At 63.1% G+C, this 56,621-nt stretch carries 51 protein-coding genes (2 of these 51 only partly in view); 29 read left to right on the top strand and 22 right to left on the bottom strand.

Features of this window, described 5'->3' with window-relative positions; translation table 11 throughout:
* The 4 genes from AC4BCN_RS07170 to AC4BCN_RS07185 all read left to right on the top strand — a co-directional run.
* Positions 1-1,897 carry the 3' portion of a TonB-dependent receptor gene (locus AC4BCN_RS07170; protein WP_490492885.1) on the top strand. 308 nt of this gene lie to the left of the window's left edge, so 1,897 of the gene's 2,205 nt are visible here — the last part of the coding sequence; its start codon lies off the left edge, out of view; it ends in the stop codon at positions 1,895-1,897.
* Positions 1,898-1,981: 84 nt separating this feature from the next.
* The gene (locus tag AC4BCN_RS07175; protein ID WP_490492886.1) at positions 1,982-2,977 is read left to right on the top strand and encodes an extracellular catalytic domain type 1 short-chain-length polyhydroxyalkanoate depolymerase; all 996 of its coding nucleotides are present in this window, start codon (positions 1,982-1,984) and stop codon (positions 2,975-2,977) included.
* Between the two features lie 213 nt (positions 2,978-3,190).
* Positions 3,191-3,853: a hypothetical protein gene (locus tag AC4BCN_RS07180; RefSeq protein ID WP_490492887.1), complete on the top strand. Its 663-nt coding sequence runs from the start codon at positions 3,191-3,193 to the stop codon at positions 3,851-3,853.
* A 38-nt stretch (positions 3,854-3,891) separates the two neighbouring features.
* Entirely contained in the window at positions 3,892-4,326 is a 435-nt protein-coding gene (locus AC4BCN_RS07185) for a DUF695 domain-containing protein (protein WP_072454332.1), read from the top strand.
* On the opposite strand, the gene bla is transcribed toward AC4BCN_RS07185, so the two are convergent.
* Complete coding sequence (gene bla, locus AC4BCN_RS07190) at positions 4,327-5,220, bottom strand: class A beta-lactamase (protein ID WP_490492888.1); 894 nt, start codon at positions 5,218-5,220, stop codon at positions 4,327-4,329.
* Entirely contained in the window at positions 5,213-7,897 is a 2,685-nt protein-coding gene (locus tag AC4BCN_RS07195) for a hybrid sensor histidine kinase/response regulator (protein ID WP_490492889.1), read from the bottom strand. Before AC4BCN_RS07195 ends, bla begins: the two co-directional genes overlap by 8 nt.
* Between AC4BCN_RS07195 and AC4BCN_RS07200 the strand changes: the two genes are divergently transcribed.
* Positions 7,896-8,108: a hypothetical protein gene (locus AC4BCN_RS07200; RefSeq protein WP_490492890.1), complete on the top strand. Its 213-nt coding sequence runs from the start codon at positions 7,896-7,898 to the stop codon at positions 8,106-8,108. The two genes, AC4BCN_RS07195 and AC4BCN_RS07200, sit on opposite strands and share 2 nt — an antisense overlap.
* A gap of 299 nt (positions 8,109-8,407) precedes the next feature.
* Positions 8,408-10,654 carry a TonB-dependent receptor gene (locus AC4BCN_RS07205; RefSeq protein ID WP_490492891.1) on the top strand — a complete coding sequence of 749 codons (2,247 nt, stop codon included), beginning with the start codon at positions 8,408-8,410 and terminating at the stop codon, positions 10,652-10,654.
* Positions 10,655-10,732: 78 nt separating this feature from the next.
* Here AC4BCN_RS07205 and gluQRS read toward each other — a convergent pair whose 3' ends face one another.
* Together gluQRS and AC4BCN_RS07215 are read right to left on the bottom strand one after the other, a co-directional pair.
* Entirely contained in the window at positions 10,733-11,710 is a 978-nt protein-coding gene (gene gluQRS, locus AC4BCN_RS07210) for a tRNA glutamyl-Q(34) synthetase GluQRS (RefSeq protein ID WP_490492892.1), read from the bottom strand.
* A 166-nt stretch (positions 11,711-11,876) separates the two neighbouring features.
* Complete coding sequence (locus AC4BCN_RS07215) at positions 11,877-12,689, bottom strand: outer envelope protein (RefSeq protein ID WP_490493581.1); 813 nt, start codon at positions 12,687-12,689, stop codon at positions 11,877-11,879.
* Between the two features lie 439 nt (positions 12,690-13,128).
* Here AC4BCN_RS07215 and AC4BCN_RS07220 point away from each other — a divergent pair, with 439 nt between their 5' ends.
* The 6 genes from AC4BCN_RS07220 (at position 13,129) to AC4BCN_RS07245 (ending at position 20,461) form a co-directional block, all read left to right on the top strand.
* Positions 13,129-14,643: an ABC transporter ATP-binding protein gene (locus AC4BCN_RS07220; protein WP_490492893.1), complete on the top strand. Its 1,515-nt coding sequence runs from the start codon at positions 13,129-13,131 to the stop codon at positions 14,641-14,643.
* Positions 14,636-15,712, top strand: coding sequence for an ABC transporter permease (locus tag AC4BCN_RS07225; protein ID WP_490492894.1), 1,077 nt, complete (start codon positions 14,636-14,638; stop codon positions 15,710-15,712). Before AC4BCN_RS07220 ends, AC4BCN_RS07225 begins: the two co-directional genes overlap by 8 nt.
* Entirely contained in the window at positions 15,705-16,634 is a 930-nt protein-coding gene (locus tag AC4BCN_RS07230; RefSeq protein WP_490492895.1) for an ABC transporter permease, read from the top strand. Before AC4BCN_RS07225 ends, AC4BCN_RS07230 begins: the two co-directional genes overlap by 8 nt.
* A gap of 21 nt (positions 16,635-16,655) precedes the next feature.
* Positions 16,656-17,741: a BMP family ABC transporter substrate-binding protein gene (locus tag AC4BCN_RS07235; protein ID WP_490492896.1), complete on the top strand. Its 1,086-nt coding sequence runs from the start codon at positions 16,656-16,658 to the stop codon at positions 17,739-17,741.
* 117 nt (positions 17,742-17,858) lie between these two features.
* A complete protein-coding gene (locus AC4BCN_RS07240; RefSeq protein ID WP_128140386.1) occupies positions 17,859-18,695 on the top strand; it encodes an HDOD domain-containing protein in 837 nt (278 codons plus the stop codon).
* Between the two features lie 137 nt (positions 18,696-18,832).
* Positions 18,833-20,461: a M28 family peptidase gene (locus AC4BCN_RS07245; protein WP_490492897.1), complete on the top strand. Its 1,629-nt coding sequence runs from the start codon at positions 18,833-18,835 to the stop codon at positions 20,459-20,461.
* Positions 20,462-20,483: 22 nt separating this feature from the next.
* Here AC4BCN_RS07245 and AC4BCN_RS07250 read toward each other — a convergent pair whose 3' ends face one another.
* Positions 20,484-21,497, bottom strand: a complete 1,014-nt coding sequence (locus AC4BCN_RS07250) for a zinc-dependent alcohol dehydrogenase family protein (protein ID WP_128140384.1) — start codon at positions 21,495-21,497, stop codon at positions 20,484-20,486.
* 174 nt (positions 21,498-21,671) lie between these two features.
* Here AC4BCN_RS07250 and AC4BCN_RS07255 point away from each other — a divergent pair, with 174 nt between their 5' ends.
* The gene (locus tag AC4BCN_RS07255; RefSeq protein WP_128140383.1) at positions 21,672-22,592 is read left to right on the top strand and encodes a LysR family transcriptional regulator; all 921 of its coding nucleotides are present in this window, start codon (positions 21,672-21,674) and stop codon (positions 22,590-22,592) included.
* Positions 22,593-22,603: 11 nt separating this feature from the next.
* Here AC4BCN_RS07255 and AC4BCN_RS07260 read toward each other — a convergent pair whose 3' ends face one another.
* Entirely contained in the window at positions 22,604-23,818 is a 1,215-nt protein-coding gene (locus AC4BCN_RS07260) for an MFS transporter (RefSeq protein WP_128140382.1), read from the bottom strand.
* Between the two features lie 150 nt (positions 23,819-23,968).
* The gene (locus AC4BCN_RS07265) at positions 23,969-24,967 is read right to left on the bottom strand and encodes an LLM class flavin-dependent oxidoreductase (protein ID WP_490492898.1); all 999 of its coding nucleotides are present in this window, start codon (positions 24,965-24,967) and stop codon (positions 23,969-23,971) included.
* A gap of 260 nt (positions 24,968-25,227) precedes the next feature.
* Between AC4BCN_RS07265 and galT the strand changes: the two genes are divergently transcribed.
* From galT to AC4BCN_RS07290, 5 genes are all read left to right on the top strand, one after another.
* Positions 25,228-26,331 carry a galactose-1-phosphate uridylyltransferase gene (gene galT, locus AC4BCN_RS07270; protein WP_128140381.1) on the top strand — a complete coding sequence of 368 codons (1,104 nt, stop codon included), beginning with the start codon at positions 25,228-25,230 and terminating at the stop codon, positions 26,329-26,331.
* Positions 26,328-27,434 (top strand): M24 family metallopeptidase, encoded by a 1,107-nt coding sequence (locus tag AC4BCN_RS07275; protein ID WP_139090226.1) that lies wholly within the window; start codon positions 26,328-26,330, stop codon positions 27,432-27,434. Before galT ends, AC4BCN_RS07275 begins: the two co-directional genes overlap by 4 nt.
* Complete coding sequence (gene galK / locus AC4BCN_RS07280) at positions 27,431-28,498, top strand: galactokinase (protein WP_128140379.1); 1,068 nt, start codon at positions 27,431-27,433, stop codon at positions 28,496-28,498. Before AC4BCN_RS07275 ends, galK begins: the two co-directional genes overlap by 4 nt.
* 177 nt (positions 28,499-28,675) lie before the next feature.
* Entirely contained in the window at positions 28,676-30,415 is a 1,740-nt protein-coding gene (locus AC4BCN_RS07285; RefSeq protein ID WP_456151043.1) for a glycoside hydrolase family 2 protein, read from the top strand.
* Between the two features lie 55 nt (positions 30,416-30,470).
* A complete protein-coding gene (locus AC4BCN_RS07290) occupies positions 30,471-34,307 on the top strand; it encodes an NAD(P)-binding protein (protein WP_490492899.1) in 3,837 nt (1,278 codons plus the stop codon).
* Between the two features lie 313 nt (positions 34,308-34,620).
* Here AC4BCN_RS07290 and AC4BCN_RS07295 read toward each other — a convergent pair whose 3' ends face one another.
* Complete coding sequence (locus AC4BCN_RS07295; RefSeq protein ID WP_490492900.1) at positions 34,621-35,172, bottom strand: hypothetical protein; 552 nt, start codon at positions 35,170-35,172, stop codon at positions 34,621-34,623.
* A 262-nt stretch (positions 35,173-35,434) separates the two neighbouring features.
* Here AC4BCN_RS07295 and AC4BCN_RS07300 point away from each other — a divergent pair, with 262 nt between their 5' ends.
* On the top strand, positions 35,435-35,734 hold the full coding sequence (locus AC4BCN_RS07300) for a hypothetical protein (RefSeq protein ID WP_485882329.1): 300 nt from the start codon (positions 35,435-35,437) through the stop codon (positions 35,732-35,734).
* On the opposite strand, the gene AC4BCN_RS07305 is transcribed toward AC4BCN_RS07300, so the two are convergent.
* From AC4BCN_RS07305 to AC4BCN_RS07325, 5 genes are all read right to left on the bottom strand, one after another.
* Positions 35,735-36,148 (bottom strand): VanZ family protein, encoded by a 414-nt coding sequence (locus AC4BCN_RS07305; RefSeq protein WP_490492901.1) that lies wholly within the window; start codon positions 36,146-36,148, stop codon positions 35,735-35,737.
* Positions 36,149-36,691: 543 nt separating this feature from the next.
* The gene (locus AC4BCN_RS07310) at positions 36,692-37,456 is read right to left on the bottom strand and encodes an SDR family NAD(P)-dependent oxidoreductase (protein WP_139090231.1); all 765 of its coding nucleotides are present in this window, start codon (positions 37,454-37,456) and stop codon (positions 36,692-36,694) included.
* Between the two features lie 84 nt (positions 37,457-37,540).
* Positions 37,541-38,062, bottom strand: coding sequence for a TPM domain-containing protein (locus AC4BCN_RS07315; RefSeq protein ID WP_139090232.1), 522 nt, complete (start codon positions 38,060-38,062; stop codon positions 37,541-37,543).
* On the bottom strand, positions 38,062-38,892 hold the full coding sequence (locus AC4BCN_RS07320; RefSeq protein WP_490492902.1) for a TPM domain-containing protein: 831 nt from the start codon (positions 38,890-38,892) through the stop codon (positions 38,062-38,064). Before AC4BCN_RS07320 ends, AC4BCN_RS07315 begins: the two co-directional genes overlap by 1 nt.
* A 1-nt stretch (position 38,893) precedes the next feature.
* On the bottom strand, positions 38,894-39,508 hold the full coding sequence (locus AC4BCN_RS07325; protein WP_485882320.1) for a LemA family protein: 615 nt from the start codon (positions 39,506-39,508) through the stop codon (positions 38,894-38,896).
* A gap of 157 nt (positions 39,509-39,665) precedes the next feature.
* On the opposite strand from AC4BCN_RS07325, the gene pyrF reads away from it, so the two are divergent.
* A complete protein-coding gene (gene pyrF, locus AC4BCN_RS07330) occupies positions 39,666-40,490 on the top strand; it encodes an orotidine-5'-phosphate decarboxylase (protein ID WP_485882318.1) in 825 nt (274 codons plus the stop codon).
* Between the two features lie 133 nt (positions 40,491-40,623).
* On the opposite strand, the gene sbcB is transcribed toward pyrF, so the two are convergent.
* Complete coding sequence (sbcB, locus tag AC4BCN_RS07335) at positions 40,624-42,072, bottom strand: exodeoxyribonuclease I (RefSeq protein WP_490492903.1); 1,449 nt, start codon at positions 42,070-42,072, stop codon at positions 40,624-40,626.
* Positions 42,073-42,225: 153 nt separating this feature from the next.
* Between sbcB and AC4BCN_RS07340 the strand changes: the two genes are divergently transcribed.
* Entirely contained in the window at positions 42,226-42,855 is a 630-nt protein-coding gene (locus AC4BCN_RS07340) for a DUF5610 domain-containing protein (protein WP_490492904.1), read from the top strand.
* A 1-nt stretch (position 42,856) separates the two neighbouring features.
* On the opposite strand, the gene AC4BCN_RS07345 is transcribed toward AC4BCN_RS07340, so the two are convergent.
* The 5 genes from AC4BCN_RS07345 to AC4BCN_RS07365 all read right to left on the bottom strand — a co-directional run bounded on the left by AC4BCN_RS07345 (position 42,857) and on the right by AC4BCN_RS07365 (position 47,733).
* A complete protein-coding gene (locus tag AC4BCN_RS07345) occupies positions 42,857-43,822 on the bottom strand; it encodes a GGDEF domain-containing protein (protein ID WP_128140368.1) in 966 nt (321 codons plus the stop codon).
* A 261-nt stretch (positions 43,823-44,083) separates the two neighbouring features.
* Complete coding sequence (locus tag AC4BCN_RS07350; RefSeq protein WP_070221366.1) at positions 44,084-44,461, bottom strand: HPF/RaiA family ribosome-associated protein; 378 nt, start codon at positions 44,459-44,461, stop codon at positions 44,084-44,086.
* A gap of 185 nt (positions 44,462-44,646) precedes the next feature.
* Positions 44,647-45,312: a DUF1345 domain-containing protein gene (locus AC4BCN_RS07355; protein ID WP_490492905.1), complete on the bottom strand. Its 666-nt coding sequence runs from the start codon at positions 45,310-45,312 to the stop codon at positions 44,647-44,649.
* Positions 45,313-45,352: 40 nt separating this feature from the next.
* Entirely contained in the window at positions 45,353-46,624 is a 1,272-nt protein-coding gene (locus AC4BCN_RS07360) for an MFS transporter (RefSeq protein ID WP_490492906.1), read from the bottom strand.
* Positions 46,625-46,707: 83 nt separating this feature from the next.
* Positions 46,708-47,733, bottom strand: a complete 1,026-nt coding sequence (locus AC4BCN_RS07365) for a CDP-6-deoxy-delta-3,4-glucoseen reductase (RefSeq protein WP_490492907.1) — start codon at positions 47,731-47,733, stop codon at positions 46,708-46,710.
* 12 nt (positions 47,734-47,745) lie between these two features.
* Between AC4BCN_RS07365 and AC4BCN_RS07370 the strand changes: the two genes are divergently transcribed.
* From AC4BCN_RS07370 to AC4BCN_RS07385, 4 genes are all read left to right on the top strand, one after another.
* The gene (locus AC4BCN_RS07370; protein WP_490492908.1) at positions 47,746-48,663 is read left to right on the top strand and encodes an SDR family oxidoreductase; all 918 of its coding nucleotides are present in this window, start codon (positions 47,746-47,748) and stop codon (positions 48,661-48,663) included.
* Between the two features lie 83 nt (positions 48,664-48,746).
* Positions 48,747-49,007 carry a hypothetical protein gene (locus AC4BCN_RS07375; RefSeq protein WP_128140363.1) on the top strand — a complete coding sequence of 87 codons (261 nt, stop codon included), beginning with the start codon at positions 48,747-48,749 and terminating at the stop codon, positions 49,005-49,007.
* Between the two features lie 179 nt (positions 49,008-49,186).
* Entirely contained in the window at positions 49,187-49,456 is a 270-nt protein-coding gene (locus tag AC4BCN_RS07380; RefSeq protein WP_128140362.1) for a hypothetical protein, read from the top strand.
* A gap of 242 nt (positions 49,457-49,698) precedes the next feature.
* Positions 49,699-49,938: a hypothetical protein gene (locus tag AC4BCN_RS07385; protein ID WP_029496207.1), complete on the top strand. Its 240-nt coding sequence runs from the start codon at positions 49,699-49,701 to the stop codon at positions 49,936-49,938.
* An 87-nt stretch (positions 49,939-50,025) separates the two neighbouring features.
* Here AC4BCN_RS07385 and AC4BCN_RS07390 read toward each other — a convergent pair whose 3' ends face one another.
* From AC4BCN_RS07390 to AC4BCN_RS07400, 3 genes are all read right to left on the bottom strand, one after another.
* Positions 50,026-50,712, bottom strand: a complete 687-nt coding sequence (locus AC4BCN_RS07390) for a glycine-rich domain-containing protein (RefSeq protein ID WP_128140894.1) — start codon at positions 50,710-50,712, stop codon at positions 50,026-50,028.
* A 188-nt stretch (positions 50,713-50,900) separates the two neighbouring features.
* Positions 50,901-52,748 carry a CHASE domain-containing protein gene (locus tag AC4BCN_RS07395; protein ID WP_490492909.1) on the bottom strand — a complete coding sequence of 616 codons (1,848 nt, stop codon included), beginning with the start codon at positions 52,746-52,748 and terminating at the stop codon, positions 50,901-50,903.
* 199 nt (positions 52,749-52,947) lie between these two features.
* Positions 52,948-54,714: a glutamine--tRNA ligase/YqeY domain fusion protein gene (locus AC4BCN_RS07400; protein ID WP_490492910.1), complete on the bottom strand. Its 1,767-nt coding sequence runs from the start codon at positions 54,712-54,714 to the stop codon at positions 52,948-52,950.
* Positions 54,715-54,875: 161 nt separating this feature from the next.
* On the opposite strand from AC4BCN_RS07400, the gene AC4BCN_RS07405 reads away from it, so the two are divergent.
* From AC4BCN_RS07405 to AC4BCN_RS07420, 4 genes are all read left to right on the top strand, one after another.
* A complete protein-coding gene (locus AC4BCN_RS07405; protein ID WP_010395442.1) occupies positions 54,876-55,169 on the top strand; it encodes a DnaJ domain-containing protein in 294 nt (97 codons plus the stop codon).
* A 93-nt stretch (positions 55,170-55,262) separates the two neighbouring features.
* Complete coding sequence (locus AC4BCN_RS07410) at positions 55,263-55,775, top strand: hypothetical protein (RefSeq protein ID WP_034759931.1); 513 nt, start codon at positions 55,263-55,265, stop codon at positions 55,773-55,775.
* On the top strand, positions 55,765-56,553 hold the full coding sequence (locus tag AC4BCN_RS07415) for a hypothetical protein (protein WP_046685338.1): 789 nt from the start codon (positions 55,765-55,767) through the stop codon (positions 56,551-56,553). The genes AC4BCN_RS07410 and AC4BCN_RS07415 overlap by 11 nt, the downstream gene beginning before the upstream one ends.
* Before the next feature lie 19 nt (positions 56,554-56,572).
* Positions 56,573-56,621: the beginning of a hypothetical protein gene (locus tag AC4BCN_RS07420; protein ID WP_034759925.1), read on the top strand. 824 nt of this gene lie beyond the right edge of the window; the window shows 49 of its 873 coding nt (coding positions 1-49); the start codon lies at positions 56,573-56,575; its stop codon lies beyond the right edge, outside the window.

Here is a 56,621-nt window from a genome sequence, read left to right on the forward strand (position 1 = left end):
CTTGACGGCCTTCATTCGCGGCGTGGGCCAGGCCGACCCCGTCTGGGGCGTGGACCCGGGCGTGGGCATTTATTTCGACGACGTCTACATGGCTAGGCCGCAAGGCGCGCTGCTCGACGTGTTCGATGTGCAGCGCATCGAAGTGCTGCGCGGCCCGCAAGGCACGCTGTACGGCAAGAACACCATCGGCGGCGCCATCAAGTACATCTCGCGCCCCTTGGCGAAGGAAAACGGCGCGTCGGCGGAAGTGGGTATCGGCAACTACAACCAGCGCAACTTCAAGGCCGCCTTCAATGTGGCCAACGAGAGCGGCACTTGGCGCGCGCGCCTGGCGGCCGCCAAGCTGGACCGCGACGGTTTCGGCCGCAACACCTTCAATGGCGAACAGGTCAGCGACCAGGACAGCACGGCCGCGCGCCTGTCTGTCGGCTATTTTCCGCAAGACATCCCTTTGACCGTCGTGCTGAGCCTGGACGCCACGGACGACAAGTCCGGCGTGCGCGGCTTTCAGCGCATGGGCGTGAGCGCGTTCGACCCGCTCAAGCGGCCGGCCAGCACGGATGCGTACGACATCCAGAGTGGCATGCCGGGCCATAACTTCACGCACAACCGGGGCGGCTCGCTGGTGGCCAACTACACCTTGTCGAACGACTGGTCCGTCAAAGTGATCGGCGCCAAGCGGCGCAGCACGTCCGAGCAAACCATCGACTTCGACGGCTTGCCGCAACCGATTGCCGACGTGTTCGGCGACTCGCGCGACGAGCAGAAGAGCCTGGAATTGCAGGCGTCGTACAGCGGAGATTACGGCGCCGGCGTGATCGGCCTGTACCGCTTCGAAGGCACGGCCGGCGGCGGCATCTACAACAATTTCCTGGGACGCCAGTTCACGGCCGCCGTCAGCACGGTCGAGACGGACAGCACGGCGCTGTACACGGACTGGACCTGGCCGCTGGGCAAGGTGTGGAGCATCAATGCGGGCTTGCGCCACACGCGCGAGGAAAAGCGCGCCATCGTGCTTAACCGCGCTTTTGCCGACGTGGGTTTTACGCGGCCCATCCAGACGGCGGCCGATTTCGATAAATCACTCTCGGTCAGCAATACTTCGCCGAAATTGTCCGTGCGCTACGAAGCGTCGAAGACGACGAATTTCTACAGCAACCTGTCGCGCGGTTTCAAGTCGGGCGGCTACAACGTGCGCGCCAACAACCTGGTGGTGCCGGACTCCGCGCGGCCGTACAAGGATGAAAAACTTGACGCGCTGGAAGTGGGCATGAAATACGCGGCGCCGGACGATACGTTCGACGCCAACGTGGCCCTGTTCTACAACCGTTACAAGGATATCCAGCTGTCCGTGTTTACCAGCTATGTGCAGCCGGGCGGCGTGCCGGGCTTCTATGGCGACTTCACGAATGCGGGCAAGGCCACGGTGAAAGGCGCCGAGTTTGAATTTTCGTGGCGGCCCAATCGCCAGTGGGAAGTCAACGGTTTCCTCGCCTTGCTGAACGCCAGCTATGACGAGTTCATGAGCGGCGGCAAGAACATCGCGGATACGCAAAAGTTCAGCAACACGCCAGCCCGGCAAGTGGGTTTGAACCTGACGCGCACGGACCGCGACGTCTTCGGCGGCGCCTTGCGCAGCATGGTTGGCTATGGCTACCGCAGCAAGGTCTACCCGACCACGGACTTGAGCGAAACGCTGGCGCAGGGCGGCTACAGCATCTGGACGGCTGGCGTCGTGTGGGAAGCGCCGAAGAACTGGACCTTCAGCCTGCACGGCAGCAACCTGGGCAACAAACGCTATCGCACGGATGGCTACAACATTCCGGCCGTGTTCATTCTCGACGGTTTCTACGGTCCGCCGCGCCAGATCATCGCCAAGGCTGGCTACAAGTTCTAAAAGGTTGTTGAAGTGCCAGCCTGGTTAGCGCCAGGCTGGTTTGTTGTCGCTGTTTTCGTCCTTAATAACAATCAGGAGACTGGCATGGCACATCTGCATCACCAACTGCGTCACTTCGTATCCGCACTCATCGCCGCCTGCGGCTTGCTGGCCGCGTTGCCGGCTGCCGCCGGGCAGTGGGACTTCGGCCTGTACGCGAGCCTGTGGGGATCGCGCGAATACCAGGTCTGGCTACCGAGCAATTACAATCCGAACACGCCGCTGCCCGTGGTGCTGATGCTGCACGGCTGCGGTTCCGAGCCCAACAGCATGGCCGCCGTCAGCCGCTATAACCAGCTGGCCGACAGCGAAAACTTCATCGTCGTCTACCCGCGCCAGAACGTCACGGTCAACCCCATGCGCTGCTGGAATTTCATGTTGCCGCTGAACCAGGAGCGGGGCACGGGCGAGCCGGCCGTGTTGATGGGCATCTTGAACAAGGTCAAGAACCAATATGCGGTGCAGGACAGCCGCGTGTATGTGACGGGCATTTCGGCGGGTGGCGCCATGGCTTCCATCATGGCCGCCTGTTACTCGGACGTATTCGCCGCCGTGATGGTGCATTCGGGCGGCATGTACAAGGGCGCCACCGGCCTGGTCACGGCGGCCGATTCCCTCTTCAACGGCAGCTCGTTCGATCCGAAAGTAAGGGGCAAGGATGCATGGCGCTGCTCCGGCTCGCCGCGCCGCCTGATGCCGACGATGGTATTTCACGGCACGTCCGACATCGTCGTCAATCCCGTCAACGGCGAGCAAACCATCGAACAATTCCTGCAGACCAGCGACTATGGCGACGATGGCCTCGACAATGACAGCGTGCGCTACCGTGCCGACAGCATCGTGCGCCAGACGGTGCCGTACGGCCGCAGCTACTCCATCGACACCTATCTGCGCAACGGCGCCATCATCGCGCAAAAATACACGGTCGAGGGCATGAACCACGCGTGGAGCGGCGGCCCTTCCGGCTGGCCCTTCAGCGATGAACTGGGCCCGGACGCCACCATGATCAGCTGGAATTTCTTCAAGAATTACCAGCGCTGATGGCGTGAGGAACTTGCAGCTTGGACCATGGGGCGCAGCGATGGCGCCCCATTTTTATACTGGAACATGCGCCATGCCCCGTCGCGCCCATGGACGTCAACTTGCACACGTCCTGACGCGCGCGTCCGCCTGTATTCCCTGCTAACTATATAATCTGCGCTTGGGCGATACCCGCCCCTGAACGTCGATTGAAGGAATGCCATGCCAGGATACATGCCAGCTTATTTCGTGCGCCCCTTGGCGCTGTGTGTCGTGTCGGCCGTGTGCCTCTCTGCCGGTGCCGCCGAGGCGGTGGCGGTCGATGCGCAGCAGCGCGCGTCCTTGCTGGAGTTTTATGCGCAGCAATATCCGGGTGAGCCCGCTGCACGCACCGTGTTCGAGAGCGTGCCCGTGGTGGGCGGACGCGGCAGCGAAGTGGTGGGCAGCGTGGAAACGTCGCCGTATCGCGGCCATGGCGCGCTGTGCCGGACGCAGCGCACCAAGTTCGTGCTGCACGGCGAGGGCAAGCAGGCGCGCTGGCAGGAGGCGGGGATGGAGTATTACGCCTGGCTCGACCGTGGCACCTGCCGGCCTGTGGCTGAACCCGTGCGCATGCTGCAGCGTGTCCCTGATGGGGAACTGGAAGGCGTGTTGCTTTATCAAAAGTCGCTGCTGGAACGGGCGCGCTTGCTGATGGCTGGCAATACGGCCTGCGCCTCGTTGCGGGCGCTGAAGTTTGCGCTGGCGGCCGTCGATGTGGGCGCGGCCGCACCGCGTGCGGAAGAGCGTTATGCGCTCGTGTTCAAGAGCGACCGCGACAGCTACGCCCGCGTCTGGCTGCGCAAGAGCGGTGCCCAGTATGACGCATGGAATGTGACTTGCCCGCCAGTGCTGTAAGCTGCGCACCCTCGATTTATTTTTTGACTGTTGCAACCATGAACGAAAATTCCACTTCCGCCCGCAGCTGGGGCACCATCGTCACGCATAGCGACGAGATGGCCATCATCTACCGCTATGTCGATACTTTCCATGACGAATGGGACCTGTCGTCGCAGCCGGACCGCATCATCATTGCCTGGCGTTATGAGGACGAAACGGGCATGCCCGCGCCGAACGAGCGCGAGCACATGGAGGAACTGGAAGCGGCGCTGGCGCCCGTGGTGGAAGAAGACGGCTTCGCCACCTTGGCGCTGGTGTCCACGGGCGAAAACTTGCGTGAATGGATTTATTACACGCAGTCGGGCGAAGAGTTTTTCAATCGTCTGAACACGGCGCTGGCGCCGCGTCCAAAGTTCCCGATCGAAATCCGCAGCGCGGCCGACCCCGCCTGGTCCACGTATGCGGGTTTCATGGCAGCACTGCCGAAGTAATTACACCAGCGCGGCCGTCACGATGCGCGTGGCGGCCGTGATGATGTCCTGATTCGTGTCCGCTTTTTTCTGTTCGCGCGTGTAGTACACGGCAATAATCAGCGGCGCGCCGCTGGCCGGGTAGGCCACGCCAATGTCGTTGACGCTGCCATACGCGCCCGAGCCGGTTTTATCGGCCACTTGCCAGCCGGCAGGCACGCCGGCGCGGATGCGCTTGTCGCCCGTCGTGTTGCCGCGCATCCAGGCGTCCAGTTGCTGGCGCTGCGGTGCCGGCAAGCTATTTCCCAACAACAATTGCTGCAAGCTGTGCGCCATCGACGCGGGGCTGGCCGTGTCGCGCACTTCGCCAGGGATAGCGCTATTCAATTCCGTTTCCCAGCGTTCCAGCTGGAACACCGTATTGCCGATGCTGCGAGCAAACGCCGTCACGGCTTGCGGCCCGCCTAATAATGTCATCAAGAAATTGGCCGCGCTATTGTCGCTGTACTGCAAGGTGGCGGCGCACAGGTCGGCCACGTTCATGCCGTCGGCCAGGTGCTTTTCCGTGATGGGCGAATAGGTGACCAGTTCTTTTTTCTCGTAACGCACATGCTGGTCCAGCAAGCCCGGCTGGCTGACGCTGCGGGCCAGCACGGCACCCGCCAGCATGGCCTTGAAAGTGCTGGCCAGGGGAAAGCGTTCGTCGGCGCGATAAGCAATGCGCAGCTCGCTGCCCTGGCGCCAGGCGGCAACGCCAAGGCGTCCGCCTGCGGCTTGTTCCAGCGCGGCCAGCTGCGTCTGGGCGGTGGCGATGCTGGTGGCGGGCGCGGCAAACAGCAGCGGTGCCGGGCACAGCAGGGTAGCGCCGCCGGCCAGCAGGAGGTTACGGCGGGCGTGGTTCAGGGATTCAGTCATGGTCTGTCAGTGTTTTTGGAGTGGAAAGGGTGGCCAGCAGTTCGCCGATGGCGAGCAGGTTGGCCGGTTTGGTCAGATGGTGGTCGAAGCCGGCCGCGCTCGATTGGCTACGGTCGTTTTCTGCGCCCCAGCCCGTCAATGCAACGAGCACGACGTTGGTGCCGGCCGGTATCCGGCGCAGCGCGCGCGCCACTTCGTAGCCGTTCATGCCGGGCAGGCCGATGTCGAGGAAGATGACGTCCGGTAAAAACTGCGGCGCCACGGCCAGGGCTTGCGCGCCATCATGGGCCACTTGCGTGGCATGGCCCATCATGTCGAGCACGGCGGCGAGGGTAACGGCCGCGTCGACATTGTCGTCGACCACCAGCACGCGGAATTGCGGGCCGCTGGCGGTAATGGCGGACGCGGCGGACGCGGCGGGTGATGCGGGTGTTGCTGGCGCCGCCGCCAGCAGCGGCAAGCGTACGCTGAAGGTACTGCCCAGGCCGGCGCCGGGACTGGCCACCGCGGCGCTGCCGCCATGCAACTCGGCCAGGCGACGCACGAGCGACAGGCCGATGCCCAGGCCGCCCTGAGCCCTGCCCATGTTCTGGCCCACTTGCGTGAACATGTCAAACACGGTCGTGATCGATTCAGCGGGTATGCCCACGCCGCTGTCCTGGACTTCGATCAATGCCTCGTGGCCATCGCGTAATGCGCGCAAGCTGATGTGGCCGCCGGCCGGCGTGTACTTGGCGGCATTGTTGAGCAAATTGCCCAGCACTTGCGCCAGGCGCGTGGGGTCGGCCTCGAGCGGCAGCGCCTGTTCGTCGAGTTCGACACGCAACTGGTGACGGCCCGCTTCGATCAGCGGCATGCTCGTCTCCACGGCGCAAGCGATGATGGCTTTCAAGTCTGTGCGTTCGAGTTTGAGTTCGATCTGGCCCCGCGTGATGCGGGCCACGTCGAGTAAATCATTGACCAGATGCACCATCTGATTGACTTGCCGCTCCATCACGTCGCGCACGCGCGCCACGGTGGCGGGCTTGTCGGCGGCCAGGCGCATGATCTGCAAGCCGTTGCGGATGGGGGCGAGCGGGTTGCGCAGTTCGTGCGCCAGGGTAGCGAGGAATTCCGTCTTGCGCCGGTCCATTTCGGACAGGTTGTCGGCCAGCTGGCGCAATTGCTGCTCCGAGCGCTTGCGCTCGCTGATGTCGCTGAACAATACCGTCAGCAGGCGGCTGCCGGGGCCGCCCAGGCGCGCGGCGAAGACCTCGAACCAGCGCTCCATGGCCACGGCTTCGTTTTCATAGCGCACGGGTTCGCCCGTCTTGACGACCTGGTCGTACAGGTCGAACCAGTGCTGGTCGTGGTCGGGCACGAAGCTGCGGATGGTCTTGCCGATGGCGTTTTCCAGTCCCGATTGCTTGACGAAAGAGGGATTGCCTTCGAGGTAGCGGAAATCCACGGGGCGGCCCTGTTCGTCGTACAGCATTTCGATCACGCAAAAGGCCTGGTCCATCAGCTCGATCAGGGTGCGGTAGCGTTCCTCGCTGCGGCGCAGCGCATCTTCCACCTGCTTCTGGCGCGTGATGTCGAGCAGGACGCCGGGCAATTGCAGGGGCGTGCCATCGGGCGCGTATTCCGCGCGGCCCCGCGCGATGACCGAGCGGTACTGGCCATCGCCGGCGCCGACGCGGTAGCTGGCCTCGAACGGCGTGTGCGCCTGCAGCGCCTCGGTAATCTGCGCGCTGACTTGCTCGCGGTCATCGGGATGGATGATGTCCAGGTAGCGCGCCAGCGGCGCCGCCGTGGCCGCGTCGGCATTGACGGGGAACAAACGCGCCATATTGCTGTCAGCTGTGACGCGGTCGGCAACGATGTCCCAGTTCCAGGTGGCCACTTCGCCGGCCGCCAGGGTCAGGCGCAGGGTTTCCTCGTTTTGCTTGCTGGCCGTCAGGTCGAGCGAGATGCCGGACAGGGCGATCACATTGCCTGCGCCATCGCTGGCGCAGGTGCCGCGCATGTGCGCCCAGTGCAGCGAGCCATCGGGCCAGCGCACGCGGATGTCGATTTCGAAATCGCCGGCGCTGGCGATGGCCGCGTGCACTACCGCTTGCCAGTGCTGCAGGTCGCCGTCGAGCATGGCGCCCGTCAGCTGCGCGTAATCGATGTGGTTGTCAGGGGGCAGGCCCAGATTGGCCTTGAAGGCATCGGAGCCGGCCATGCTGCCGCTGCCTAGGTCGATTTCCCACGTGCCCATGCGGCCACCTTGCATGGCCAGGCGCAGCCGCTGTTCCGTCTGCCGTTGCTGCGTCACGTCGCAATGCGAACCGAGCCATTCAACGATGCTGCCGTCGGGCGCCAATACCGGCAGCATGCGCACGAGCATGTTGCGGTAGGCGCCGCTGACGTGGCGCAGCCGGTATTCCGCTTCGAACACGCTGGTCAGGTGCGACGGCACGACGTAAGGCAAGTTGCGGTCGTCAGGATGCAGGGCATTGACCCAGCCGCGGCCCAGCAGTTCGGCTTCGGTCTGGCCCGTGAAGGCGCGCCAGGTGGGCTGGTCGGCATCGAACTGGCCGAAGGTTTTTGTGCTCCAGACGATGTCGCAATGGGCGCTTAGCAGTAAATGCGCCGCCTGGGCGGCGACGGTGGAGGACGGGACGGCATTGCTGGGCAGGCTGGGTTCTGGCATGGCGGCGATCAACGATGGTGCAGGGGGCCGCCGCCGCACTGGAATGGGGCGGCATGGCAGCGCAAGTCTGGCGATATTACAACTATTTTTACCGTCGGGGCTGTCTTGCAGGATGCCAATTCCGCTTTTGTCTGGCCTGGCGAAAAAGGCATGCCATACGGAAAGTCATCAGGGCAAATTGCAAGGCAAGGGCGTTATTGTGGCTGAATAACCACTAGTGGGCCCTTTATGTTGATGAATGAATATTTTACATAACAATATTCTTGCAGCGCATAAGGCGCTTGAATTAAATTGGCGCCTTACTCAAAAGTTGGTGTTCATCAGACATCCCGGAGATGCGGCCGCTACCGCTGTCAGCCAGCACGACAGCCAGGGCAGAGCCAGTGACGCCAGGAGCGGAGAGACATCCGCTCGCGCTGCTGCACCGTGATGGTGCACACGATCATCCAGCGCCGTACATAAGCCGGAGACAGGTTTCGCAATTCTTTTTTTAAACTTCTGGGAAACAACATGATCAAGATGTCCAAGATGCACAAGCGGTTGTGCGCCAAAAGCGCCGCCATGCTGGCACTGTCCGCAGCCCTGCCTATCGGTTCGGCTTATGCAGATGAAGTCGCTGCTGAGACGGCGCCTGCCGCCAGCCAGCTGGAAACCGTGACCGTGACGGCGCAGCGCCGCAAGGAAAATATCCGCGACGTGCCCGTCTCTGTTTCGCTGCTGCGCGACGAGAAGCTCGACGTGCTGGTCTCCGGTGGTCAAGACATCCGCGTGCTGGCTGGCAAAGTGCCGAGCCTGAACGTGGAATCGTCGAACGGCCGCACCTTCCCCCGCTTCTACATCCGCGGCTACGGCAACACCGATTTCAACATCTTTGCATCGCAACCTGTTTCCCTGATTTACGACGATGTCGTGCAAGAAAATCCTATCCTCAAGGGCTATCCGATTTTCGACGTGGCTGGCGTGGAAGTGCTGCGCGGCCCGCAAGGTACCTTGTTCGGCCGCAATACGCCTGCCGGCGTGGTCAAGTTCGAATCCGTCAAGCCGAACCTGGACAAGATTGAAGGCTATTACAACGTTTCCGCCGCCACGCACAACACGACCAACTTCGACGGCGCCGTCAACGTGCCGCTGAGCAAAGAATGGGCGCTGCGCTTCTCGACCCTGCGCCAGCACCGCGACGATTACGTCGACAACACGTTTACGGGCCAGAAAAACGCGCTGGACGGCTACGACGAACACGCCGAACGCGTGCAACTGCTGTACGCACCGAACACCATGTTCAACGCCCTGTTCAATGTGCACCAGCGCAGCACCACGGGCAGCGCGCGCATCTTCTACGCCAACATGATCAAGCAGGGCACGAACGATATCGTCGATGGTTTCGACCCGAACAAGTCGTTCACGAATGCACCGAATTTCCAGCGCCTGCGCACCAACGGCGCCAGCACCCGCCTGAGCTGGGACCTGGACGGTATTAAACTGTACTCGGTCACCGGCTTTGAACAGGTCGGCAATTACGTGTCGCATGGCGACATCGATGGCGGCACGCCGAACGGATTTGGTCCGACCAGCCCCAACTTTATTCCTTTCCAGGTTGAGACGGCTGGCGGCATCACCAGTGTGAAGCAATACTCGCAAGAATTCCGCGCCGAATCGAAAAATGCCGGTCCGCTCAACTGGCAGGCTGGCGTGTACTACTTCAATGAAGATGCCAATGGTTTCACCGACAACTTCGATACCAACACGCATGTGCTGACCACGCACCTGGCAAGCCGCCAGAAGAACTCGGCCTGGGCAACGTTTGGTTCCGTCAACTACGCCGTCAACGATGACTTCATGCTGCGCGCCGGCTTGCGCTACACCAAGGACAAGAAGGATTTCAACACGGTGGAAGCGACCAACATCGTGCAGGTCAGCCCGACCAGCGCCGATGTCAGCAAAGCCAAGGTCAACTGGGACTTGAGCGGCACCTATAAATACAACAAGGACGTGAACTTCTACGGCCGCGTCGCCACCGGTTTCCGCGCGCCAAGTATCGCTCCGGCCAGCACCAGCGTGCCTGTCACCGTGGCCGATGCCGAAACGATCACCTCGTTCGAAGCCGGCATCAAGGCCGACCTGTTCGAGCGCCGCGCCCGCGTGGCCTTCAGCCTGTACAACTATCAGGTGAAGAACCAGCAGTTGACAGTCGTTGGCGGCACCTCGAACGTGACGCGTTTGATCAATGCAGCCAAGACGAACGGCCGCGGCGCGGAACTGGAACTGGAAGGTTTTGTTACGCCGAGCCTGAAGATGTCCCTGGGCGGCAGCTACAACTTCACGGAAATCAAGGATCCAAGCCTGTCGATCGCTACCTGCGCCCAAACGCGTTGCACCGTGACCGATTCGCTGACCACTGGCAACCGTGCCATCATCGACGGCAATCCATTGCCGCAAGCGCCGAAGTGGACGATCACTGCCACGGGCCGTTATTCGATCCCGATGGAAAACGGCGAATTCTTCGTCTTCACGGACTGGGCTTACCGCAGCAAGATCAACTTCTTCCTGTATGAAGCAACCGAGTTCACCGGCAAGGCAATGGTCGAAGGCGGCTTGCGCATGGGCTACACTTGGGATGCCGGCAAGTATGAAATGGCCGTTTTTGGCCGCAACATCACCGATACCCAGCGCATCACGGGCGCCATCGACTTCAACAACCGTACGGGCTTCATCAATGAGCCACGTCAGTTTGGCGTGCAGTTCAAGGGCAACTTCTAATTGCCTGACACCAGGCGCCGGCCCTAGCGGCTGGCGCCTGCGCTCCAACCCGCCCGGTTCGCGCCGCGGCGGGTTTTTTTATGTGCGCTTGGGAAGGCGCGCCAGCCGTTGCGCCCAGGCGGGAATGGCTTGCCGCCAAAAATCTTCCACGTTGTCGGCACGCACATCAAGGCCGAGGAAGCGGGCGGCCGGCAGCAGTGCCGACGTTAGCAGTTCGGCTTGTGTTCCTGTATCGAAGGCGAGGGCGCCCGTCTGCTTGGACAGCTTTTCGCCGCTGTCGTTCGTGACGACAGGCACGTGCAGGAAGCCGGGATGCGGCAAGCCCAGCACATCTTGCAGATACAGCTGGCGCGGTGTGGAGTCGAGCAAGTCCGCCCCGCGCACTACCTGCGTGATACCCTGCGCGCCATCGTCGACCACCACGGCCAGCTGATACGCCCAGTAGCCATCGCCGCGCAGCACGATGAAATCGCCCACCTCGCTGGCCAGGTCCTGCTGCTGCGGACCCGCCCAGCGGTCGGCAAAAGCGTATATCGCATCCGCCCCCTGCGGCACCCGCAGCCGCAAGGCCCGCGCCGCCTTGCCCGGCGCCAAACCGTGACGGCACGTGCCCGGATACACGGCGGCCCCATTTTTCGGCGTTCCCGCCTGCAAGTTCGAATCTTGGATCTCCTTGCGCGAACAGCCGCACGCATATACGAGCCCATCGTCCTGCAACTGCTTCAGCGCCGCCTCGTACAGCGGCAACCGCCGGCTCTGCCACGTCGCCTCGCCATCCCAATGCATGCCGCAGCGCTGCAGGCTGGCCAGGATGCCGGCGTCGGCACCTTCGACATTGCGGTCATAGTCCAGGTCCTCGATACGCAACAGCCACGTGCCCCGATGCGCCTTCGCATCAAGATAACTGGCCATGGCGGCAACGAGCGAGCCCATGTGCAAGGGACCGGAGGGCGAGGGGGCGAAGCGGCCTATGTAGGGGGAGGAGGAGAGAAGACTGTTCATGCGTGCTGGCAAAGCGGCGACGGCGCTTGTTAACCGGAGTGGAGCAAGCGTCAAGTATCGTGGAGGGAATCAGACGTGTCAAATGCGGAAAGCGCACGGGCGTGTGCAATCAGCTCCGTTTGCCTTTGTCATACTGTAGTGGCTGTCCACGAACGTAGTCTCTCCAGCACAAAGTTTCCATGCCGGTATTCGCTACGTTCGTGGGTATTGATTGCTGCAATTAGAAATGGTACTCCGCACGTATCATCGGCGTCCTTGCCGTCTGGCCCACGTTGCCCGTGGTGGCGGGCGAGTTGCCGAACTTGTTCTTCCAGTACTGGTATTCCAGGCCCACGCGGAAAGTATTCTTGGCGCTGCCCAGGGCCGCGCCCACGTCGAACATCACTTGCATGTCGATGTTCGTTTCCACCGCCGTATCACGGCCGACTTCATCCTTGCCTTTCGAATCGATGAGGTTAAAGAAGCCTTCGAACGAGAACAGCGGCGACAGGGGGATGGCCCAGGCGCCCGTCAGCATGGCGTGCGTTTTATACGTGTAGCGGCCCGTCACTTGCGAGATGGGCGGGAAGGCGCCGCTGGGGGCGTTGCTTTCGCGTAGCAACAGCAGGCTGGTGTTGAAGAAGCCGGGCACGTCCCACATCAAGGTGGGGCCGGCTACCAGCATGCGCTTGCGCGAGTTGTAGCCGACGTCGTTCTTGGTGTTGACGTCGAAGCCCAGGGTGACGCCGACACCGCGCACGGGGCCGAACTTGATGTCGCTGCCGCGCACCTTGCCGATGTCGATGGTGTTGCGGTACACGAGATACGCTTCCTGCGCGCCGGATGTTTTACCGAGCGCGCCAGGGTCCTTGCTGTCGGACATGAGGAAATCGAGGTTGACGAAATTGCTGCCGTATTTGTAGCCGCTGGCGTGCGTGATGGCGAAGATGTTTTTCTTGATGTCGTCCGGATTGAACGGCTCGCGGTAGTCGTTGCCGGCGCGCCAGCTCAGCGCGGTATCGCTCCATTCGGCAGCCTGGGCGGTTGCGCCCACGCCGAGAGTGGTAGTGAGGCAGAGCAACAGACACGGTAGGGTTTTTGGCACTTTCGGCTCCTGATGGTGTGAGAAAACGGGAACGGGGGATAGCAGGGTGCGTAGTGCGCACGAAGCGCTGCGATGAGGAAAATTGCGCACCGTTCAATCCATGATGCGAGAAGCGCCGCGCTGGGCGATATGTCTTATCTGCATACTTACTATCAGTTCCTGCATATAATCATCGCACCTTCCCGCCCTTGCGGGGCAAGGCAGCCGCTGCAAAGCTGATAATTTTTTTCAAAATTGTATACAGGTGTTGTTTTTTTGCGGAAATAGAAATGCGCGCCGCCGCGCTCGCCCCCCAAGCGCCACGGATGCCGATACGATAGAGACAGAGTGTTGATTTTTTCCACCGATCGACATCCCGCATACCACGCAGCGAGGCACGAAAAAAACAATGACGGCACGCCTGGAACTCCTCGATATCAGCAAGCGCTATCCGGCCGTGGTGGCCAATGACGGCATCCATTTGACCGTCGCGCCCGGACAGATCCATGCCGTGCTCGGCGAAAACGGCGCCGGCAAATCGACCCTGATGAAAATCATCTACGGCGCCGTGCAGCCCGATGGCGGCCGCATCCTGTGGAATGGCCGCGAAGTTGAGATCGCCAACCCGTCGGCCGCACGGGCGCTCGGCATCGCAATGGTGTTCCAGCACTTTTCCCTGTTCGACACCTTGACGGTGACGGAAAACATCGCCCTCGGTTTGCCTGCCGGCACCAACATGGCGGAATTGGCGCAGCGCATCGAAGCGACGGCGCGCCAGTACGGCCTGGACCTGGAGCCGCAGCGCCATGTCCACACCTTGTCCGTGGGCGAATGCCAGCGCGTGGAAATCGTGCGCGCCTTGCTGGCCAAGCCGCAACTGTTGATCCTCGACGAGCCGACCTCCGTGCTGACGCCGGGTGCCGTGGAAAAACTGTTTACCACTTTGCGCCAGCTGGCGGCCGAAGGCTGCAGCATCTTGTACATCAGCCACAAGCTCGACGAGATCCGCGCCCTGTGCCATACGTGCACGGTGGTGCGCGCTGGCAAGAACGCAGGGGTATGCGACCCGTCGCAAGAGTCGGCGGCCAGCCTGTCGCGCATGATGATCGGCGCCGAGCCGCCGGCCGTCACGCGCGTGGCGCGCACGCCCGGTGCGCCCATGCTGAGCGTCAAAGGGCTGGATCTGCCGAAGAGTCACCCGTTCGCCACGCAATTAATCGATATCCATTTCGACGTGCGCGCGGGCGAGATCGTCGGCATCGCGGGTGTGTCCGGCAATGGCCAGCAGGAATTGCTGGCCGCCCTGTCGGGCGAGGACATGCGCGCGTCCGCCGACAGCATCGTGCTGAATGGCACGCCGGCCGGACGCTTGCCGCCGGGACGCCGGCGGGCCCTGGGCTTCGGCTTCGTGCCCGAGGAAAGGCTGGGACGCGGTGCCGTGCCCGACATGGCGCTGGCCGACAACGTGCTGCTGAGCTTGCAGACACCGGCCACCATCCGCCACGGCTTCGTGCGCCACAAGGTTATCGCGCAGCGGGCGGCCGCCATTATCGCCCGTTTCCAGGTGAAGGCAGGCGGGCCGCAGGCGCTGGCGCGCAGCCTGTCGGGCGGCAACTTGCAGAAATACATAGTCGGACGCGAAGTCATGCGCGAACCCACGGTGCTGGTCGTGGCACAGCCGACCTGGGGCGTGGACGTGGGCGCGGCCGCGCAAATCCGCGCCGAATTGCTGGCGCTGCGCGACGCTGGTTGCGCGCTGCTGGTCGTATCGGAGGAGCTCGATGAATTGTTCGACATCAGCGACCGCTTGCTGGTGATGGCAAAAGGAAAAATTTCACCGTCGCTCGACGTGGCCGAGGCCAGCGTGGCCCAGGTGGGGCAATGGATGAGCGGGCTGTGGCCGCAGGAGGCAGCCCATGGCTAAATTTGCCTTGCGCCTGGAAGCCCGGCCGGCGCCATCGCGGCTGATGTCGTGGCTGTCACCGGTGCTGGCCGTCTTGCTCACCGTGCTGTGTGGCGCGCTGCTGTTTATTGCGCTGGGACACGATCCGCTGGCGGGACTGGCCGTCTTCTTTGTCGAACCCTTGCGCGACGCGCACGGCTGGTCCGAGCTGGGTCTCAAGGTGGCGCCTTTGCTCTTGATCGCCGTCGGCCTGGCCATCTGCTTTCGCGCCAACATCTACAACATCGGCGCGGAAGGCCAGCTGACCCTGGGCGCCATCTGCGGCGGCGCGGCCGCGCTGTACCTCGACGATGGCGTCGGCGGCGCGGCCATCATCGGCGTGTCTCTGGTGGCCGGCATGGCGGGCGGCATGGTGTGGGCGGGCCTGGTGGCGTGGCTGCGCGACCGCTACAACGCCAGCGAAATCCTCGTTTCGCTGATGCTGGTCTACATCGCGCAATTGCTGCTCAGCTATCTTGTGTATGGCGTGCTGCGCGACCCGGAAGGCTTCAATTTTCCGCAGTCGAAACTGCTGTCGGACGGCTTGCTGTTGCCGATGGTCATCAGCGACACGCGCTTGCATGTGGGTATCGTCTTCGCCTTGCTGGCCTCGCTGGGCGGCTGGCTGTACCTGTCCAGAAGCATCGCCGGCTTCCGCCTGCGCGTGGGCGGCATGGCGCCCGCCGCCGCGCGCTATGCGGGTTTTTCCTCGCGCAAGACCTTGTGGTCGTCCTTGCTGATCTGCGGCGCCCTGTCGGGCCTGGCGGGCGCCTGCGAAGTGCTGGGACCGATGGGGCAGTTGACGCCCACCGTCTCGCCCGGCTACGGCTTTGCCGCCATCATCGTCGCCTTCGTCGGGCGCTTGCATCCGGTGGGCGTGATTTTTTCCAGCTTCGTCATGGCCCTGTTTTATATCGGCGGCGAACTGGCGCAGTCGCGCCTTGGTCTGCCCAGCGCCATCACGGGCGTGTTCCAGGGCATCTTGCTGTTCGCCTTGCTCGCTTGCGACGTGCTGATCCAATACAAATTGCGCTGGAGAAAACATGGATAACCTGCTGCTGACCATCGCGCCGCTGGTCGCCGCCAGCATCAATGCGGGCACGCCGCTGATGCTGGCCGCGCTCGGTTTATTGGTGAATGAAAAGGCGGGCGTGGTGAACCTGGGCGCGGAAGGCATGATGCTGGTCTCGGCCATCACGGGCTTTGCCGTGGCAGTCAATACGGGCAGCCCCACCCTGGGCTTCCTGGCAGGGGCGGGCGCCAGCATGGTGCTGTCCGGCTTCTTTGCCTGGCTGACCGTGTGGCTGGGCACGAACCAGTATGCGACGGGGCTGGCTTTGTCGCTGTTCGGCGCGGGCGCGTCCACGTATATCGGCTTGAAGTACGTGGGCAACAGCTTGCAGAACGGCCGCTTCGGCATCCCTGTATTGGAAGATATTCCCGTGCTGGGGCCGGCCCTGTTCCGCCAGCATCCGATGGTGTATCTGTCGCTGCTGCTGTGCCTGGCCATCGCCTGGTTTTTGTACCGCACGCGGGCAGGATTGGTGCTGCGCGCCGTGGGCGAGTCGCCCGTGTCCGCGCATGCGCTCGGCTATCCCGTGCGCCGCATCCGCCTGGCGGCCGTGCTGTTCGGCGGCGCCTGCTGCGGTCTGGCCGGCGCCTTCCTGTCGCTCGTCTACACGCCGCTGTGGGTCGAAGGCATGGTGGCGGGGCGGGGCTGGATCGCGCTGGCGCTGACCACGTTTGCCACCTGGCGCCCGGCGCGCGTGGTGGGCGGCGCCTATCTGTTCGGCGGCATCACGATTCTGACGTTCCACGCGCAGGCGCTGGGTGTACCGATCGCGTCGCAACTGCTGTCGATGCTGCCCTACGTGGCGGCCATCGTCGTGCTCGTGCTCATTTCCAGCAATGCCAATTACATCAAGCTCAACATGCCCGCTTCGCTGGGGAAAAATTTCAATCCCGGAAATTAATCACTGACCACAAGGAAAACCATGTCCAAGAAACTGTTGTGCGCCGCCGTTTGCGGTGCTGCGCTGATGTCTTCCATGCCCGCCATGGCCGCCGCGCCCGCTGCCGCTCCGCTGAATGTCGGCTTCGTGTATATCAGCCCCATCGGCGACGCGGGCTGGACCACCCAGCATGATCTGGCTCGCAAGGAAATGGAAAAGACGCTGGGCAGCAAGATCACCACCAAGTATGTGGAAAACGTGCCGGAGAGCGCCGATGCGGAACGGGTGATCCGCGACCTGGCGCAGACGGGGAGCAAGCTGGTCATTACGACCTCGTTCGGCTACATGAATCCCACCTTGAAAGTGGCGAAACAATTTCCTAATGTGAAGTTCATTCATTTGACGGGCTACAAGACGGCCGTCAACGTGGCCAACACGAATGCCCGCTTCTACGAGGGCCGCTACCTGGCCGGCGTGTTGGCGGGCAAGATGAGCAAGACCCACGTGGCCGGTTATGTGGCGGCATTCCCCATCCCGGAAGTGTTGCAGGGAGTTAACGCTTTTACGCGCGGCATGCGCAGTGTCGACCCGAAGGCGGAAGTGAAAGTGGTGTGGGTCAATAGCTGGTTCGACCCGGGCAAGGAGCGCGATGCGGCCATCACCCTGATCGGCCAGGGCGCCGACGTGGTCACCCATCACACGGACTCGACCGCCGTGGTGCAGGCGGCCGAAGAGAAGGGCAAGTATGCGATCGCCTACCACTCGGACATGAAAAAATACGGACCGAAAGCGCAACTGGCCGCCGTCACCCACCATTGGGGCGATTACTATACGAAGCAGGCGCAAGCCGTGCTCGACGGTACGTGGAAGTCCAGCAGCACCTGGGGCGGCATCAAGGATGGCATGGTCAAGCTGGAAGGCATCAATGCCGCCGTGCCAGCCGACGTGAAACAGTTTGTATTGGCGCGTGAGAAAGAGTTGGTAGCTGGCAAGCTCAATCCGTTCAGCGCGCCGATCAAGGATAACGATGGCAAGGTGCGCCTGGACAAAGGCGTGCTGGACGATGCGGCGCTGACGAAGATGGATTATTTTGTCGAAGGCGTGGCCGGGAAAGTTTCCGGAAAGTAATAGGTTTGAGTATAAACTTGCTGTAATATTGCCGGAAACGGGAGCCGGGCCGGGGAGCGCATTCCCGGCCCGTCCAACACAGCAGCGCCTGAACAGGCCCGTACCGGAGATTGACCCATGGACAGACTGGAAGTATTCAAGATTATCGCGTTGCAAGCGAGCAAGGGTGAGCTGACGTTCCCCGCCAACGTCAAGGCCACCTTGAAGCTGCAGGAAGCGCTGGACGACCCCGATTGCCATATCGAAGCGGCCGCCCGCATGGTCATGGCCGAGCCGCTGCTGTCGGCCCGGGTCGTGGCATTGGCCAATTCGGCCGCCTACAACCGTTCCGGCAATGAAATCGCCAATGTGCGCGCGGCCGTCTCGCGCCTGGGCTTTGCCACCTTGAAATCGATGGTGGCGTCCGTCATCGTGCGCCAGCTGGGCAGCCAGATCACGGACCCGCAATTGCGCGCCAAGGCGGCCCGGCTGTGGGAACACACGGCCCATGTGGCCGCGCTGAGCCAGGTGATCGCCAAGAAAGTTACGCACGTGGACGTGGAAACGGCCATGTTTGCCGCCATCGTGCACGAAGTGGGCGGCTTTTATCTGCTGTCGCGCGCCGAGGAATATCCGGGTTTGCTGGACGACAATACCGAAGACTGGATCGAATACGGCGAAAAACTGATCGGCCGCGGCGTGCTGCGCCAGCTGCAAGTGCCGGACCTGGTCTTGCAAGCCGTGGAAGGCATGTGGCACGGCGGCAGCACGTTCCCGCCCCGCACCTTGGGCGCGACCCTGGTGCTGGCCAACGATCTGTCGCCCGTCGGCTCGCCTTTGCATCCGCCGGAAAGCGCCGCGCGGCGCCAGGCGGCGGCCAAGATCGATTTCGGCATCGGCGGCAGCACCTTGCACACCATCCTCGAGGAATCGGCGGAAGAGATCGAATCGCTGGCGGCGGCCCTGCTGGTCTGAGCGTTCTTCCTGGATCATCCCCGCCCTTGCCGCGGGGATTTTTTTCGTCCGCATTTTGATGCGCCTTTCCCCATGGCATACAATCGCCGGCTCGGCTATCCGCCGTTCCGCTTTCCTCCTCTTACCCAAAGGATTTTATGCAGAAGCTGTTTTCTTCCCTGACCTTGACCGCGCTGGCGTTTTCCGCCCACGCCGCGACCGGTTTGCCCGTGGTGCAGGAAGCGCCCTTGCGCGCCCATCTGGCTTTCCTGTCCAACGATTTACTGGAAGGCCGCGGCACGGGCCAGCGCGGCGCCGACCTGACGGTGGCCTACCTGGAAACCCAGGCGCAGATGGCCGGCTTGAAACCCGTGCGCGGCAACAGTTACCGCCAGAGCGTGCAGATCGCCGGCGTGAAATCCTTGCCGCAAGATAGCAGCCTGCAGGCGGTGGCCGGCGGCAAGGCGGTGCCGCTGGCATTCGGTCCGGACTGGGTCTGGGCCACGGGCGACTCCGTTGCCGCCCATACGTTCGACGCGCCACTGGTATTTGTCGGCTACGGCATCACGGCGCCGGAAGAGGGTTGGAACGATTTCAAGGGTGTCGATGTCAAAAACAAGATCGTCGTCATGATGGTCAACGATCCGCAACCGACTGCTCTTGATCCGAACCGTTTCGCCGGCAAGGCGCTGACCTATTACGGCCGCTGGACCTACAAATTCGAGGAAGCCAAACGCCAGGGCGCGGCTGGCGTCTTGCTGATCCACACGAAACCGTCGGCCTCGTACGACTGGAGCGTGGTAGAGAATAGCTGGAGCGGCAGCGAGCGTTTTCAACTGACCGACCGCACGGCCGGCACGCCGTTGCAAGGCTGGATCGCGGAAGACGCGGCACGCCGCCTGTTTGCGGCCGGCGGCCAGGACCTGGACGCCTTGCGCGCCCAGGCGGAAAGCAAGGACTTCAAGGCCGTCGCATTGAACGCCAAGCTGTCGGGCGAGATGAAGTCCATCGTGCGCAAGGTGGAACAATTCAACATCGCCGGCATGGTGTCGGGCACCGACCCGGCATTGAAGGATGAAGCCGTCATCTACAGCGGCCACTGGGATCACCTGGGCAAGCAGGGTAAGGGTGACGAAAAAGCGGGAGATACGATCTACAACGGCGCCGTCGACAATGCCTCGGGCACGGCCGGCTTGCTGGCCATGGCGCAGGAAGCCGTGAAAAAGCCTGCGAAGCGTACGCAGATTTTCCTGTGGGTGGCGGCCGAGGAACAAGGCTTGCTGGGAAGCGCAGCGTATGCGGCCGATCCGCTGTGGCCGTTGAACAAGACGGCGGCCGCGCTGAATCTGGACAGCCTGAACTTTGTTGGCGCCACGCACGACATCGGTGCGCAGGGCAGCGAGCGCACGGAGCTGGGGGCCATGGCCGCCACGGTGGCGAAATCCATGGGCATGCACATCGCGCAAGCGCGTCCCGACCTGGCCGGCGGCTACTTCCGCAGCGACCATTTCAGCTTCGCCAAGGCGGGCGTACCTGCGTTTTCCATCAATGGCGGACGCGAGTACATCAAGGACGTGGCAGCGTCGAAAGCCAAGGCGGCCGCCTATGGCCCCCGCTACCATCAAGTCACCGATGAGTACGACGCCAGCTGGGATCTGTCGGGCATGACGCAGCAGGCCCAGTTCACGCTGAACCTGGGTCTAGCCGTGGCCAACGCGGCGAAGATGCCGGCCTGGAAGGCGGGCGATGCGTTCGGCAAGGCGCGCGAGCAGGCCAGCGCCAAATAAGCGAAGTAAGCCAGGTCGCCGCTTAGTTGGCGACCTGGATGACGACCTTGCCAAAGGCACCGCGCGACAGGTGTTCATAGGCTTGCACGGCTTCCTCGAACGCATACACATGCTCGATCACGGGCTTGATGTTGTGCTTGTCCAGGAACGGGTTCATGCGGTCGAACGAGGTGCGCGGCGCCACGGCGATGCCGCGTATCGTCGTCTGGCGGAAGATCAGCGGCATCAGTTTCAACGCCGTGGTCTGTCCCGTCAGGAAACCCACCTGTGCGATCACGCCGGCCGCCTTGGTGGCGGCAACGGACTGGTTCAGGCCATCGCCGCCGGCCACGTCGATGGTGATGTCGACGCCTTTGCCATCCGTCAACTCCAGCACCTTCTGTTCCCACTGCGGATACGTCCGGTAGTTGATGCCGTCCGTGACGCCCAGCGCCTTGATCCTGGCCAGGTTGGCATCGCTGCTGGACGTGGCGATCACGCGCGCGCCATGCGCCAGGGCGATCTGCGCGGCAAAGATCGATACACCGCCCGTGCCTTGCACCAGCACTGTCTGGCCCGGTTGCAAGTTGCCCACATCCATCAGCGCATACCAGGCCGTGAGGGCGGCGATGGGCAGGGTGGCGGCCTCGGCGTCGCTCATCATGTCCGGTGCCCGGACGGCGCTGTCTTCATGGATGATCATGAATTCGGCCAGACCACCTGGCAAGGGCGAACCGAAGCAATAGTCGGGCTCGTTGGGGCCTGGCGGGCCGTCGATCCAGCGCGAATACAGGTGCGAATTGACGCGCTCGCCCACCTTGAAACGGCTCACGCCGGCGCCCACGGCCACCACCACGCCGGCGGCGTCGGACACGGGAATCAGGGGCTTGGGCACCATGTGCGGCTCGTAGATGCCATCGATAATCGCCTTGTCGCGGAAGTTGAGCGAGACGGCGCCCACTTTTACCAGCAGCTCGCCCGCCTGCGGCACGGGCGTCGGCACCTCTGCCATCTGCAAATTGTTCAAGCCGAAATCCTGTAACAGCCATGCTTTCATGTTCTTCTCCAGTGAACCATGCCGGGCAAGTGCCAGGCCGTGCAACGATGAAGACAGTGTAATTGCATCCTTTGGCGAGAGTTAGGGGGTGAAAGGATGGGCACTGCATCCTGTAATTCCAGAATTGGCTATACTGGGCACGATTGCATTGAACACTTTTGAAATGGCGATGACATGGAAGATCGTTTTGCAGGCATCCGCGAGTTTGTCGCGGCCGTCGATGGCGGCAGTTTTACGGCGGCCGCGCAGGTGCTGGGTGTGACAGGCTCGGCGGTCGGCAAAAGCATTTCGCGGTTGGAAGGGCGCCTGGGCGTGCAACTGCTGCACCGCACGACCCGCCGCATCGACCTGACGACGGAGGGGGAAGCATACCTGGGCAGTTGCCGGCGCGTGCTGGAAGAGCTGGAACAGTCCGAAGCCTACCTGGCTACCGGCCACCAGCAGCCCGTCGGACGCCTGCGCATCGACTTGCCGACCACCTTTGGCCGGCGCCACATCCTGCCAGCCCTGCTGGCGCTGGGCGAGCGCCATCCCCGGCTGGACCTGTCCATTTCCCTGCGCGACAGGGCGGTGGACATGGTGGGTGAAGGCATCGATATCGCCGTGCGCATCGGTACCTTGGGCGATCATGCGGACATGGTGGCCCGCCGCCTGGGCGAGCAGCATCTGGTGATCTGCGCCTCGTCCGCCTACCTGCAGCGGCGCGGCACGCCCTTGACGCGCGCCGATCTGGCCAGCCATGCTTGCCTGGCCGGCTGGCGCCGCGGCAACCGGCCGGCATGGCTGTTAAGAAATGAACTGGGAGAAACCGCGCTGCAGGAAATCCATGCCCGGCATGAACTGGCCGATGGCGATGCCTTGCTGCAGGCTTGCGTGAGCGGCAGCGGCCTGGCGCAGCTGCCGACCTGGCTGGCAGGCGAGGCCTTGCGTAGCGGTGCCTTGCTGCCCGTCTTGCCCGACATTGCCGGCGCCGCCATGCCCATCCACGTGCTGTGGCAGAAGACCTGGCATATGCCACCCAAGGTCAGGGTCACGGTCGATGAATTGCTGCGCCTGGCTGCGGCCGACAGCGCCGTCTTCGCGGCCGCCGCTTAGTTCACGCCAGGTCAGGCCAGCCGCTCCAGCCGCCGTTGCGTGTGCCGGTACTTGCTCCACACGATCAGCATCAGCAGCGGCATGGCGCCGCCTACCATGCACAGGGCGGGCCAGCCGCCGGCGGCAAAGCTGGCGCTGGCCAGGGCCGAGCCTGCCGATGCGCCGATGAAGCCGCCCGCGATGAACACGGTGGTCACCCTTGCGCGTGCATGTGGCGCCAGTTTATAAATGATGGACTGGTGCGTCACTTGCAGGCCCATCACGCCCATGTCCAACAGGACGATACCGATCAACAGCAGCACGAGCGAATGAGCGCCAAAGCCGATCAAGGCCCAGCCCGCGATCGAGGCGACGGCCAGCAGCCACGTGGCTTGGCGCGCGTAGCCGCGGTCGGCCATGCGGCCCGCCGTGTTGGCGGCAAACGCGCCCGTGGCGCCCGCCAGGCCGAACAGGCCGATCTGCATTTCCGAGTAGTGATAGGGTTCGCCGCTAAGCAAAAAGGTCAGGCCCGTCCAGAACACGCTGAAGGTGCCCAGGCCCAGGCCCGAGAACAGGGCGCGCTGGCGCAGCAACGGTTCCTGGCGGATGATGTCGGCCAGGGAAGCCATTAATTTTCCGTATTGCAGCTTGCCGCGTGGCGCCTCGTTCGGCAGGATGCGGCGCAACATGACGAGCAGGGCCGCGACGACGATGGCGGCCAGCACGTAGACGGTGCGCCAGCCGCCGCTGATCTGCGACACCGTGCCGGAGACGGTACGCGCCAGCAAGATGCCCAGCAACAAGCCCGTCATGACGGTGCCCACCATGCGGCCCCGGCTGTGATCGGGCGCGTACGAGGCCACCATGGCCGTCACCACCATCAAGGCGCTGGACGTGATGCCCATCAGCACGCTGGCGATGGCAAAGACGATGATGTTCTGGCTGGTGGCGGCCAGCAGCAGGGCGGCTATCTTGGCGATCAGCATCCACGTCAGCAGCTTGCGGCGGTTCAGCACGTCACTGAGGGGGACCAGGAAGACGATGCCCAGCACATAGCCGATCTGCGTGGCCGTGACCAAGTAGCCCGCTTGCGGCACGCTGACGCCAAACGAGGCGGCCAGCATGGAGGTGAGCGGCTGCACATAGTAGAGGCTGGCGACGAGCACGCCGGCGGACAGGGCGAACAGCAGGATGCGGGTCGACGTCAGCAGGGCGCTGGTATCGACATTCGATGGTGCGGATTTCATGCGGATACAACTTTCTTCGAGTGATGCTTTTGGATAAGCATGATAACGGGGCTGCGCATTTCTTGCCGGACAGGCAAAAAAATCCCGGCGATCGTTGCCGACGGCCGGGAAAAGGGTATATGGGGATATATACCGAGGGAGAGTTAAAGTTTACTGCGTGCTTGCAAGCTCCGCATGCACCTGCGCCGTGATTTCATACGAGCGCAGCCGGTGCTGGTGGTCGAAGATCTGCGAAGTGATCATCAGTTCGTCGGCGCCCGTTTCGGCGATGAAGGCGGCCATTTTCGCCTTGACGGTGTCCGGGGCGCCGATGGCCGTGCAGGACAGGACGGAATCGAGCATGGCGCGTTCCTGCGGACCCAGTTGCTCCAAGTAGCCGGGCACGGGCGGCTGCAGACGCGACGGGCGGCCCGTGCGCAGGTTGACGAAGGCCTGCTGCATCGACGTGGCGCGCAAGTGCGCCTCGGCATCCGTATCGGCGGCAAAGACGTTAAAGCCCAGCATCACGTACGGTTTCGCCAATTGTTTTGAAGGCTTGAAATGTTCGCGGTAATAGGCCACGGCTTGCATCATCATCTGCGGCGCGAAGTGCGAGGCGAATGCATACGGCAAGCCCAGGTGGGCGGCCAGCTGGGCGCCGAACAGGCTCGAGCCCAGTATCCACACGGGCACTTTCGCGCCCTTGCCGGGCACGGCCAGTACGCGCTGGCGCGGCTCGTCGGACATATAGTCGATCAATTCCAGTACGTCCTGCGGAAATTGTTCCGCGTCGGATTGCAAGTCGCGGCGCAGGGCGCGCGCCGTCGTCTGGTCGGAGCCGGGCGCGCGGCCCAGGCCCAGGTCGATGCGGCCCGGATGCAGCGCTTCCAGGGTGCCGAACTGTTCCGCGATGACGAGCGGCGAGTGGTTCGGCAGCATCACGCCGCCCGCGCCCACGCGGATGGTTGTCGTGCCGGCCGCCACATGGGCGATGACGACGGCCGTGGCGGCGCTGGCGATGCCGGGCATGCCGTGGTGTTCGGCCAGCCAGTAGCGGTTGTAGCCCCAGCGTTCGCCATGCTGCGCCAGGTCGAGCGTGTTCTTGAACGACTGGCTGGCGTCGCTGCCTTCGGCGATGGGGGCCAGGTCGAGTATGGAAAATGGAATCATGGTAGCGATATCGGGACGTGGTGGAAAATCACAATGGACGATTTGTCTATCCCCTGACGACAATAGGGTCGGCCTTGAAAGCGGCAGAGATGACAGGCTGTGCACATGATAATGCGAATCGGGAATTTGCGTACTGATCGGTAAAAAACTCGTGCCGGTCGGGATCGGTGCTGCTTGAACTGACGGAGTCGCCGCAAACTCTGGAACTTTCCTTGCCAGCCCCAGTCTTAAGAATTCGTGCCTTAAGATTGTGAAACATCATGTATTGCGAGCAACTCGTCAAACCCGACGGGCGCCAGCTGACCCTTTACAGTAGGCGTCCCATCGTCGTCGCTGGCGTTGCACCGAGCCCTTTCCCCTTGCCGCAGGAAGCCAATCCGCACTTGCGCTGGCATCCCTTGCGCGGCGAGTGGGTGGCGTACGCGGCCTATCGCCAGGGCCGCACCTTTCTTCCTCCGGCAGAGTACAACCCGCTGGCGCCCACGCGCGATCCCGCGCATCCGACGGAATTGCCTGCCGGCGACTACGATATCGCCGTCTTCGACAACCGCTTTCCCACCCTGGCGCTGAGCGCCCACGACCCGCCCGACCTGACGGTCGCCACGGCGCCCGCCAGCGGCCAGTGCGAAGTGGTGGTGTTCGCCCAGGATGCCGGCGCCTCGCTGGGCACCTTGCCTGTCAGTCACATCGTCTTGCTGCTGCAAGCGTGGGCCGGGCGCACGCAAGAACTCGCCAAGCGGCCCGGCATCTCCTATGTGCTCCCGTTCGAAAACCGTGGCGCGGAAGTGGGCGTGACGCTGCACCACCCGCATGGCCAGATCTATGCCTATCCCTTTGTTCCACCGGTACCGGCGCGCATGCTGGAGCAGGAGCGTGCGTATTTCGCCGAGCATGGCCAGGCCCTGCTGGTGGACATGGCGCGGCGCGAAGCCGATGGCGGCACGCGATTGCTGTACCTGGGGACGGAGGCCATCGCTTTTGTTCCCGCCTGCGCCCGCTACCCGTATGAAGCGTGGGTGATGCCGCTGCGGCAGACGGACAGCTTTGCGGCCTTGTCGGTGGAGCAGCGCGAGGATCTGGCGCGCGCCCTGAAGACCGTCTTGCTGAAATACGACGGCTTGTGGCAGCGCGAGATGCCTTATCTGATGGCCTGGTACCAGGCGCCGACAGACGGCCGCGCACATCCGGAAACGCAGCTGCACGCACAGTTTTATCCGCCCTACCGCACGCGCGAACGGCTCAAATACCTGGCCGGTACCGAGTTGGGCGCCGGCATGTACGCCATGGATGCCCTGCCCGAGGAGTCGGCGCGGCAGCTGCAGGAAGTGCGCGTGGCATGGAATATGGCAGAGGAAATCGCATGAACTGGAATGTCGAACTGGAAATTGCACATAAGCTGGCACAGATGCGCGGCTGGCTGGAACAGGAGCGGGCTGGCGCGGTGCGCCTGCGTGGCGTGGACTGGTTCGCCTGGGCCACTGCGGGCGGGTCGGGCAGCCCCTGCCAGACGGCCGAGTACGGCTGTGCCGAGGTGCTCGTCACGCGCGATGCGGCCTACATCCTGACGGATGCGGCCGAGGCGCAGCGGCTGCGCCAGGAAGAGGTGCGCGGCTGCTGGACCTGGCAAGTGACGCCGTGGATGCAGCCGCGGCTGGCCGAATTGCGCGAGCATTTCGTGCAGCATGCGGCGGGAGGGCGGCCCGTGCTGTGCGACCGGCCCGGCCTGCAAGAACGCTGCCTGCCCGTTGCCCTTCGCGCGGAGCGCCTGTCCCTGCTGGCGCCGGAACAGGCGCGCTATCGCGAAGTGGGGCGCCTGGCCGCCGCGGCCGCCAGCGAAGCGCTGCGCGCCGCGCGTCCGGACTGGAGCGAGCAGGACCTGGCCGGCGCCTGCGCCCGTGCCCTGTGGTCGCGCGGCCTGCACGCCGTGTACGTGCTGGCGGCGGGCGCCGAGCGCTTCGAGCGCTACCGGCGCGCGCCACCGGCCGCGTCGCCGCTGGGCGAGCGTGCCGTGCTGGCACTGTGCGCGCAAGCTTATGGCCTGTGCGCCAGCCTGAGCCGCCAGCGCCGTTTCCGCCCCGCGCGCGACGGCATCGGCGAAGCGGACGCGGCCATCCTGGCGCTGGAAGCGGTGGCGCTCGACGCCTGCGTGGCGGGGCATGCGCTGAGCATGGTTTATCACGCGCTCGACAGCGCCTATGCGTATGCGGGCCAGCCCGACACGGTGCAGGAATTCCGGCAGGGCGGCATCGTCGGCTACCGCGCGCCCGAGGTGGCCGCCGGCGCGCACACGGAAATCACCCTGAAGGACGGCATGGCCCTGGCCTTCCATCCCAGCTTGCCTGGCAGCATGGTGGAAGACACTTTCCTGCTCAGCGGCGGGCGCCTGCACAACCTGACCTGCGACCCGGACTGGCCAGTTACCCCGGTGCAGGGACGGCTGCGTCCGCTGACCCTGGAGTTGCCATGATCACCCCCGACGCGTATTTCGGCACCGTCCCCGTGGTGGCGGCCTCGGCCCCCGGCAGGGTCAACCTGCTGGGCGAGCATACGGATTACAACGATGGCTACATGCTGCCGTGCGCCACGCCGCAACGCACGCGGGTGATGCTGGCGCTGGCCACGGACGGCCACCATCAGTTCTATTCGGCAACCCTTGACGAACTCGTGCGTTTCGAGCGCCAGTGCGCCGCGCCGCCCGGTTTCGGCCGCTACCTCGAAGGCTGCATCCGCCTGCTCGAGGAGCGCGGCGTCGCCGTGCCGGCCGTGCGCGCCCATATCGATTCGGACGTGCCGCCGGGCGCCGGCCTGTCGAGCAGCGCGGCGCTGGAGATCGCCATGCTGCGCGCGCTGCGCCAGCTGCTGGGGCTGCAGATTGACGACGTGTCGCTGGCGCTGATGGGGCAGCAGGCGGAAATCCGCTACGCGCAAGTCAATTGCGGCGTGATGGACCAGATGGCGTCCAGCCTGGCCGACGAGCGCCACATGCTGCTGCTCGATGCGCGTACCCTGCGCCATGAACTGCTGGCGCTACCCCACGACAGCGAGGTGCTGGTCATCGACAGCGGCGTGGCGCGCACCCTGGCCGGCAGCGCGTACAACGTGCGGCGCGCCGAGTGCGAACAGGCGGCGCGCCTGCTGGGCGTGGCGGCGCTGCGCGACGTGCGTGAGCCGTCCGTGGTGGAAGGCTTGCCCGAGCCGTACCGCCGCCGCGCGCGCCACGTGGTCAGCGAAAACCTGCGCGTGCTGCAAGCGTGCGGCCAGCATGGCCCCGTGCTCTTCGGCCAGCTGATGGCGCAGTCGCACGCCAGCCTGCGCGACGATTATGAAGTGTCGCTGCCGGTGCTCGATGCGCTGGTGGCGCTGATGTCGGCGCAGTCGGCCGTGTACGGCGCGCGCCTGACGGGGGCCGGTTTTGGCGGCGCCTGCGTGGCCCTGTGCCGCAAGCAGTGCGCGGCCAGCGCGGGGCGCACGGTGGTGCAGCGCTTTAACGCCGATGGATACAGCGCACGCATGGTGGTTCCCTTGAATTGAGCGTGGTTTGATCTTGCTCATGCGTGACAAAGCAAGCCTCTTTCTTCGGAACTTGGCCCGTGCCGCATGCCTCCAACACACATGCTCAATGACCATCTCCCCCCATCCGATACCGATGACGGCCAGGCCGGGACCGCCCTGCCTGGCACGGTCACCTTCGCGTATCCGCGCCCGCAGATGGTGCGCGAAAACTGGCAATCGTTGAACGGCGCCTGGCGTTTTACCTTTGACAATGAGCGGCGCTACCGGCTGCCCGATGACGGCATCGACTGGACGCATGACATCATCGTGCCGTTCCCACCGGAATCGCAGGCCAGCGGCGTGGGCGACCGGGGTTTTCACCGCGTTTGCTGGTACCAGCGCGAATTTTTGCTGCAGCCGGGTGGTCCTTGCGTGCTGCTGCATTTCGGCGCCGTCGACTACCATGCGAAGGTATGGCTGAACGGACACGTGGTGGCCGACCACGAGGGGGGCCACACGCCGTTTGTCGCCAACATCAGCCATGCGCTGCTGCCCGACGGGCCGCAGGTGCTGACGGTGCGCGTCGAGGACGATCCGCACGACCTGGCCAAGCCGCGCGGCAAGCAGGACTGGCAGCTGCTGCCCCATTCCATCTGGTATCCGCGCACCACGGGCATCTGGCAAAGCGTGTGGATCGAGCGCGTGGCGGCCACCTATATCGGCAAGCTGCGCTGGACGCCCGTGTTCGAGGGCTACGAGATCGGCTGCGACGTGTTCGCCATGGGCGACTTGCAGAATGACCTCACCGTGGCCGTGCGCATCTGGCATGGCGACAACCTGCTGGCCGACGACCAGTACAAGCTGATCGAAAACGAAGCGAGCCGCAAGATCGCCCTGTCCGACCCCGGCATCGACGATTCGCGCAACGAACTGCTGTGGAGTCCGGAACGGCCCATCCTGCTCGATGCCGAAGTGACCTTGTGGCATGGCGACGCGCTGCTCGATACCGTCAAGTCGTACACGGCGCTGCGTTCGGTGGCCATCAACCGCGACCGTTTCATGCTCAATGGCCGGCCATATCCGCTGCGCCTCGTGCTCGACCAGGGCTACTGGCCCGACACCCTGCTGGCCGCGCCTTCCGACGACGCCCTGCGGCGCGACGTGGAACTGGCCAAGGCCCTGGGTTTCAACGGCGTGCGCAAGCACCAGAAGATCGAAGACCCGCGCTACCTGTACTGGGCCGACCGCCTGGGCTTGCTGGTGTGGGAAGAAATGCCATCGACGTACCGCTTTTCCAGCAAGGCCATCACGCGCATGGTGCGCGAATGGACGGACGTGATCGAACGCGACTACAGCCATCCTTGCATCCTCGTCTGGGTGCCGTTCAACGAATCGTGGGGCGTGCCCAACCTGACGGCCATCCAGGCCCACCGCAACGCCGTCGAGGCGCTGTACCACCTGACGCGCACGCTCGATCCCACGCGCCCCGTGATCGGCAACGACGGCTGGGAAGCGTCGGCCACCGACATTCTCGGCATCCACGATTACGACTGCGATCCGGAACGGCTGCAGGCGCGCTATGCGATCAGCGATTCGGCCCGCACCACCTTGTTCGACCAGCGTCGGCCGGGCGGACGCATCCTCACGCTTGACGGCTTTCCGCACCGGGGCCAGCCCATCGTCCTCACGGAATTTGGCGGCATCGCCTTTGACCGGGAACAGAGCGAATCGGCGGAAACCTGGGGCTATGCGCGCGTGGGCAACGAGGCGGCCTTCCTTGATATTTACCGGCGCCTGATGAACGTCGTCAACACGGCGCAGATGTTCAGCGGTTTTTGCTACACGCAGTTTGCCGACACGTTCCAGGAAACCAATGGTCTGCTGACGGCGGACCGAACGCCGAAGGCCGCGCTGGAGCTGCTCAGCGCGGCCACCCGCAATATCCGGCTCAATTGAACGCAAGCCGGGCCCGGCACGTTTCATCTGGTTCATCACATCAAGAGGAGCAGGCATGGCCGATACCGATGGCGCGGCAGCGCCGTTCCTGACTTACTGGCAGGCGGGCTACGAGGGCGCCGACCACATCACCCATGGCGGCCAGGCGCTGGACATGAACCGCGCCACGGGCCACCTGGACCGGGTGCGCGAAGACTACCTGCTGCTGCGCCAGTTCGGCATCCGCAGCGTGCGCGAAAGCATAGGCTGGCGCCTGGCCGAGCGCGACGGCCAGTTCGATTTTTCCTTCATTGAAGAGCGCGCCGCCGTGGCGCAGGAGCTGGGACTGCAGATCAACTGGACCTTCTGCCACTACGGCTGGCCGCCCGAGCTCGACCTGTTCTCGCCGGACTTCGTGCCGCGCTTTGCCCGCTATTGCCGGGCGGCAGCGCAGTTTCTCGCGCCATATGTGGGTCGCGCGCCCATGTATTCGCCCATCAATGAAATCTCGTTTACCAGCTGGGGCTTGTCGGTGCACATGTTCCAGTGCCTGAATATGTACCGGCCCGATGCGGGCGAGGAAGGCAAGCGGCAGCTGGTGCGCGCCACCGTGGCCGGTTGCGACGCCATCCGTGCCGTCAGCCCGCAGGCGCGCTTCCTGCAATGCGATCCCCTGATCCACGTGACCGCGCCGCCCGGACGCACGGACTGGGTTGCGCAGGCGGCCGCCTGGCGTGCCTCGCAGTTCGAGGCGTGGGACATGCTGTGCGGCCGGCAAGCGCCGGAACTGGGCGGCGCGCCGCGCTATCTGGACTTGATCGGCCTGAACTATTACCACAGCAACCAGTGGGAAAGCGGCAGCAACCTGCGCCTGTGGTGGCACCTGGGCGAGCCGCGCCGCATGCCCCTGCACCAGTTGCTGCTGGAAGTGCAGGCGCGCTACCAGCGGCCGCTGCTGCTGGCCGAAACGAGCCACGTGGGCAGCGGGCGCGGCACCTGGATACGCGACGTGGCCGTCGAGGCGGCGCTGGCCGTCCAGCATGGTGCCGAGCTGCGCGGCGTCTGCATCTATCCCGTGATCGACCGTCCCGACTGGGACGATGCCAGCCACTGGCACCGCAGCGGCCTGTGGGATGTCGGCCTGGACGGCGAAGGGGGAGAGCGGCTGCGGCGCATCCTCGTGCCCCCTTACGCGGCGGCACTACGGCAGGCACAGCGCCTGACCGGACAACTTTGTTCAACGTTTGCCCTGGCAGGGCAGAAAGGAACTGGCATGCGAACCATCATCGTTTTTTCCCATTTACGCTGGAATTTCGTGTATCAGCGTCCGCAACAGCTGCTGTCGCGCCTGGCGCAGTTCTACCGCGTGGTCTTCGTCGAGGAGCCCGTCTGGCACGACGGGCCCGGCACCTTGGAACTGTCCACGCCGGCGCCGAACGTGACCGTGTGCCAGCCCCGCACGGCCGTGCAGGCGCCCGGTTTTCACGACGACCAGCTGGCCGTGCTGCAACCCCTGCTGAGCCAGATCACGCCAGCCGACGATCCTATCGTGTGGTTCTATACGCCGATGGCGCTGCCGCTGCTGCCGGCCCTGCACGCGGATCTGGTCGTGTATGACTGCATGGATGAACTGGCCGCATTCAAGAATGCGCCTCGGCAACTGCTGCAGCGCGAAACGGCCTTGCTGGCGCGCGCCGACCTCGTGTTTGCCGGCGGCCCCAGCCTGTTCGAGGCGAAGCGCACGCGCCACGCGAACGTCCATTGCTTCGCCAGCAGCGTCGATACCGTGCACTTCGAACAGGCGCTGGACCGCCACAATGGCCATCCCGCGCAAGCGGAGATCGGCCGGCCCAGGCTCGGCTATTACGGCGTGATCGACGAGCGTTTCGAGCCGGCCCTGGTGGCGGCGCTGGCCGACGCCCATCCCGAGTGGCAAATCGTGCTGGTCGGCCCCATTCTCAAGATCGACCCGGCCAGCTTGCCGCAGCGGCAGAATATCCATTACCTGGGCCAGCAGCCGTACCAGGCGCTGCCGCACTTCCTGGCCGGCTGGGACGTGTGCCTGCTGCCCTTCGCCAGAAATGAAGCGACCCGCCTCATCAGTCCGACCAAGGTGCTCGAATACATGGCGGCGCAGCTGCCCATCGTCAGCACGTCGATCACCGATGTGGCCGTGCCGTATGGCGACATCGTGGCCATCGCCGATACGCCGGAAGCCTTTGTTGCCGCTTGCGAGGCGGCGCTGGCGGCGATGCCGGAACAGCGCGCGGCGATGGCCGCCAGCATGCGCGCCATCGCCGAGGCTACCTCCTGGGATGCCACGGTGGAGCAGATGCGCACCTTGCTCGACACGACGCCACCGGGGCAGGGCGCACGCCAGCAGGTGCCCGCCGCCAGCACGGCGCAGGCCGCCACACCGGGCGCCTGCGCCGATGTCAACCTCCTGCACCCCCCCGGTGCGCCGCAAGCCGTGGCCTGCGCCATCATCGGCGCCGGCCCGACGGGCCTGAGCGCCGCCTATCACCTGGGCGCCGATACCTTGCTGCTGGATAAAAATGCCGCCGTGGGCGGCTGGTGCCGCTCCATCCAGGACCGGGGTTTTACCTTCGATCACGCGGGCCACATCATGTTTTCCAACGATGACTATGTGCTCGAGATGTACCGCACCTTGCTGGGCGCCAACCTGCATTGGCAAAACCGTGAAGCCTGGGTCTACAGCAAACAGGTCTATACGCGCTATCCTTTCCAGGGAGCGCTGTACGGCTTGCCGCCGGCCGTCATCAAGGAATGCATCGTCGGCGCCGTCGAGGCGCGCTACGGCAAGGCACTGGCCGCACCGGGCCAGGCAGCGGCTGCGGCTTGCGCCGTTGAGGATTGCTGCGCCGACGGCGGCACGGGGCTGGAACAGGTGCATGATGCCGTGGCGGCACCGGCCCAAGCCCAAGCCCAGACCGCGCCCAATTTCGAGCAATTCATCCATCAGGTGTGGGGCAGCGGCATCGCCCGCCATTTCGCTATTCCCTACAACAAGAAATTGTGGACCGTTCCCCTGGCCGAGATGGAAACGTCGTGGCTGGGCGGGCGGGTGCCCTTGCCGAACCTGGAAGAAATCATCGAGGGCGCGCTGGAACCGGTGGCCAAGCCGATGGGCCCAAATGCGCGCTTTGGCTATCCCTTGCGCGGTGGCTTCCAGGCATTGATGTCGGGTTTCCTGCCGCACCTGCAAGGCAAGCTGGAATTGAATGCCGATGTGGTGCAGGTCTTGCCGCGCCAGCACGTGGTCGTGCTGGGTGATGGCCGCCGCTTCCGCTACCAGCACTTGCTCAGCACCATGCCATTGCCGCAGCTCGTGCGCCTGATCGGCGAGCAGGCGCCGCCGCAGGTACAGGCGGCGGCGCGCGCCTTGCGGCATATTTCCGTGCGCTGCGTCAATCTGGGCGTGGCGCGCGAAAACATCAGCGAGAAACACTGGATTTACTATCCGGAAGAGACGATATTCCACCGTATCTTCCTGCAAGGTAATGCCAGCCCCCACTGCAATGCGCCGGGCGGTTTCGGCCTCACGTGCGAGATCAGTTATTCGCCCTGGAAACCGCTGCCGCTCGATGGACAGGCCCTGATTGACCGCTGCGTGGCCGATTGCATCGCGGTGGGCTTGCTGCGCGACGATGACCGCCTGCTGGCCGCCAACCAGGTGGACATGCCTTACGCCTATGTGGTGTACGACCATGCGCGGGCCGCCAACGTGGCGCTGGTGAAGGCATGGCTGTCCACGCAGGACATCGTGCTGGCGGGACGCTACAGCGAGTGGGAATACTACAATTCCGACCACGCCTTCCTGGCCGGGAAAAAAGCGGCGGAACTGATCACCGGGCTGGCGGCAAGCCAGCGCAAGATGGGCATGGTGGAGTAGGTGCTTGTGCCGGGAGCACGGGAAGGGCTCTCCCGGCGCGAGGTAGACACGATGAGCACGACGGACATGAGGGAGACGATGAGGAGGAGGGACTAGCAATAGGCACAACAGTCACCAGGGGCAACCGGCAAGAGACAAGAGGCAAGAGGCAAGAGGCAAAGCAGATGGAATCCTGCCTTGCCTCTTGTCGGTTGCCTGGGCATTGGCGGCGCGGCTGGCCACTGGCGTTCAGTACCCCGAACGCCAGTGGCCAGACGTATCAGTGCATGCCGCGCTGATCCCTGCGCTGATCCCCGATAACGTCAATAGCGCGTCAATAGCGCTGCAGCAAGCCGTTGACTACCTTGACTCTATCGCCGATCTGGTAGCTGGGCTGGGAGTTTTGCATGATGGCCCGCGTGCTGCCGTCGTCCAGGCGCAGGGTGACCCGGTACTGCGTGTTGCCCGAGGTGGTGCCCGCCGTGCCGGAACTGCCCGATTGCATGTCGCTGCTGCCCTGATCCATGCCGCGCGGCACCGGCTCGATCGATTGCACCGTGGCGGAGGCGATGCTCACACCGGTCTGGCTGCCGTCCATATTCATGGCGTTGTTGGCTGTGGAGGTGCGCGCGTCGGCGCTGCCGGTGCCTGCGGTGCCGCTGCTGCCCGTGCTGGTGTCGCTCATGGTGCTGCTGGTGCCGGTGCCGGTCCCGGTGCCGGTGCCGACGCTGCTGCCAACCGATGTGCTGCCCGTCCCGGCCGTATTGCTGTAGCTTTCACCGCTGCGGCCGTTCGTGCTGCTCATGCTGGTGCGGTTCGGATCCGAACTGCAGGCGGCCAGCGTACACAGCAGGCCAGCCAGCGCCATGGTTTTTTTTACTCTCATCTTGTTCTCCTCTTGGTCTGACAAAGTGTTAACCCGGTTTCCAGGGTGTGGCGGAGGTCAGCGTCAGTGGCGCATGCCAGGCATGGCCGCAACTGCTGCTAGTAAGAGAGCAGGAGGACTGAGATGTTCGGTACTTGTTATTTCACATTGAGGTACATCAAGTGCTTCAATTGTCGAGCTTGGTATAAAAGACATTCTTGTGCAGGGCGGGCACGGCGTTCGCGCATTGCCTTGTTCCCCGTTGCTTATCTCAGGAGAATAAATGTCTGCCGATTCCCATAGCGTCAAGCTGATCAATGAGTTGGTGATTGCCGTGTACGGCGCCCCGGGCGCAGCGAACGGGGCGCGCGCCCGCTATGCGCTGACCCAGGCCCTGCATGCCTTGACGAGGCTGTCACGGTCGGAACAGTTGATGGAGATGCAGCGCGATGCGGCGCGTGCAGCGGGAGCGGCCAGCCGGCGCGAGATGCGCACGGTGCTGCGCCGCATCGCCGGCCGGGCGGCAGCGGGCCAGGGCCAGTTGCCGCTGGCGCTAGGCGCCGGCGATGATGCCGCGCCGTGATCAGTCCTGCTGTTTTTTCAGCGCGGCGGCGGCCATGCCGGGCCAGTGAAAGTCCAGTGGCAGCACCACAGCCACGGCGGCCGTGATATCGACCACCCAGTCGCTGACGGCGCCACGGCGGTACGGCAGGAAACTCTGGATGAATTCGTCCAGCGCGCCCATGGCCGCCACCATCAGTACCGATAGCAGCGCCCGGCGCGCCATGCCGCCTGCCGTGCCGCTGAACAGGATCAGTGCCAGCACGCCATAGCCGAAGGAATGCAGCACGCCGCCCGACGCATATTGGCCCACGTCCGCGCGCACGCCGGGGATGTCGCCGATCAGGATCACCAGGGCATACAGCACCAGCGCCGTGCGGTAGCGCAGACGTTCATAGCGGTCGGAAAAACAGAGTTCGAGCAATGGTGCGGGCATGATGCGAGAGGACGGTTGGAAAGGCAGTCACAATATCATGTGCGTGGCGGGCTACCGTGTTTTTGCGCAAGAGCTTGCCGTGCAGGCAAAAAAAAGGCCCGCGGGGGCGCGGGCCAAAAACCCAAATGAAATGGGTCAAGAGTTGAGAGTTGCTCACCATGTCGCGCGCCTTGCCGGCGCTCGCCATGGTCATGAAAGGGGAGTGGTGTGCCATCGCGGCACACCTGTCTGTAGTCAGGCATATCGGTTGCCTGTACAGCAGATGAAGCAAGTATAGGGGGCGAAAATGACGGCCTGATGACACGCCGCAACATTTTTTTGCGGCAGGCAGAATGACCGAAAAAATTGTGCGTCGTGGCAGGAATGGCCATGTTTCAGCATTGATAGCGAAAAAAAAAGCCCGCTGGTGAAAGCGGGCTTAAAACTATTTTCTTGGAGGAGAATAGTGGAGACAGGTGCATTATGCTGCGTCGCACGATATGTGTCTAATGGTCTTTTCAGATAACCATTATCGTTTTTTTATATAACTGCCTCGTCTTGCCCTCATTCCTTCACGGCCACCGTGTAGTTGAGCGCCATGCGCCCGCCATCGACATAGATGGTCTGGCCCGTCATGTAGGTGGCGTCGTCGCTGGCCAGGAAGGCGGCGATGCCGGCCACCTCCTCCGGCTCGCCGCAGCGGCCCAGCGGCGTGCGCGACAATATCGTGTGGCGCGCCTGCGGGCTCGACAGCACCGCCTGCTTGGCCAGTTCCGTCAGGATGGTGCCCGGGCCGATGCCGTTCACGCGTACGCCGTGCGGTGCCAGGTTCAAGGCCATGACCTTGGTCAGCTGGTTGATGGCGCCTTTCGACACCACGTATGGCACCTGGTTCGGGATCGCCAGTTCCGCATTCACGCTGGACATATTGATGATGCAGCCGCTGTTGCGCTTGACCATCTCGCGCGCCACGGCCTGGCCGCACAGGAACATCGATTTCAGGTTGATGCGCATGACCCGGTCGAAATCGTCTTCGCACACGTCGAGGAAATCGGCCGCGTGCGTGACGCCCGCATTGTTGACGAGGATATCGATGTGGCCGAACTGGGCCAACGTTTCCTTCAGCATGGCGTCGACGTCCGCCTTCTGGCTGACGTCGGCGCAAAAGAAGCGTGCCTGCGGTCCGAGGGCGGCGGCCGCCTGCGCGCCTTCTTCCTTGATGTCGACCAACATCACTTGCGCTCCTTCGGCGATCAGGCGGGTGGCGCAAGCCAGGCCGATGCCTTGTGTGGCGCCCGTGACGATGGCGGTTTTATTGATCAGTTTCATGTGTGCTCCTCGGCGAGTAATAGGGGCGCTGCCCAGGCCACGGGCTTGCGCGGCAATGGGCAGATTTTAATCCCTGGACAGGAATCAGAGGAGGATGGGTTCGTTGGGCAACTGGTTGCCGCGCGTACCGTCAGCGGGGAAGTGGCTTTGCAGCAAGGTATTCAACTGCTGCAAGGCATCGAGCGTGCTGTCGTGGTAATTGCCGTCCTTGAAACCCTTGGTCATGGTGCGGCACACGGCTTGCCACTGTTCCGGCGTGATGCGGCGGCCCACGTTGCGGTCGGCAACGATATCGACCTGGTGTTCGGCCAGATTGATATAGATCAGCACGCCAACGTTGTCTTCCGTATCCCACACGCCATACTGGGCGAACAGTTCGCGCGCCCGTTCGCGGTTGCTCACGCCCTGGTAGGCCATGCCTGGCGTCAGGGCCGCTTCGACGATCAGGCGCACTTCCGCCCGGTGCATCGTTTCACCGTCGGCGATGGCCGTCTCGATGGCTTTCAGGGTGCGTTCCGGAAACGCCTGGCGCGCCGTTGCCGGCGTGCCCCGCAAATGTTTCAAGGCGCGTCCGCAGCGCTGTCCGAATGTCAGTTGTTTCGTCATTACCAATCTCCCGAGGCGCCGCCGCCGTCAAATCCGCCGCCGCCGCCACCGAAACCACCGCCGCCACCGCCAAAACCACCTCCGCCGCCGAAGCCGCCACCGCCGCCCCGGTTGTTCAGGGCCTGGCTGAGGATGCTGCCCAGCACGACGCCGGTGGCGCCGCTGGACCAGTTGCTGCCGCGCTGCAGGCGGTTAGGCCCGCCGCGCGAACGGAACAGGGTCAGCACGACGAGGAAGCCGAAGAACAGCAGCGGCAGCCAGAAGGTCATGCCGCCCGCGTCCACCGTGGCCGGCGCTTTCTGCTGGGCCGGGGCGGGGAATTGCTCCTGGTTCAGCAGGGTGGCAATTGACCCCACGCCGGCGACCAGGCCGCCGTAATAGTCGTTCTGCTTGAAATGCGGGGCGATCACGTCCTGCAGGATGCGTTTCGATTGCGCATCAGTCAGCACGCCCTGCACGCCGCGGCCCGCCTCGATGCGCAGGCGGCGCAAGGACGATGGATTGTCCTTCGCCACCATCAGCAGCACGCCGTCATCGACGCCCTTGCGGCCCAGCTTCCAGGCATCCGTCACGCGGATGCTGTATTGCTCGATGGCTTCCGGTTCCGTGCTCTTGACCAGCAGCACGGCGATCTGGCTGCCCGTCTTGGCTTCGTAATCGGCCAGCACGCCTTCCAGCGCCGCCTTTTGCTTGGCGTCGAGCATGCCGGCGTTGTCCGTCACGCGCGCCGCCAGCGGCGGCACGGGTGCAAGACCCTGTGCGCCGGCTGGCAGGCTCGTCCACAGCAGCAGCGCCGTCGCCAGCGCCGCCAGATAAGACCAGGCTTTCATCTTATTTGCCAAAGTTGACGGTCGGCGCGGTCGAGATGGCTTTTTCGTTTTCCACCGTGAACGATGGCTTGACCTTGTAGCCGAAGACCATGGCCGTCAGGTTGTTCGGGAAGCTGCGCGCATGCACGTTGTAATCCTGCACGGCAACGATGTAGCGCTGGCGCGCCACGGTGATGCGGTTTTCCGTGCCTTCGAGCTGCGACTGCAAATCGCGGAAGCTGGTGTCAGCCTTCAGGTCAGGGTATTTCTCGGACACCACCATCAGGCGCGACAGGGCCGACGACAGCTGCCCCTGCACTTGCTGGAATTTCTCGAACGCGGCCGGGTCGTTCAGCACTTCGGGCGTGATCTGGAAACTGGTGGCGGCGGCGCGCGCCTTGGTCACCGCTTCCAGGGTTTCGCGTTCGTGCGTGGCATAGCCCTTGACGGTGTTGACCAGGTTGGGAATCAGGTCGGCGCGGCGCTGGTACTGGTTGACCACTTCGCCCCAGGCGGCCTTGGTGGCTTCATCCTTGCTCTGGAATTCGTTGTAGCCGCAGCCCGTCAGGATGCCGGCCAGGACGGTGACGCTCAGGGCCAGGCGCAGCCATTTGGTGAATTGATTGATGATTTGCATGATGGGTTCCGTGCAGAGTAAAGGAGGTGAGGCAAATATACCTGAAACGGCCCGCAATGTCGGTTTAATAAGCGCCGGCCGCGGCCCTTGGCTGCCTTCCCACGTCCATGCCGCGTTACAATACGGGGTTTGCAACTGAATATAGAGAAGGTGTGCCGTGAATTTCATCAATAAATTATCCGCCGCGTGGACGGCCAATAATTCCCTGCTGTGCGTGGGCCTGGACCCGGACCTGGCGAAACTGCCGGCCGAACTGCGCGACTTGCCTGATGGAATCACCACCTTTTGCACGCGCATCATCGACGCCACGGCCGACCTGGCCTGCGCCTTCAAGCCGCAGATCGCCTATTTTGCCGCGCTGGGCGCGGAAAAGCAGCTGGAAGACATCTGCCGCTACGTGCGCGAGAATTACCCGCACATCCCGCTGATCCTCGACGCGAAACGGGGCGACATCGGCGCGACAGCCACGCAATATGCGCGCGAAGCGTTCGAGCGCTACGGCGCCGACGCCGTCACCGTGAACCCCTACATGGGCGAGGATTCGCTCGATCCCTACCTGGCGTGGAAAGACCGCGGCGTGATCATCCTGTGCCGCACTTCGAACCCGGGCGGCTCGGACCTGCAATTCCTGAATACGGACGGCGAACCGCTGTACCAGCGCGTGGCGCGCCTGGTGGCCGATAAGTGGAACAAGAACGGCCAGTGTGCGCTCGTCGTCGGCGCCACCTTCCCTGAAGAACTGGCGCAGGTGCGCGCCATCGTCGGCGACATGCCGCTGCTGGTGCCCGGCATCGGCGCCCAGGGCGGCGACATCGCCGCTACCGTCGGCGCAGGCCAGACGGCCAAGGGCATGGGCATGATGATCAGCTCGTCGCGCGCCATCATCTACGCCACGCCGCAAGCGGATGAAGACTGGGCCGACGCAGCGCGCCGCGTGGCGATCGAGACGCGCGATGCGATCAATCAACACCGTTCGGTTTAAGCACTATCCATAAAAAATGTAGGTCGGGTTAGGCCAGCGGCCGTAATCCGACAACACCGGTAACGTCGACAATGTTGTCGGATTACGCGGGCCTTCGGCCCGCTMATCCGACCTACCGGTTTGGTTAGGTCGACTAATCGCGCATGGGCGCCACCATCTCCGCGTAATCGTACAACTCTCCCAGAATTTCCTCACCCCGCTCATCGACCGATTCCGACAGCACGTCGATTTCCGTAAACAGCATTTCGATGGTGCGGGCGCCGCCGTCGCCGTCGAACAGGCGGGCGGCGCGGTGCTGTTCCCAGCGCAGGCTTTCCGCTTCGCTCAGGGTTTGCGGGAAATTGCGGGCGCGGTAGCGGAACAGCAATTCCTGCAGGCGTTCGTCGGCAAACGAGGGGCGGGCCGTGGCCAGCTTGGCCGGCGTTTCGCGGCGCAAGGATTCGAGCAGGCGGCGGTCGTCGTTGCTGACAAAACCGTTATACAGATCCTCATCCACGTCCAGCGCCACATTCGCGCCCGGGCGCTGGAACACTTCGGCCCAGATCGCGTCCATGTTCGGCGCCGTGGCGGCGAATTGCGCGTTGACCTTCGCCGCGTCCACGTCGATGCCCCATTGCGCGGCCATGGCCGGCGACAAGGTTTTCAGGTTGCCGACCAGCATGGGCGACTTGTTCAGGTGCACGCTTTTCACGGGCAGGCGCGTCATGCCTTCGGGCATGGCTTCCTTGCGCGTGAACAGCCGCGTGCGGATGGTGTCGGCGTCCAGCTGGAACAGTTCGCGCGGGTCGTAGGCGCAATCCCAGACGAGAATCTCGTTCTTGTTGCTCGGGTGCGTGGCCAGCGGCCAGACGACGCCCACGCAGCCCCGTTCGGCGGGGAACATGCCCGACACGTGCAGGAAAGGCTGGCGCTCGCCGGCGGCCAGGTGCATGCCCATTTCGCTGGCGACCCGGTCCTTCTTGTGCAGCGCCAGGCAGAATTCGAACAGTTTCGGCTGTTTCTGCTTGATCAGGCGGGTCAGGGCGATGGTGGCGCGCACGTCGGACAACGCATCGTGCGCCGCTTCGTGGGCCAGGCCGTTGGCCTTGCTCAAGTGTTCCAGTTTAAAACTGGTCTGGCCATCGTCGCGCTTTGGCCATTGAATGCCTTCCGGGCGCAGCGCATGCGTCATGCGCACCACGTCGAGGATGTCCCAGCGGCCGCAATGGTTTTTCCATTCGCGCGCGTACGGGTCGATCAGGTTGCGCCAGAACAGGAAACGCGTGACTTCATCGTCGAAACGGATGGTGTTGTAGCCCACGCCGATGGTGCCCGGCTCCGAAAAGGCCGCTTCGATGGTGGCGGCAAACTGGTGTTCGGGCACGCCCAGCTGCAGACACTGCTGCGGCGTGATGCCCGTGATCAGGCACGATTGCGGGTCGGGCAGGAAATCATTAGCAGGCTGGCAATACAGCATGATCGGTTCGCCGATCTCGTTGAGCTCGGCATCCGTGCGGATGGCGGCGAACTGGGCCGGGCGGTCGCGGCGCGGCTGGGCGCCAAAGGTTTCGTAGTCGTGCCAAAGAAAGGTCTGGTTAGTCATTGATGGTCATTACTTGGTTGCTTGATTGGTTATCCGGGCCGTAAACGCGCCGCTGCTACAGTTTTCTGAAAACCTGCCGATACTACACGAGAGGATGGTCATCATCGCGTTTCCCGCATGGTGGCATACATTGCCCGTTCAAGGAGGTCTATCATGTCAATTCCCATCGCCGCAGGCGGCAATTCCAACCCTTCCGTGACTTCCGTCAGTACGGGTGTTGCCGGCAAGGACGAGAAAGTCCAGCAAAAGGACGGCGTCAACGCTGAAATGAGCGTCAACGACCGGACGAAGCTGCAATTGAACGCTTCCATCATGCAGGCGTCGCTGAACGTGTCGATCGGTTCCGAGAATGAGCCGCTGGCGCTGCTGTACAAGACGGCCATCACCAACATCAATGAAGCGCTGAAGGGCCAGTACGGCGACGATGCAATCCAGAACGCGGCGTCGCAGGACAATAGCGCCGAAGCGACGGCGAGCCGCATTGTATCGCTGTCGACTGGTTTTTTTGACGCCTTCAAGAAACAGAATCCCGACCTGGATGACGATGCGGCCCTGACCAAGTTCATGGATACCATCAGCGGCGGCATGGAAAAAGGCTTCAAGGAAGCGCGCGATATCCTGGAAGGCTTGAAAGTGTTGAAAGGCGATATCGCCGGCAATATCGACAAGACGTATGAACTGGTGCAGAAGGGATATGCGGATTTCATCGCCGCGCACAGCAGCAAGAAGGATGAGGCCGCCAAGCCGGATGCGACCAAGCCGGCCGACAGCAAGGCCGCCTGATCTACAGCATGACTTGGTTGCGTCCGCCTGCCTTCGCGCGGTACAGCGCCGCGTCGGCGGCCGCGATCAGCGCATGGTCGTCCTGTTCGGCCGCCAGGCTGGACACGCCGAACGAGCCCGTGATGTGCGGCAGCGCGCTGCGCATGTCGGCGAAGATGACGGCTTGCTGCATCCGTTCGCACAGGCGTTCGGCCACCCGCAGGGCCACGTGTTCGTTGGTATCGGGCAAGATCACCATCATTTCCTCGCCACCATAGCGCACGGCAAAATCCGTGGGCCGCAGGGCCGCGCCCAGCACTTGCGCGGCGATGCGCAGCGCCTGGTCGCCCGCCTGGTGGCCGTGCGTGTCGTTGAAACGCTTGAAATGGTCGAGGTCTATCATCACTAGCGACAGCGGCGAGGCACTGGCGTGGGCCGTGACGATCATGTTCGGCAGTAAATCCGTCAGCCAGGCGCGGTTGTACAAGCCCGTCAGGCTGTCGACCATCGACAACTGGCGGTAGAATTCGCCCAGTTTCTGGCGGCGGCGCAGCAGGGCATTGGCGGCGCGGATGCGGAAGGACAGCAGCCGCAGCAGGTTGCGCGCCAGGCCGTTCGATTGCTCGATCAATTCCCAGACGACGGCCGCGTCGATCACCAGCAGGTCGGTTTCTTCCAGGGCGGAAATGGCGGCCAGGTTGCTCGCTTCATCGAGCACCGATTGTTCGCCCACGCTTTCGCCGGGCAAGACCTTGCTGACGGTGCCGTCATCCATGCCCGTGTGGATGTCGGCGGCCACGGCCAGCGAACCGCGCAGGACGATATACAGGCAAGTACCCTGTGTGTCGGCAATGGCTTCGCCCGCTTCGAGGCGCATGACGGGGCAGGGCGCCAGCATGGCGGCCGTCTGGCTATCCGCCCCATCGCGAAATAACTGTAAATCGCCGATGTTGCAGCCTGAAGCGCCGAAGTTGCCGATCTGTTCCACAATCACACTTTCAAAAAGCCGGCGCGCGCGAGCAGGGGGCCGGTAGCTTCATGATAGCGTAAAGCGGCCTTGGCTGTAACGGCAAAGGCTTGCTTGATGTCACTTACTGTGAGAAATACGACAATTATTTCATTGCGGTGTTAATACGCCGGAATGCTTGCTGTTTTGCTATGGATGTTGTCGCGCAGGAAGACGAGTCCAGATGTGCAAAGGCAGCCTTGAACGGCTGCCTCAGTCTCTGGAAATCCTGCAGGTGGGGAGTTACTCGGCGGTTTCTTCCGCTTCGGCCGTATCGATCACGGCATTCTTGCCGGTGGCGTGGCGCTTGCTGTCTTGCAGGCGGCCCAGGGCGCTATCGATGGCGCGTTTCAGTTTGTCGGTGGCGCCGGCAACGGATTGATGCACGGTGGCGTTCTGTTCGGTCACGGCAATCGGTTGATAACCAGCAACGCGTGCTTCCATGACGCAGCGGATATCGTCGGCGCCGCCTTTCGGGCCATTCGTGTCGCTGATGTGGACTTCGATGCGGGTCAGGTTGTCGCGGAAGCGGCTCAGTGCGCTTTCAAGTACGGATTGCACATGTTCGTTCAGTCCAGCGGTGTTGGCGATGGTGCTGTCGGTATGAATATTGATTTGCATATGCTTACTCCTGTCAATTCAAAAAAAACCCATCTCAGGCGTGCTGCGGCCTGGTTGCTGCCCCATGCACATGACCTCTGTGCATGGAACTTATCTTACTCCTCTTTCCAGTATTTCAAGAGGGTGCGCACGATTAAGATGAGCTTAACCCTTCAGCCAGGTCAAGTTTCCACCATGAAATTATTTCAACCATTGATCAGACCGGCGGCGATATTGATCGACAGCCCCAGCACGACCAGGTTGAAGAAAAAGCTCAGCACGGATTGCCCCAGCACGATCTGGCGCATCATGCGCGTCTGCACGGAAACGTCCGACGTTTGCACGGCCACGGCGATGGTGAAAGCGAAATACAGAAAATCCCAGTAATCGGGGTTTTGCTCGTCGTCGGGAAACTTCAGGGGGCGCAGCGCGGGGTCGGCCTGGTAATACAGGTGGGCATAGTGGAAGCAGAACAGGGTGCCGACGAGGAACCAGGAACCGACCAGGGTGGCGATCGTCAAGCCGTAGTGCAGCGCGCGCTCGTCCGGCGCCAGGTCTTTCATCGAAGACAGCTGCGAGACGATGGCCACCAGGCTCATCACGGAAGCGATGGACAGGGCCGACAAGACTGTTGCCGCCCGCTCGTCCTGGCGCGCCGCCATCATTTTCACGCGGTGGTGGTTGGCGCGCATCATCATCCAGGCCATCGTCGCCAGGTAGAACCAGACGGCCACGTTCCACGCCGTCAGCAAACGCGTCATCTGTTGCCACGATGCGGGCAGCAGCAGGCCGGCTGCCACGCCGATGGCCGTGGCCATGCTCAGGTGGGGGCGGCTGCGGATGAAGCTGTGGAACGGAAGCGTGATTTTCATGGTGCCAGGGTTCGTCAGTGGCGATAGCGCATCTTAGGCCTTATGTCGCCGCCGTGGTAGCCGTCCTGGCGGCCGCTTCCTTCTCGTGGTGGGGGAAGCGGTCCATGCGCGACAGCACGGGGAACAGCACGGCCCAGATGCCCGTCACGGCCAGGGTGGCGGCGCCGCCGAAGAGCACGGCGCGCACGAGGCCGAACCAGCCGGCCGTCAAGCCCGACTCGAATTCGCCCAGCTCGTTCGAGGCGCCGATGAAGACGGCATTCACGGCGCTGACCCGGCCGCGGATTTCGTCGGGCGTCTCGAACTGCACCAGCAGGTGGCGGATGTAGACGCTGACCATGTCGCCGGCGCCCATCAGGAACAGCGCCACCAGCGCCAGCGGGAAATAGCTGGTGCTGCCCAACACCAGGGTACCCAGGCCGAAGACGGCCACGCCGCCGAACATCCACGGTCCCACGCGGCGCGTGATGGGGAAGATGGCCAGCGCGATCGAGCACAGGGCCGCGCCGGCCCCGGGTGCCGTACGCAGCAAGCCCAGGCCGCTGGGGCCGATATGCAGCACGTCGTGCGCGAGCGCCGGCAGCAGCGCCGTGGCGCCGCCGAACAGGACGGCAAACAGGTCGAGCGAAATGGCGCCCAGCACGATGGGTTTCGACCAGACGAAGCGCAAGCCTTCGAGCAGGGTATGCCAGCTGACGGGTTCGCGCTTGACCACTTGCGGCGCCGGCGTGGTGGCGCGCATCAGCAGGACGGACACGACCAGCAGCGCGGACGAGATCAAATACACGACCTTGGGGCCGAAGTAATACAGCAAGCCGCCCAGGGTAGGCCCCAGGATGATGGCCACGTGCGAGCTCGACGAGCTGAGCGCGACGGCGCGGCTGAAGTGTTGCGTGGGCACCATGTTGACGAGCACGGCTTGCGTGGCCGGCATCATGAAGGCGCGCGCGCTGCCGAACAGCACCAGCACGGCAAACACGGGCCAGACGATGGAGAGCCCGCTCAGAGTGAACGCCAGCAGGGCCAGCGCGCAAGCGAGCTGCGCCGCCAGGCACCAGGCGATGATGTTGCGGCGGTTGTAGCGGTCGGCCACATGGCCTGCCGGCAAAATCAATACGAGGAAGGGCGCGAATTGCGCCAGGCCGATCAAGCCCAGGTCGAACAGGCTGCCCGTGATCTGGTACACCTGCCAGCCGATGGCCACGCTTTGCATCTGCACGGCCACCGTGCCCAGCACGCGGGCGGAAAGATAAAAGGCGAAGTTGCGGTGACGCAGGATACTGAAGCCGTTGCCGGCGGAAGCGAGAGACATGAAATTTCCAGGAAGCAGCGGGGTAGAGCGGTGGTGGCAGCGGGCGCCGCACCAGCCGCGCCCCGCTGTCTGGACTGTGACGCTTACTTGGCCAGGTCGGCTTCCGTGGTGAAGGCGTCCGCGTAAAACTCGTCGTCTGGCAACTGGCACAGCTGCACGAAGTCGCGGTGGGCCGAATCGACCATCACGGGCGCGCCGCAGGCATATACCTGGTGGCCCGACAGGTCGGGCAAGTCGGCGATGACGGCCTGGTGCACGAAGCCCGTGCGGCCGCTCCAGCCGTCTTCCGGCAGGGCGTCCGACACGACGGGCACATAGGTGAACTGCGGCAAGTCGGCGGCCCACTGGCGGCACAGCGCATCCATGTACAGGTCGTGCGGACGGCGCCCGCCCCAGTACAGGGTGATCGGGCGCGTGGAGCGCTCGTTGATCATGTGTTCGACGATGGCTTTCAAGGGTGCAAAGCCCGTGCCCGAGGCCAGCAGCACGACGGGCTTGTCGGAATCTTCGCGCAGGAAGAAGGTGCCCATCGGGCCTTCGAAGCGCAGGATGTCGCGCTCCTTCATGGTGCCAAATACCTGGTCGGTAAACAGGCCGCCCGGCAGGTGGCGGATGTGCAGGGTCACGGGGCCGCCGTCGGCGGGCGCGCTGGCCATGCTGTAGCTGCGACGTTTGTTGTCGCGCAACAGGATTTCGATATACTGTCCGGCGCGGTAGTTGAGGCGCTCGCTGGCCGGCAACTGCAGGGTCAGCACGACGACGTCGGGCGCGACTTTTTCGATGGTGGTCACGCGCGACGGCATTTTCTTGATCGGGTAGTCGCTGCTGCCCGCCACTTCGCGCGCTTCGATGACGAGGTCGCTCCGTGGCATGGCGCAGCAGAACAGGGAAAAGCCGGCTGCCGCTTCCTCTTCCGTCAGGGCGCGCTGCTGGTGCGCCTTGTGCTGGACGGTGCCGGAAACCACTTTGCCCTTGCAGGAACCGCAGGCGCCATTTTTACAGCCATACGGCAAGCCCACGCCGGCGCGTATCGCCGCCGCCAGCACGGTTTCGTCCGCTTCGCAGCTGAACTGGTGGCCGCTGGGCTGAACAGTAACTTGAAAAGTCATACAATCCTTGAGATGAAAAATATGTTAATGCACTCTTTGCGCAAGCCGTCAGGCTTGCCGCGCCTGCTGATCCTGGGCTGCGGCGACGTCGGCATGCGCTTGCTGCCCCTGCTGCGCGCGCGCTTTCGCGTCTTTGCCGTCACCAGCCAGCCGGCGCGCTGCGCGCAGTTGCGGGAAGCCGGCGCCGTGCCCATCGTGGCCAACCTCGACGACCGGGCCAGCCTGAAACGGCTGGCGGGACTGGCGACGATGATCGTGCACCTGGCGCCACCCTTGTCGTCGGGCTTGCTGGACCGGCGCACGCGCAATCTGGCCGCCATTTTACCCGAGCATGCACGCATGGTGTATGTGAGCACCAGCGGCGTGTATGGCGATTGCGCTGGCGCCTGGGTCGATGAAACGCGGCCGACGGCGCCGGCGAATGCGCGCGCGAAGCGGAGGGTGGACGCCGAACAGGTCTTGCGCGGCTGGGGCGCGCGACGCGGCGCCACAGTGGCCATCCTGCGCGTGCCCGGCATCTATGCCGACGACCGCCTGCCCTTGAAGCGCTTGCGTGAAGGCACGCCGGCCCTGGCCGCGGATGACGATGTGTACACCAACCATATCCATGCCGACGACCTGGCGCGCATCATCGAGCGGGCCTTGTGGCGCGGCAAACCGGGACGCGTGTATCACGCCAGCGATGACAGCGAACTCAGAATGGCCGAGTATTTCGATGCCGTGGCCGACACGTTCGGCCTGCCGCGCCCGCCGCGCCTGCCCCGTGCCGCGCTGCAGCAGGTGGTCACGCCGATGCTGCTGTCGTTCATGTCCGAATCGCGCCGATTGCACAATACGCGCATCAAGCGCGAGCTGGGCGTGCGCCTGCGCTACGCGCGCGTGGCAGATGCCTTGCGGCCGCTGTCCGCCGATGGCGCCGGCATCGGGTAAAATGGCCGGTTATCTGCGCACTTTGCTGGGCCGGCGCGCAGCGCGCCGTTCCCGCGCTGCGCCACTCACTTAAGGAAGACAGCATGAGCACCCTCACTTACGAAGCATACCTGGACGAGGTCACCACCGTCCTGACGGAACTGTACGACCTCGACGACGAAGCCGCCATCAAGCTGGTCGTGGCGGCGCAGGATGCCGAATTTTTCGTCCCGCACGATGCGCATGAAGAAATGCGTACCGTCGAGCAAGCCAAGAAAGATGCGGTCACCCTGTTCGAGCGCAAGCAGAACCGCCAGCAAACGCAGGAAAAACAGCAACAGCGCGTGCGCCAGCAAAAGAAATAAGACGGAAGCAGGCCGTGGGGCAGTACGGGTTCCGGCGCAACACCGGGACCGTGCCATTTGATGCACCGCAAACGCGCCATGGCGCGCTGGCGATATGGTGAGCAATGTCGTCACGCGTCTGGGCTCTTGTGGCGGGCTCCACACAGCGTGACGTTGTTTCCCGTCAGCAGGAGCGAGCCATGCGAGCAACGAGTCACCCCAGCAAGGAGCAAGTGCGCGCTTATATGCGCCGGCGCGAACATGCGCTGCAACCCCCACCACCGCCCGATGAAATTCGCCGGCAACTGGCCTGGTGCCGCGCGGACGATTCCCCATGCACTTGCCCGCTTGCCACCCCGGCCGGCGTGGCCGCGCAAGGCTGGCATTTATCCGCAGAAATGGCCCGCCTGGGCACCCTCATGGCCATAGCCTGGCTCATGCATAGCGGTGTTGCTCATCGTAAAAATTGATGACGTGCAGCAAATTTTTCCGATTTGAGTTATCCTCTAGCACATTCCAAGTGCGTCAATTCTCTTCAATTATCACAATTTTGCTCTAAGTTACGCAAAAATCAACAATAGCGTGTATTATATTGTTTGTGGCGTAAAAGCCGCATAAGTGATGGCGCTTTTTAGTGTGTTTACCCTGAATTAGTGCAGAAGAGACATTCTGTTTTTTCTTGCTCTAATACAACAAGTACGGATTTTTGATCATGTCTCTCAAACAAATTACCTCTTTGCCTACCTACAACCCGAATCGCGTCCTCGATGCGATCATCGACAAGCTGCAACTGAAAAACGATGCCGCCTTGTCGCGAGCTCTGGAAGTGGCGCCACCTGTTATCAGCAAGATTCGTCACAACACCTTGCCGATCGGCGCCACGATCCTCATCCGCATGCATGAAATCAGCGATTTCAGCATTCGTGAACTGCGCGAGTTGATGGCTGCCTAAGAGCGCCTGACAGACGGCAAACTGAGAGGTGCCGTCTGGGTAAGTCAGGCTTGCCGCGTGCGGCAGCCACATCTGTTTTCCGCTTTTCTATTGCGGATCGCGGTTCAATACCGGACGATCGACATAGAAGCGCCCCATTTCCAGGCCAGTCGAAGACGATTTGACCACCGCTGCGGCCAGTGAGGCGGGCGCACTGGAAAATGCGGTGCTGGCTGCCCCCGTCGCGCGGCCCGAATACGCCGTCGCCTGCACGGCCGCACTGGAAAACGCCGTTTGCACGGCCCGGCCCGAGTATGCCGTTGCCTGTACCGCCGCACTGGAAAATGCTGTTTGCACAGCCCGTCCCGAATACGCCGCCTGCACGGCCCGCCCCGAATACGCCGTCTCCGCGCGGATATAATCTTCCCCGAACGTTTGCTCATACAGCTGCTTCATGCGCTCGCCCACGCGATGGTGCGCCGCTTCGTCGTCTTCGCCGCGCAGGCCGATGTAGGGGAAGTGATGGAGGAAGTAACCGAACACCTGTTCGCAGTCGGCCGCATATTTCAGGGTGTCGAGGATGTGGTAGTGCCAGAAGGTATCGACGTCCATCAGCGGCGCTGTTTCTTCTTCCGGAAACTGTTTCATCAGGATCAGAAAGCGGCGGTATTCGAATTCCACCGCATTTGCCTTTTCCAGGCTCCATCCTTCGCCTGACTCCCGGTGCATCAGCTTGACCTTGATCGCGTCCAAATCCAAATCGGCAATTGCCTTGAAACTGTCGTTCGTATCCATGAATGTCCTTTTGTAAAGAGCGTTGTGGGAAATACGGTGAAACAAGGGAGAGCGGTGGGATCGTACTCCTGGCAAATGGTCGAGGAATGCCTGGCCCATGGCGGGCGGGCGCTGAGTTGTTCTACACCAATATTGCATCTAATTACAAAATATGCAAGCTGAGCTTGCTCCATGCGAACGCGCGCCCGTCAGTTGCTGGCCCGGCTTTCTTCCTGGTAGGGAAATGCGGTGGCGTCCGCGCCCAGCGGTACGCTGACGTGCACGCTCATGCCGGCGCCGGGGCTGCTTTCGATGTAAAAAGTGCCACCCAGCAATTTTATGCGTTCCTCGATGCCCACGAGGCCAAACGAGCCCAGCTTGTTGCGCCCGTCGATGGCGGCGCCCACGCCGTTGTCGCTGATGCTCATCGATACCGTATCGCGGCACTTTTCCAGCTTGACTTGCACGCGGCTGGCATGGGCATGCTGGGAAATGTTGCTGAGCGACTCTTGCAGGATGCGGAACAGGGCCGTCGCGCACTGGTCGCTGAGGCAAATGTCGTCATGGCTTTCGCTCACTTCGCAAGCGATGCCCGTGCGCTGGCGAAATTGCGCCACCTGCCATTCGACGGCCGCATTCACGCCCAGGTCCAGCACGGTAGGGCGCAAATCGTTGATGATCTGCCGCACGCTCTTGATGGTGGCGTCGATCTGCTCCAGGGTCGAGCGGGCGCGGGCGTTCAGGCGCGGGTGACGGCGATGCGTGCGCGAGGCCAGCATGTCGGCGTCGATGCGCAAGACCAGCAGGTTCTGTCCCAGGTCGTCATGGATTTCGCGCGCGATGCGCTTGCGCTCTTCTTCCTTGATCTGGTCGGCATGGGCCGCCAGGCGGCGCAGTTTCTGGTGCGACAGCTGCAGACGGATCTGGCTGGCGCGCAATTCTTCCGTCATGCCGTTCGCCATCTGGATGGCGCGCCGGCGCGACGATGCCAGAGTGTGGAACAGCATGTATAGCAGCATGGTGCTGGCAAAGCCTATCAGCAGGGCCAGCCATGGCAAAAAGACGTCGAAGCGCGTGTACAGGTCGCTCTTGCGCACGCTGAACAGCGCTTGCCACACGCGGCTATTGTGTTCGATCAGCATCGTGCTGCTCAGGTAGCGGCCGGAATTGCCGGGCAACCACCATGGCGCATGCATGCCCGCCGTCGTGCTGTCGAAGATGGGGCGCATGTCGTGCGGTAAGTCTAGCGGTGCGCGCGCCTGCGGGCCGATATCGAACAGGGTCAGGCGGACGTTGCGCACCGGCATGTCCGCCAGCGCGCTGCGCATCATTGTCACCAGGTCGTAGCCGATGCCGACGGAACCCTGGTACGCCGCGCGCCGCTGCTCCACCGTATCGACCGGCATGCCAAAGTGGTACACGGGCAGGCGCATGGCCATGCCCGTCAATTGGGGACGGCCTTGCATCGGCACGGGCACGCCGGAATTGCTGATGTTGCCGGAATCGCGCGACTGCGCCAGCATTTCGGCGATCAGGGGGCGCGAGGCGATGTCATAGCCATATTTTTCAGGGGCGCTGGCAATCGGTTCGATATACACCAGCACGGAATAGTGCGCGCGCGGGGCGGGTGGATGGATGGCAAACGCCGGATAGCCGTCGCGCCCGGGCGGATAGTCGCGCTGCATGGCCGCTTCGAAGGCGGCACGCTGCGTCTCGTCCAGTTCCTGGCTGTAATTGAGGTTCATCACGCCCGGATAGTTCTGTTGCAGGGCGATGTTCGCCACGTAGCGGTGGAATTGCTCACGGCTCACGTGTTCGTTGGCGTGGAACAGGCTGGCCGTGCCGCGCAGCAGGTTGGCATACGACTTGACGCGCGATTCGATGTTTTTCTGGGTATTGCGGGCCAGATTGTTGAATAGCTCGCTGGCATCGTTTTCGATCGACAGCGAGGCGGCCATATAGAACAGCAGGCCCACCATCGTCGACATCACGAAGCCGAGCAGCCACTGCGGCCTTTTTTCAGCAGATAAGGGGTGTTCGCCGGCAGTAGAAGACATCGCCATCCGCATCAGGAAGAGGAATCGGGTGCCGCCTGGGCGACGGAGGCTAGGCTGCGTTGTACAAGCACTATTAAAATTGTAAATTGCTCAATAGCTGCCTAATATACAAAATTATCGTTATTATAGTCAACAAGCAATATTTCTCGTTGAAACGAAAAAAACCGCCGCAGCGGTTTTTTTTGTGTGCCGGCAGCCCTTATTTGGCGGGCTGCCAGCTGTCTTTCAGGGTGACGATGCGGTTGAAGACGGGCTTGCCAGGCTGGCTGTCGACACGGTCGGCCGCAAAATAACCGTGGCGCTCGAACTGGAAGCGCTCTTCCGGCTGGGCCAGTTCCGCACCCGGTTCCAGCCACGCTTGCACCACTTCCTTGGCCAGCGGATTCAAGGCCAGCTTGAAGTCCTTGCCGCCCGCGTCCGGCTGCGGGTCCGTGAACAGGCGGTCGTACAGGCGCACTTCGGCGGGAATGGCCGTCGGTGCGCTGACCCAGTGCATATTGCCCTTGACCTTGTAATTGGCGCTGCCTTCCGTTCCCGACTTGCTGTCCGGGAAGTAGGTGCAATGCACGGCGATGACCTTGCCGTTCTCATCCTTGTCGTAGCCCGTGCACTCGATCACGTAGCCGTAGCGCAAACGCACGCGGCTGCCCGGCTTGTCGTCGATCGGTGGATACAGACGGAAATAGCCCTTGTTCGGCACTTCCATGAAGTCGTCTTCCTCGATCCACAGCTCGCGCGAGATGGGGAAGGTGCGCAAGCCGCGATCGGGGAAGTGCGGGTGCACGGGTGCCGTGCATTCCACGCTTTCGCCTTCGGGGAAATTGTCGATGATCAGTTTCAAAGGACGCAGCACGGCTACCGAGCGCGGCGCTTTCGGGTCCAGGTCTTCGCGCAAACAGCCTTCGAGCACGCTGTAGTCGATCCAGCCGTCCGATTTCGTCACGCCCGTGCGTTCGCACATCAGCTGAATGGCTTCCGGCGTGTAGCCGCGGCGGCGCATGCCCACCAGGGTCGGCATGCGCGGGTCGTCCCAGCCATCGACGATTTTTTCTTCCACCAGCTGGCGCAGCTTGCGCTTGCTGGTGACGATGTAGGTCAGGTTCAGACGCGAGAATTCGTACTGGTGCGGCACCGGCTTGGCGAAGAAGCCGCCGGCCGACAGCGTTTCCAGCAGCCAGTCGTAGAACGGGCGGTGGTCCTGGAATTCCAGGGTGCAGATCGAATGCGTGATGTTTTCCAGCGCGTCCGAGATCGGGTGCGTGTAGTCGTACATCGGATAGATGCACCAGGCGTCGCCCGTGCGGTGGTGATGCGCGTGGCGGATGCGGTAGATGGCCGGGTCGCGCAAGTTCATGTTCGGCGAACTCATGGCATCTTCGCTCATCTTCGCGCGCAGGATGTGTTCGCCATCCTTGAACTGGCCCGCCTTCATGGCGCGGAACAGGGCCAGCGATTCGTCGCGCGGACGGTCGCGGAAAGGCGAATTCTTGCCGGCCTGGCCGAAATTGCCGCGGTTGGCGGCCATGTCTTCGGCGCTCTGGCTATCCACATAGGCAAAGCCGGCCGTGATCAGGTACTCGGCCATCGCGTACAGCTGGTCGAAATAGTCGCTCGCGTAGTGCAGGTGGCTCTGGCCATCGGCATGCTTCGGTTCCCAGTCAAAGCCCAGCCATTTCACGCTGTCCATGATGGTGTCGACGTATTCCTGCTCTTCCTTGGCCGGATTGGTGTCGTCGAAGCGCAGGTTGCACTGGCCGGCGTAATCGCGCGCCAGACCGAAGTTGACGCAAATCGACTTGGCGTGGCCCACGTGCAGGTAGCCGTTCGGCTCCGGCGGGAAACGCGTGATCACCTGGGGCAGGCCGGGACGCACGTGGGCGCCGGCAGCCAGGTCGGCTTCGATGATGTTACGCAAGAAATTGGGCGCCAGCGCTGGCGCGGCGGTATTCGGTTTATCGTTGCTCATTGATCAATGCGGAAGAGTGACAGTAAAGAGCATTTTACCGTACCGCAAGCGCTTTATAAGCACGTATTTGGCCCCATATCCGAGCATGCAAGCGACGCCGACGCCGTTCTATAGGATAATTCGCCTTTAATTAGTAGAAAAACGTGACCCCGGAGCCTTTTATGGAAAATTTATATAACGTCCTCGGTGTCGCTCCCAATGCCAGCGACGATGAAATCAAGAAGGTTTACCGTTCGCTGGCCATGCGCTTCCACCCCGACCGCAACCAGGCCCCCGGCGCCGAGGCGCGCTTCAAGAGCGTCACCAAGGCCTATGAAATCCTGGCCGACCCGGCCAAGCGCGCCGAATACGACCAGAGCGTGAACCACCGTATCATCATCGACCCGGAAGCGGAAGCGTATGCGCTGTGGTGCGGAGTGTTTCGTTTACATGGCACAGTATTACCTGCCGACTAAACCGCTGCGGCCCGCTTCAGCCGGCCCAAATTACTTGAAAACAACAACAACGGCGCTTTTATCAGCGCCGCGCATTACATTGGAAAGCACAGCATGAGAAGAGTACACCCTGAATTCGCGTATCAGTCGCGTGAGCTGGAAGGCCAGATCGAAGGCATCCTCGGCGATCCGCCGAACCGCAAGAACTACAAGAGCATGGTCGATGCATTGGTCGGCGAATATGCGAGCGGCGGCGGCATCGAAGACGTGAACATGCTGGCCTTCGCACTGGTCGACCACATCACCTTCAGCGACCCGAAAGGCTTGCTGGCCGAAAGCGAAGACTACGAGTTCGGCGACCCGGCCCGCGTGTTTTCCATGGCTGCGTGCGCCGCGCCGGAAGCGGCCAAGATGTACGCCGCCATCGAAGAGAGCTTCCCCGACCTGGCGCGCCAGGCCATCATCACGGCTTTCCTGCACAAGAACCCGCGCCTGTGGGACGACGACGACCAGTCGCTCGACCAACTGGCTGCCAATGACGATGGCGACGACGATCACGACGAAGACGAAGCCACCGACGATTTCGCCCAGATGTTTGACCAGGATGGAGATGACCATGGCCGATAACACTGAACAAAAGAGCAATCTTCCCGCGCTGACGAAACAGGTCACGGAATTGGTACTGTCCGGTTCGCTGGGCCACGCCGAGCAGGCGTTTGCCGACGCGGCCGATCAGTATGGCGACCTGGCCGTGGTGGAAGTGCTGAGCGCGATCCCGCCGCAAGTGACGGCCCTGCATCTGGCCGGCTTTGACGGCGGCAAGATGTCGCTGGCAACCCTGCTGGTGCCGCCGAAAGCGTGGGCCGACAGCCTGGCCTTCATCGCCGCCACGTGGAGCGACGACCAGATCGAGGATGATCCGGAACGCATCGCCGAAGCCCTGTTCGCGCACATCCACGGCGTGGTGTTTTCCACCGACGACGCCGAGCGCCGCCGCGAGCTGCTGCTCGAAGCGTCCGCCACCGACTGGGGCGCCACGGCGTTCGCCATTTTGTTCTCGATGGCGCCGAAGGAAATCCTCGAAGTGGCGGGCGAGATCGTCATCAAGGGACCGTACGTGACGGGCGTGACGTCGTCCGACAACGACGTCGTGCCGCTGGCCATCGAGCTGGCGCAAGCGAATGAAGACGGCTGGGATCGCTCGCTGTTCGAACTGTTCCCCGACTTCCGCCACAGCGCCGACCTGGCCGACGCGGAATATTCGGACGACCCGGACGAAGAGCCGACCATGTTGCAGCGGAGCACCAAGGAATTGCTGTACCGCCTGCGCAAGCAAGTGCCGAGCACGCGCAGCGCGCCGCGTTCCAGCACGCGCCGCAGCTTGGGCACGGGCATTTTCTCGTAATGAAAGCAGGGAACGTCTAATGCTGCCAGCAATTGTTGTAGAGAATCTTCCGCGCCTCGTGCGCGCCA

The organism is Janthinobacterium sp. Bl 1, from assembly GCF_058215535.1.

What these genes read in the sequence shown, in the direction of transcription:
- AC4BCN_RS07360 (WP_490492906.1), bottom strand. Translation starts at nt 46,624, where the DNA reads ATGTCTCTCGCTTCCGCCGGCAACGGCTTCAGTATCCTGCGTCACCGC.
- AC4BCN_RS07385 (WP_029496207.1), top strand. Translation starts at nt 49,699, where the DNA reads ATGTCTCTCAAACAAATTACCTCTTTGCCTACCTACAACCCGAATCGC.
- AC4BCN_RS07310 (WP_139090231.1), bottom strand. Translation starts at nt 37,456, where the DNA reads ATGAAACTGATCAATAAAACCGCCATCGTCACGGGCGCCACACAAGGC.
- AC4BCN_RS07395 (WP_490492909.1), bottom strand. Translation starts at nt 52,748, where the DNA reads ATGTCTTCTACTGCCGGCGAACACCCCTTATCTGCTGAAAAAAGGCCG.
- AC4BCN_RS07200 (WP_490492890.1), top strand. Translation starts at nt 7,896, where the DNA reads ATGGCGGCGATCAACGATGGTGCAGGGGGCCGCCGCCGCACTGGAATG.
- AC4BCN_RS07405 (WP_010395442.1), top strand. Translation starts at nt 54,876, where the DNA reads ATGGAAAATTTATATAACGTCCTCGGTGTCGCTCCCAATGCCAGCGAC.
- AC4BCN_RS07285 (WP_456151043.1), top strand. Translation starts at nt 28,676, where the DNA reads ATGGTGCGCGAAAACTGGCAATCGTTGAACGGCGCCTGGCGTTTTACC.
- AC4BCN_RS07320 (WP_490492902.1), bottom strand. Translation starts at nt 38,892, where the DNA reads ATGAAAGCCTGGTCTTATCTGGCGGCGCTGGCGACGGCGCTGCTGCTG.
- AC4BCN_RS07305 (WP_490492901.1), bottom strand. Translation starts at nt 36,148, where the DNA reads ATGCCCGCACCATTGCTCGAACTCTGTTTTTCCGACCGCTATGAACGT.
- AC4BCN_RS07195 (WP_490492889.1), bottom strand. Translation starts at nt 7,897, where the DNA reads ATGCCAGAACCCAGCCTGCCCAGCAATGCCGTCCCGTCCTCCACCGTC.
- AC4BCN_RS07185 (WP_072454332.1), top strand. Translation starts at nt 3,892, where the DNA reads ATGAACGAAAATTCCACTTCCGCCCGCAGCTGGGGCACCATCGTCACG.
- AC4BCN_RS07315 (WP_139090232.1), bottom strand. Translation starts at nt 38,062, where the DNA reads ATGACGAAACAACTGACATTCGGACAGCGCTGCGGACGCGCCTTGAAA.
- AC4BCN_RS07205 (WP_490492891.1), top strand. Translation starts at nt 8,408, where the DNA reads ATGATCAAGATGTCCAAGATGCACAAGCGGTTGTGCGCCAAAAGCGCC.
- AC4BCN_RS07415 (WP_046685338.1), top strand. Translation starts at nt 55,765, where the DNA reads ATGGCCGATAACACTGAACAAAAGAGCAATCTTCCCGCGCTGACGAAA.
- AC4BCN_RS07325 (WP_485882320.1), bottom strand. Translation starts at nt 39,508, where the DNA reads ATGCAAATCATCAATCAATTCACCAAATGGCTGCGCCTGGCCCTGAGC.
- bla (WP_490492888.1), bottom strand. Translation starts at nt 5,220, where the DNA reads ATGACTGAATCCCTGAACCACGCCCGCCGTAACCTCCTGCTGGCCGGC.
- AC4BCN_RS07265 (WP_490492898.1), bottom strand. Translation starts at nt 24,967, where the DNA reads ATGATTCCATTTTCCATACTCGACCTGGCCCCCATCGCCGAAGGCAGC.
- AC4BCN_RS07220 (WP_490492893.1), top strand. Translation starts at nt 13,129, where the DNA reads ATGACGGCACGCCTGGAACTCCTCGATATCAGCAAGCGCTATCCGGCC.
- AC4BCN_RS07400 (WP_490492910.1), bottom strand. Translation starts at nt 54,714, where the DNA reads ATGAGCAACGATAAACCGAATACCGCCGCGCCAGCGCTGGCGCCCAAT.
- AC4BCN_RS07250 (WP_128140384.1), bottom strand. Translation starts at nt 21,497, where the DNA reads ATGAAAGCATGGCTGTTACAGGATTTCGGCTTGAACAATTTGCAGATG.
- galK (WP_128140379.1), top strand. Translation starts at nt 27,431, where the DNA reads ATGATCACCCCCGACGCGTATTTCGGCACCGTCCCCGTGGTGGCGGCC.
- AC4BCN_RS07225 (WP_490492894.1), top strand. Translation starts at nt 14,636, where the DNA reads ATGGCTAAATTTGCCTTGCGCCTGGAAGCCCGGCCGGCGCCATCGCGG.
- AC4BCN_RS07175 (WP_490492886.1), top strand. Translation starts at nt 1,982, where the DNA reads ATGGCACATCTGCATCACCAACTGCGTCACTTCGTATCCGCACTCATC.
- AC4BCN_RS07245 (WP_490492897.1), top strand. Translation starts at nt 18,833, where the DNA reads ATGCAGAAGCTGTTTTCTTCCCTGACCTTGACCGCGCTGGCGTTTTCC.
- AC4BCN_RS07180 (WP_490492887.1), top strand. Translation starts at nt 3,191, where the DNA reads ATGCCAGCTTATTTCGTGCGCCCCTTGGCGCTGTGTGTCGTGTCGGCC.
- galT (WP_128140381.1), top strand. Translation starts at nt 25,228, where the DNA reads ATGTATTGCGAGCAACTCGTCAAACCCGACGGGCGCCAGCTGACCCTT.
- AC4BCN_RS07350 (WP_070221366.1), bottom strand. Translation starts at nt 44,461, where the DNA reads ATGCAAATCAATATTCATACCGACAGCACCATCGCCAACACCGCTGGA.
- AC4BCN_RS07380 (WP_128140362.1), top strand. Translation starts at nt 49,187, where the DNA reads ATGCGAGCAACGAGTCACCCCAGCAAGGAGCAAGTGCGCGCTTATATG.
- AC4BCN_RS07375 (WP_128140363.1), top strand. Translation starts at nt 48,747, where the DNA reads ATGAGCACCCTCACTTACGAAGCATACCTGGACGAGGTCACCACCGTC.
- AC4BCN_RS07235 (WP_490492896.1), top strand. Translation starts at nt 16,656, where the DNA reads ATGTCCAAGAAACTGTTGTGCGCCGCCGTTTGCGGTGCTGCGCTGATG.
- sbcB (WP_490492903.1), bottom strand. Translation starts at nt 42,072, where the DNA reads ATGACTAACCAGACCTTTCTTTGGCACGACTACGAAACCTTTGGCGCC.
- AC4BCN_RS07300 (WP_485882329.1), top strand. Translation starts at nt 35,435, where the DNA reads ATGTCTGCCGATTCCCATAGCGTCAAGCTGATCAATGAGTTGGTGATT.
- AC4BCN_RS07340 (WP_490492904.1), top strand. Translation starts at nt 42,226, where the DNA reads ATGTCAATTCCCATCGCCGCAGGCGGCAATTCCAACCCTTCCGTGACT.
- AC4BCN_RS07355 (WP_490492905.1), bottom strand. Translation starts at nt 45,312, where the DNA reads ATGAAAATCACGCTTCCGTTCCACAGCTTCATCCGCAGCCGCCCCCAC.
- AC4BCN_RS07390 (WP_128140894.1), bottom strand. Translation starts at nt 50,712, where the DNA reads ATGGATACGAACGACAGTTTCAAGGCAATTGCCGATTTGGATTTGGAC.
- AC4BCN_RS07260 (WP_128140382.1), bottom strand. Translation starts at nt 23,818, where the DNA reads ATGAAATCCGCACCATCGAATGTCGATACCAGCGCCCTGCTGACGTCG.
- AC4BCN_RS07370 (WP_490492908.1), top strand. Translation starts at nt 47,746, where the DNA reads ATGAAAAATATGTTAATGCACTCTTTGCGCAAGCCGTCAGGCTTGCCG.
- AC4BCN_RS07365 (WP_490492907.1), bottom strand. Translation starts at nt 47,733, where the DNA reads ATGACTTTTCAAGTTACTGTTCAGCCCAGCGGCCACCAGTTCAGCTGC.
- AC4BCN_RS07290 (WP_490492899.1), top strand. Translation starts at nt 30,471, where the DNA reads ATGGCCGATACCGATGGCGCGGCAGCGCCGTTCCTGACTTACTGGCAG.
- AC4BCN_RS07275 (WP_139090226.1), top strand. Translation starts at nt 26,328, where the DNA reads ATGAACTGGAATGTCGAACTGGAAATTGCACATAAGCTGGCACAGATG.
- AC4BCN_RS07255 (WP_128140383.1), top strand. Translation starts at nt 21,672, where the DNA reads ATGGAAGATCGTTTTGCAGGCATCCGCGAGTTTGTCGCGGCCGTCGAT.
- AC4BCN_RS07240 (WP_128140386.1), top strand. Translation starts at nt 17,859, where the DNA reads ATGGACAGACTGGAAGTATTCAAGATTATCGCGTTGCAAGCGAGCAAG.
- AC4BCN_RS07230 (WP_490492895.1), top strand. Translation starts at nt 15,705, where the DNA reads ATGGATAACCTGCTGCTGACCATCGCGCCGCTGGTCGCCGCCAGCATC.
- AC4BCN_RS07295 (WP_490492900.1), bottom strand. Translation starts at nt 35,172, where the DNA reads ATGAGAGTAAAAAAAACCATGGCGCTGGCTGGCCTGCTGTGTACGCTG.
- AC4BCN_RS07410 (WP_034759931.1), top strand. Translation starts at nt 55,263, where the DNA reads ATGAGAAGAGTACACCCTGAATTCGCGTATCAGTCGCGTGAGCTGGAA.